The sequence below is a fragment of the Bacteroidia bacterium genome, assembly GCA_027493955.1.
In the GTDB taxonomy this organism is placed as follows: domain Bacteria; phylum Bacteroidota; class Ignavibacteria; order SZUA-365; family SZUA-365; genus JAOSJT01.
Map to the genome: position 1 here is coordinate 1,903,162 of JAOSJT010000001.1, position 57,671 is coordinate 1,960,832.

The 57,671-nt window shown below is 57.8% G+C and carries 41 protein-coding genes (2 of these 41 only partly in view); 12 read left to right on the plus strand and 29 right to left on the minus strand.

Features of this window, described 5'->3' with window-relative positions:
• The 7 genes from M5R41_07435 to M5R41_07465 form a co-directional block, all read right to left on the minus strand.
• Window positions 1-212 carry the start of a DMT family transporter gene (locus M5R41_07435; GenBank protein ID MCZ7556216.1) on the minus strand. It extends 664 nt beyond the left edge of the window, so only the first 212 of its 876 coding nucleotides appear in the window; the start codon lies at window positions 210-212; the stop codon falls past the left edge of the window.
• A 37-nt stretch (window positions 213-249) separates the two neighbouring features.
• The gene (locus M5R41_07440; GenBank protein ID MCZ7556217.1) at window positions 250-2,544 is read right to left on the minus strand and encodes a TonB-dependent receptor; all 2,295 of its coding nucleotides are present in this window, start codon (window positions 2,542-2,544) and stop codon (window positions 250-252) included.
• A 458-nt stretch (window positions 2,545-3,002) separates the two neighbouring features.
• A complete protein-coding gene (locus M5R41_07445) occupies window positions 3,003-3,956 on the minus strand; it encodes a hypothetical protein (GenBank protein ID MCZ7556218.1) in 954 nt (317 codons plus the stop codon).
• Between the two features lie 457 nt (window positions 3,957-4,413).
• Window positions 4,414-7,269 (minus strand): SBBP repeat-containing protein, encoded by a 2,856-nt coding sequence (locus tag M5R41_07450; GenBank protein MCZ7556219.1) that lies wholly within the window; start codon window positions 7,267-7,269, stop codon window positions 4,414-4,416.
• Window positions 7,270-7,345: 76 nt separating this feature from the next.
• On the minus strand, window positions 7,346-9,853 hold the full coding sequence (locus M5R41_07455; protein MCZ7556220.1) for a right-handed parallel beta-helix repeat-containing protein: 2,508 nt from the start codon (window positions 9,851-9,853) through the stop codon (window positions 7,346-7,348).
• A gap of 1,972 nt (window positions 9,854-11,825) precedes the next feature.
• Window positions 11,826-13,598, minus strand: a complete 1,773-nt coding sequence (locus tag M5R41_07460) for a M20/M25/M40 family metallo-hydrolase (GenBank protein ID MCZ7556221.1) — start codon at window positions 13,596-13,598, stop codon at window positions 11,826-11,828.
• 260 nt (window positions 13,599-13,858) lie between these two features.
• The gene (locus M5R41_07465) at window positions 13,859-15,643 is read right to left on the minus strand and encodes a M28 family peptidase (protein MCZ7556222.1); all 1,785 of its coding nucleotides are present in this window, start codon (window positions 15,641-15,643) and stop codon (window positions 13,859-13,861) included.
• A 227-nt stretch (window positions 15,644-15,870) separates the two neighbouring features.
• On the opposite strand from M5R41_07465, the gene M5R41_07470 reads away from it, so the two are divergent.
• The 5 genes from M5R41_07470 to M5R41_07490 all read left to right on the plus strand — a co-directional run bounded on the left by M5R41_07470 (window position 15,871) and on the right by M5R41_07490 (window position 18,555).
• Window positions 15,871-16,539, plus strand: coding sequence for a PspA/IM30 family protein (locus M5R41_07470; protein MCZ7556223.1), 669 nt, complete (start codon window positions 15,871-15,873; stop codon window positions 16,537-16,539).
• A gap of 30 nt (window positions 16,540-16,569) precedes the next feature.
• On the plus strand, window positions 16,570-17,067 hold the full coding sequence (locus M5R41_07475) for a YbjN domain-containing protein (GenBank protein MCZ7556224.1): 498 nt from the start codon (window positions 16,570-16,572) through the stop codon (window positions 17,065-17,067).
• A 43-nt stretch (window positions 17,068-17,110) separates the two neighbouring features.
• On the plus strand, window positions 17,111-17,488 hold the full coding sequence (locus tag M5R41_07480) for a hypothetical protein (protein ID MCZ7556225.1): 378 nt from the start codon (window positions 17,111-17,113) through the stop codon (window positions 17,486-17,488).
• A gap of 215 nt (window positions 17,489-17,703) precedes the next feature.
• On the plus strand, window positions 17,704-17,952 hold the full coding sequence (locus tag M5R41_07485; protein ID MCZ7556226.1) for a hypothetical protein: 249 nt from the start codon (window positions 17,704-17,706) through the stop codon (window positions 17,950-17,952).
• Between the two features lie 234 nt (window positions 17,953-18,186).
• Window positions 18,187-18,555: an STAS domain-containing protein gene (locus M5R41_07490; protein ID MCZ7556227.1), complete on the plus strand. Its 369-nt coding sequence runs from the start codon at window positions 18,187-18,189 to the stop codon at window positions 18,553-18,555.
• A gap of 131 nt (window positions 18,556-18,686) precedes the next feature.
• Here M5R41_07490 and M5R41_07495 read toward each other — a convergent pair whose 3' ends face one another.
• The 6 genes from M5R41_07495 to aspS all read right to left on the minus strand — a co-directional run bounded on the left by M5R41_07495 (window position 18,687) and on the right by aspS (window position 26,103).
• Window positions 18,687-20,648 (minus strand): DUF2723 domain-containing protein, encoded by a 1,962-nt coding sequence (locus M5R41_07495; protein MCZ7556228.1) that lies wholly within the window; start codon window positions 20,646-20,648, stop codon window positions 18,687-18,689.
• Window positions 20,645-21,574 (minus strand): ABC transporter ATP-binding protein, encoded by a 930-nt coding sequence (locus tag M5R41_07500; GenBank protein ID MCZ7556229.1) that lies wholly within the window; start codon window positions 21,572-21,574, stop codon window positions 20,645-20,647. Before M5R41_07500 ends, M5R41_07495 begins: the two co-directional genes overlap by 4 nt.
• 6 nt (window positions 21,575-21,580) lie before the next feature.
• On the minus strand, window positions 21,581-22,147 hold the full coding sequence (locus M5R41_07505) for a PepSY-associated TM helix domain-containing protein (protein ID MCZ7556230.1): 567 nt from the start codon (window positions 22,145-22,147) through the stop codon (window positions 21,581-21,583).
• Between the two features lie 180 nt (window positions 22,148-22,327).
• A complete protein-coding gene (locus M5R41_07510) occupies window positions 22,328-22,909 on the minus strand; it encodes a hypothetical protein (GenBank protein MCZ7556231.1) in 582 nt (193 codons plus the stop codon).
• 160 nt (window positions 22,910-23,069) lie between these two features.
• Window positions 23,070-24,329: an imidazolonepropionase gene (gene hutI / locus M5R41_07515; GenBank protein ID MCZ7556232.1), complete on the minus strand. Its 1,260-nt coding sequence runs from the start codon at window positions 24,327-24,329 to the stop codon at window positions 23,070-23,072.
• A gap of 1 nt (window position 24,330) precedes the next feature.
• A complete protein-coding gene (gene aspS / locus M5R41_07520; GenBank protein ID MCZ7556233.1) occupies window positions 24,331-26,103 on the minus strand; it encodes an aspartate--tRNA ligase in 1,773 nt (590 codons plus the stop codon).
• 288 nt (window positions 26,104-26,391) lie between these two features.
• Here aspS and M5R41_07525 point away from each other — a divergent pair, with 288 nt between their 5' ends.
• The 5 genes from M5R41_07525 (at window position 26,392) to M5R41_07545 (ending at window position 30,629) form a co-directional block, all read left to right on the plus strand.
• Entirely contained in the window at window positions 26,392-27,114 is a 723-nt protein-coding gene (locus M5R41_07525; GenBank protein MCZ7556234.1) for a hypothetical protein, read from the plus strand.
• The gene (locus tag M5R41_07530) at window positions 27,111-28,355 is read left to right on the plus strand and encodes a glycerophosphodiester phosphodiesterase (GenBank protein ID MCZ7556235.1); all 1,245 of its coding nucleotides are present in this window, start codon (window positions 27,111-27,113) and stop codon (window positions 28,353-28,355) included. Before M5R41_07525 ends, M5R41_07530 begins: the two co-directional genes overlap by 4 nt.
• A complete protein-coding gene (locus M5R41_07535; protein MCZ7556236.1) occupies window positions 28,352-29,005 on the plus strand; it encodes a hypothetical protein in 654 nt (217 codons plus the stop codon). Before M5R41_07530 ends, M5R41_07535 begins: the two co-directional genes overlap by 4 nt.
• A 63-nt stretch (window positions 29,006-29,068) precedes the next feature.
• Window positions 29,069-29,326 (plus strand): DUF6429 family protein, encoded by a 258-nt coding sequence (locus tag M5R41_07540; protein MCZ7556237.1) that lies wholly within the window; start codon window positions 29,069-29,071, stop codon window positions 29,324-29,326.
• 175 nt (window positions 29,327-29,501) lie between these two features.
• Window positions 29,502-30,629, plus strand: a complete 1,128-nt coding sequence (locus tag M5R41_07545) for a T9SS type A sorting domain-containing protein (protein MCZ7556238.1) — start codon at window positions 29,502-29,504, stop codon at window positions 30,627-30,629.
• A gap of 440 nt (window positions 30,630-31,069) precedes the next feature.
• On the opposite strand, the gene M5R41_07550 is transcribed toward M5R41_07545, so the two are convergent.
• The 16 genes from M5R41_07550 to M5R41_07625 all read right to left on the minus strand — a co-directional run bounded on the left by M5R41_07550 (window position 31,070) and on the right by M5R41_07625 (window position 54,075).
• On the minus strand, window positions 31,070-31,702 hold the full coding sequence (locus tag M5R41_07550) for a tetratricopeptide repeat protein (GenBank protein ID MCZ7556239.1): 633 nt from the start codon (window positions 31,700-31,702) through the stop codon (window positions 31,070-31,072).
• A gap of 1,064 nt (window positions 31,703-32,766) precedes the next feature.
• Window positions 32,767-33,579 carry a hypothetical protein gene (locus M5R41_07555; GenBank protein MCZ7556240.1) on the minus strand — a complete coding sequence of 271 codons (813 nt, stop codon included), beginning with the start codon at window positions 33,577-33,579 and terminating at the stop codon, window positions 32,767-32,769.
• A gap of 210 nt (window positions 33,580-33,789) precedes the next feature.
• Complete coding sequence (locus M5R41_07560) at window positions 33,790-34,089, minus strand: hypothetical protein (GenBank protein ID MCZ7556241.1); 300 nt, start codon at window positions 34,087-34,089, stop codon at window positions 33,790-33,792.
• 412 nt (window positions 34,090-34,501) lie between these two features.
• A complete protein-coding gene (locus M5R41_07565; protein ID MCZ7556242.1) occupies window positions 34,502-35,080 on the minus strand; it encodes an outer membrane beta-barrel protein in 579 nt (192 codons plus the stop codon).
• 205 nt (window positions 35,081-35,285) lie between these two features.
• Window positions 35,286-37,364, minus strand: a complete 2,079-nt coding sequence (locus M5R41_07570) for a T9SS type A sorting domain-containing protein (protein MCZ7556243.1) — start codon at window positions 37,362-37,364, stop codon at window positions 35,286-35,288.
• 290 nt (window positions 37,365-37,654) lie between these two features.
• Entirely contained in the window at window positions 37,655-38,110 is a 456-nt protein-coding gene (locus tag M5R41_07575) for a SoxR reducing system RseC family protein (GenBank protein ID MCZ7556244.1), read from the minus strand.
• Between the two features lie 7 nt (window positions 38,111-38,117).
• Window positions 38,118-38,972 carry an RnfABCDGE type electron transport complex subunit B gene (locus tag M5R41_07580; GenBank protein MCZ7556245.1) on the minus strand — a complete coding sequence of 285 codons (855 nt, stop codon included), beginning with the start codon at window positions 38,970-38,972 and terminating at the stop codon, window positions 38,118-38,120.
• A gap of 3 nt (window positions 38,973-38,975) precedes the next feature.
• Entirely contained in the window at window positions 38,976-40,004 is a 1,029-nt protein-coding gene (locus M5R41_07585) for an FAD:protein FMN transferase (protein MCZ7556246.1), read from the minus strand.
• A gap of 21 nt (window positions 40,005-40,025) precedes the next feature.
• Window positions 40,026-40,772: a NusG domain II-containing protein gene (locus M5R41_07590; protein ID MCZ7556247.1), complete on the minus strand. Its 747-nt coding sequence runs from the start codon at window positions 40,770-40,772 to the stop codon at window positions 40,026-40,028.
• Between the two features lie 28 nt (window positions 40,773-40,800).
• Window positions 40,801-41,379, minus strand: coding sequence for an electron transport complex subunit RsxA (rsxA, locus tag M5R41_07595; GenBank protein ID MCZ7556248.1), 579 nt, complete (start codon window positions 41,377-41,379; stop codon window positions 40,801-40,803).
• Window positions 41,380-41,382: 3 nt separating this feature from the next.
• The gene (locus M5R41_07600) at window positions 41,383-42,063 is read right to left on the minus strand and encodes an electron transport complex subunit E (GenBank protein MCZ7556249.1); all 681 of its coding nucleotides are present in this window, start codon (window positions 42,061-42,063) and stop codon (window positions 41,383-41,385) included.
• Window positions 42,060-42,623, minus strand: coding sequence for an FMN-binding protein (locus M5R41_07605; GenBank protein ID MCZ7556250.1), 564 nt, complete (start codon window positions 42,621-42,623; stop codon window positions 42,060-42,062). Before M5R41_07605 ends, M5R41_07600 begins: the two co-directional genes overlap by 4 nt.
• Window positions 42,620-43,594 carry an RnfABCDGE type electron transport complex subunit D gene (locus M5R41_07610; GenBank protein ID MCZ7556251.1) on the minus strand — a complete coding sequence of 325 codons (975 nt, stop codon included), beginning with the start codon at window positions 43,592-43,594 and terminating at the stop codon, window positions 42,620-42,622. Before M5R41_07610 ends, M5R41_07605 begins: the two co-directional genes overlap by 4 nt.
• Window positions 43,595-43,651: 57 nt before the next feature.
• The gene (gene rsxC / locus M5R41_07615; GenBank protein ID MCZ7556252.1) at window positions 43,652-44,995 is read right to left on the minus strand and encodes an electron transport complex subunit RsxC; all 1,344 of its coding nucleotides are present in this window, start codon (window positions 44,993-44,995) and stop codon (window positions 43,652-43,654) included.
• A gap of 703 nt (window positions 44,996-45,698) precedes the next feature.
• Complete coding sequence (locus M5R41_07620) at window positions 45,699-48,701, minus strand: hypothetical protein (protein ID MCZ7556253.1); 3,003 nt, start codon at window positions 48,699-48,701, stop codon at window positions 45,699-45,701.
• Window positions 48,702-50,721: 2,020 nt separating this feature from the next.
• The gene (locus M5R41_07625) at window positions 50,722-54,075 is read right to left on the minus strand and encodes a T9SS type A sorting domain-containing protein (protein MCZ7556254.1); all 3,354 of its coding nucleotides are present in this window, start codon (window positions 54,073-54,075) and stop codon (window positions 50,722-50,724) included.
• A 1,240-nt stretch (window positions 54,076-55,315) separates the two neighbouring features.
• Between M5R41_07625 and lysC the strand changes: the two genes are divergently transcribed.
• Window positions 55,316-56,698, plus strand: coding sequence for a lysine-sensitive aspartokinase 3 (gene lysC, locus M5R41_07630; GenBank protein ID MCZ7556255.1), 1,383 nt, complete (start codon window positions 55,316-55,318; stop codon window positions 56,696-56,698).
• Window positions 56,699-56,779: 81 nt separating this feature from the next.
• Window positions 56,780-57,671, plus strand: partial view of a diaminopimelate decarboxylase gene (gene lysA / locus M5R41_07635; protein MCZ7556256.1) — the 5' portion only. Its footprint extends 383 nt past the window's final position; only the first 892 of its 1,275 coding nucleotides appear in the window; the start codon lies at window positions 56,780-56,782; its stop codon lies off the right edge, out of view.

The following is a 57,671-nucleotide window of genomic DNA, read 5'->3' on the forward strand; positions in this document are numbered from 1 at the left end:
AGAATATTCTTCCCGAAAAGCACGGCCAGCGCAAGCGGCGTGACTTTCGCGTAATCGATGAACAGGAACAGCGGCAGCGACAGCACAAGCGTGAACAGCGACAGCGTCCAGGAAAAATTGAGCGCGTCCATGCGGAACAGCACTTTTTTCTCGGCAATGCTCGCCATCGCCGACATCAGCGCGGACGCGAAGGCCAGCCAGAACCACAGCATGCGTTACCTCCCCTTCCTTTGGTAATCCTTCATCGCGTCACCACAGAATGCGCAGCCGCGCAAAGATGTTACGGCCGGGCTCAAGATTGATGAGTCCCCGCAGCGTGGACAAATGCCTTCTGTACGTCCGGTCGAACAGGTTCTCGACACCCGCGAACAATTGCACACCAAGTCCCGCGACGCGCAGGGTGTTCCCGCGAAGATACAGGTCCAAGACACCGGATCCGGGCGTCGTCGTCTCGCCAGCCGCGACATGCTCCTGATCGGCCGTGACCGTGAGGCGCACATCGCCATGGAGCGCGTCGAAAACGGAAAAGCGCATGCCGGCCCGCAATGTGGCCGGTGCGATGGACGGAAGGTTTCCGCCGCTGCCGATATCCTCACCCCGCACGTAGGAAAGGCCGGCGTAAGCCGTGGCACCGGCGAGGATGCTGTACTCTGAAGCGAGCTCAAAACCGTACAGCCGGGCTTTGCCGACATTTTCCTTGACATACAACGTATCGAGCCGCTGCGCATCCACCACCAGATCACGCATCTCGTTGAGAAACACATTCGCCGTCACGCTGAAATGCTCTGTCCTGGCACGGAGTCCGACATCCAGACAGGTGCCCTTTTCCGCCCGCAAAGCCGGATCGCCGATGTAGGTCGCACCTCCGAGTTCGATGTACTGATAACGTTCCTCAAGAGCGGGCGCACGCCAGGAACGCGCCAGATTCAGCGTCATGTCAATTGCCGAATTCAGACGCTGCACAAGACCGGCATGAGCGCTCCACGACACTTCATTGAATTCGGCTTCATTCCAGCGCAGGACGCGGGTGGGCGGCGCATCGTTGCGTACTCCGTTCACTTCGGTGTAGATGAGATCGTATGCCTGCGCATTCCATACATCAATGAGATCCGCACGCGCGCCGATGGTCGCTCGTGTGGCGCCATCGAACAGCCGCATGTCGTCCTGGACGTACACACCCGCACTGCGGAAGGTGGCATCCGGCAGCGGCAGATCCGCGATGATGGTATTTCGGGCCTTTAATTCCCGGATGCGGCGGCCGGTATAGCTCCGCTGCCAGGCGTCCACGCCCGCGACGAAGCGATGCGTCCCGCCGTACATCCATCCCGCCAGCGCTTGTACGCCATCCATCGTATGTTCCGCAGAAGGCCGCAGGACGGTGCTTGGATTGGGCACAATTTCCGCATCGCGTTCGATGAGCTGACGCACATAGCGCACGGACAAATTCTGAACGCCGGGCAACAGCATGGGCGCGGAGTAGGCGACGGTGTACAGCTCACGTTCTTCGGTGGGATAGCGCGCGGACGCGGTGAGCGGGAAGGACGCCCCCCCCGGGATGCCTACGTCCTCGGCCTGCGTCAATTGATACCGGGCTGTGATTTCATGCCCCTCCCACACGCGCGAGCCGACGGACGCCGCCATACTGCGGTCGTGAAAACGGCTGTCGCGCAGCGTACCCTCCGGCGTCATTGCGTCGTCGGCGCTGCGGAGTCGTCCGTGCAGGCGCGCGTACCAGTGTTCATCCCCGGCATCGAGAGTCAGAGTGCCGCTGCCGCCGTTATTGACGCTGGTATAACCGCTCGACAACGCTCCCCCTAGCCGGAAGTGTTCGCTATAACTGCCGGGTGCGGTGCTGATGTTGACCACGCCACCCGTCGCACCGCTGCCGTAGAGCATGGAGGCCGCTCCACGAATGACCTCTATCCTGTCCACGTCGCTGAGGTCGACGAGGGACAATCCTGCCGCAAGGTTGGACGCGGTTTCGATTCTCGCGCCATCGACGATATTCACCACATTGCTGCGACCGAGACCGCGGATGCTCACGTCCGTACCCCAGACGCCATCCCGGATGAGAGCGACACCGGGCTGCGCGTCGAGAGCATCCGCGACACTGATGGCGGGATTGCGCAGCAGTTGCTCGCCCACTGCTACCGTCACCGGAAGAGGGAGATTGCGCAGCAGATCGTCCGAGCGGGTCGCGAATACGCTGACCTCGCCGACATCGACGGGTACAGACTCCAACCGCAGGTCGCGCAAGGCCTGCGTTTCGCCCTGCACGACCGTGACCATTCTTTCCAGCACACGATAGCCGACGTGCGAAACGCGCAGCTCGTACGTGCCGTCGGGCAGTCCGGCAAGAAAAAACTGACCGCGCTCGTCCGTCACACCACCGCGCTGCAACGCGGGGAGGGACACGTGGGCGCCTTGTATCGCATTGCCGCTTTGGTCGAGCACACGGCCGGAGATTCCCCCACCCATGGCGAACACGCTCAAGGGGAAAATGCACAGAAGCAGCAGCAGGGACAGAGAAAACGGATGTCGCATGTTACAGAGGCCTTTCAGCAAGATACCATCGAATTGCACGATCCATCAGCTGTGCGGACACGAACACATCCACAAACGCCGCGCGTCGTGCGTTGAAATGACATCCTGCCTCTCCCATACACGGTCGTTCTCCACGCGACCGCATAGATGTAAAATACGAAAGATCAATATGAGTGGCAATTCAGAATGGATAATGGATAATGGATAATGGATAATGGATAATGGACAATGGATAATGGACAATTATTACGGTGACGAAGAGCGGCAGGATGTCGCTTGCCCCGCACTTCCCGCGCGGTCTCATACGTGAGACGCGGGAGACGCTGCCGCAGCGACGTCGGGCAGGGATGTCGGGGATACTGGGTTTTCCGGGACGTTGTCTCAAGGACCTTTGGGTTGGAATTCGTGCCCAATGCTCAACATGCAGGCAACAGCTCTACAGAGACCGCTCGTATGCATTACATTACCCGCAGCATCTCCATCACACTTCCCGACGAGTTCCGCAGGAGCATGAGATACGGTCCCGCCGCGCAGGCAGAGAGATCGACCACATGGTAATTCTCTCCGTGCAGGGCGTGAATTCTCGATTGATGCACAGTTCGCCCGAGAAGATCCGAGATGACGATGTCCACATCGCCCGCATTTGCGCTGAAATGCATCAATACGGTCCGTCCGGAACGTACGGCGGTATTGTGCAGTCGGAGATCCGTCGGTAAAGCCACATCCCCGACGCTTGTCGCGGGGCCGTCGTAGATGCATCGCACGCAAATACCATTCGGACGAGCAACGGGCAGGACACGAATCTCGCTCGGACCGACTTGTACGATTTGTGTCCGGTCTCCGCTGGCCGGATCGGCGGCCCAGAACGAGGCGCGAGCTTCGTCCGTGGCATAGCCGGGGCTGAACTTGCCGCTCATTTCGTCGCGGTATCCGGTGAACAGCGCGTCGAAGCCGGAGGAGCCACCTTCGATCATGGCGATATACGCCGCTGCACCGCCGAGATGCAGTGTCAGAATCCGCCATTCGTTGTTGGAAGGGACATGCCAGCCCTCGGGACAAATGCCGCGCACCGGAAGCACCACCGGACCGCTCCACTGCTGGACGGCTTCCTCCCACTCATACATACCGCCGCGTTTCAGCACACCGCCCTCGCCGTCGCAGTTGGCGGCGGAATTCTCCCAGCAATACTTCTCGACCACATTGTTGTCGCGCATCAGCGAACCGAATCTGCTCGAAGGTACATAGGTGCCGATGTTCAGATTCTCCGCCATCCACACCTGCGTGCCGATGACCACGGTGCGATACACCTGTCCGTCCCTGGCATCGGTTATCGGCTCCCCCGGCGCCCACTGGGCCCTCGCCGCGGTGCTGTACACCGCCAGAATGACAATAATTATCGCAATGCATTTCATATTCAGACTCCATTTATTACGGAAACGACTTTTTTATCACGTTCTTACTTCTGTCCGGAGCATCGCAGACTTAACCTGCCATGATTCCCGATTCCTGCAACGAAGCGAGACGTTGCCGCGGAGACGTTGGGCGGGTGTCGTCAGATTCGTGCGTGATTTCCGCACAACGATTTTATCGATACCCAACCGTCATTGCTGAATCCCAACCGAGACGTTGCCGCGAAGACGTTGGGCTATGTCCGCGGCCGTCACGCCGGATTCATCGCGCAACGTCTCTACAAACGATCCATTTTTTAATTCGCAACCGAGACGTTGCCGCGGAGACGTTGGGCTATGTCCGCGGCCGTCACGCCGGATTCATCGCGCAACGTCTCTTCGCATGCAACGTCTCTACAAAGGCAACGTCTCGACAATTTGTCACAATTATCCATTGTCCATCGTCAATTATCCATTCCTCCTACCGCATCACAATCACGCGGCGGGTGATGCGCACAGCACCGGCGGTAAGCGTGCACAGGTACAACCCCGAGCGCCACTCGGCGACGGGCAGCACGACGCTGTGGGAGCCACCGGGGATGGATTGCTTGTCGTACACGAGCGCGATCTCGCGGCCGGTGATGTCATGCACGGACAGGCTGCTGTTGCTCTCGGCGGGCAGTGTGAAATTAAGTGTGAGCCAATCCCGCGCGGGCGAGGGATAGGCGGTTTCGAAGCTGACTGCCAACGCACCATTCTCGGGCGCGACCTCCACCACGGGCGAGTGCTCAAACGTACCATCGTTATCCACCATGCGGAGGCGGTAGAAGATGCGCGTTTCTGCTGTGCCGGGATTGCTGTCGAGATAGCGGTAGTCGCGACCCTCGCCGCTCCGTACAGCCACGGGGACGAAGCCGATGTCATGCCAGCCCGCGTTCGTGTAAGCAGCCGCGTGCTCATACCGCCGCTCGATGATATAGCCATACGCATTGACCTCGCTCTCGCTGCGCCAGGTGAGCTCTACACCGCCGTATACCCGCTGGGCAGCGATGCGGGATAGGGTGACAGGGATGTAGCCGTCGTGACGGATGCGGGTGATGAAACAATCATCCGGATATTCGCCTCTGCTATCCCGCACGCCGGCAATGGTGTCCTGTACCGCGTTAAGTACCGGGAAGTTGTTGCTTTTTGTATACCCACCAACGTACAGGAAGCCCCGTTTGTCACCTACGATGGACATACCCCTATCTGCATCATTACCACCTAACCATGTTGCCCACTGCCGCGCCCCGGCACTATCGAATTTTGCAACAATGCCACTGGTAAATCCAGGTCCACCCATATGCGGTGGCGTGGGGTAGGCCGCACGGTGAACGGGGAAACCAGACTCGCCGGAGTATCCCGTGATATACACTGCGGACGAGGAGTCCGTAGTGATGGCAAGCGCATTGTCACCAGAGGGCCCACCAATATACGTGGACCATATCAGCGCGCCGGCTGAATCATATTTCACAATGACAGCATCAGTAAATCCGGCACGCTGTGCTTGCCATGCATTACGCACGGGAAAATCATTGCTCGATGAATTACCAGTGACAAGCAAATTGCCACCCACGTCGAAGGAAAGAGATGAGAGAACTTCATTACCTGCCCCCCCGCAGAAGGTACTCCATAGCGGTACGCCACTGCTGTCGAACTTCGCAACAATTCCATCCTCATTACCGCCCCCCCGCAAGGGTTGCGCCGCGTTCAGCACCGGGAAAGCAACGGAATCAGGGGTTTCCCTTCGATCTGTCCCGCAAAATGCGAAACTGCCGTCCCGATGAACAGCGCCGGCAAGCCCGTAGGCCGGGGAGAGCCCACTATAGTAGGACGAATATATCAGATTGCCCGCCGAACCGAGCTTGAAGAAAAATGGATTTATTCTCGCCGTGGGAATTGCCTGAAATGCCCTCTTGATCGGGAAGCCCTGCACGCTGCCGCCAAAAATTTGAGATGAACCTCCGCCATAGATATTCCCCGCTTGATCCGTGCCGATCCACTGAATAAAATCGTCACTGGTTCCTCCAAAGTATGTGGCCCAGAGCCGCATGCCATTGGTGTCGAGCTTCACGACGACGCCATCCACACTACCATCATCCCCATCTCCATTGGTCGATTGCATCGCATTGAACACCGGGAAATCGACACTGGCTGTCCAACCTCCAATGATGACGTTTCCGATGCCATCCACCGAGACGGAGTTACCTCTTTCACGCAACCTGCTTCCTCCAAAGTAGGTCGCCCAACGGAGCTGTCCGGCGCTGTCGAACTTCATCGCGAACATGGTGTAGTTCGACGGGGTGTCAACGTAACTCGAGGGTGAGAACGAGGATTGCCAGGCCCTGTACACCGGAAAATCGACACTGGAGGTCCACCCCGTCGCGACCACGGCGTTTCGGGGATCACATACGAGAGCAGTGAGGTAGTCGGCACGGCTACCGCCGTAATAGGTCGACCAGGGATCGATGATCAGGGTCTTGCCCTTGTCGTAGTCGTCAACATCGAAGCGCAATTCATTTTGATCGAGCATGTACGAGGAAGCAATCTCAACCACACCATTTTCGCCCGTCTGAAAGCTGAACGGCTCGCCCTCCCGCGTGTGGCCCTTCGACCAGTGCAGCCGAAGCGTGCCATCCGACAGCGCCTCCCTACGATCGTAGCCATCGAGGTTTAAACGAATGTCCTCCAGCCTCCCTCCCGGCCGCACCTCGAACTCGTATTTCAATCCATCGATGGCCGCGTAAAGCACGAGATCGATATTCGGATACAGCTCCTTGTACCGCAATGCGGCGAAGCTACGAACACGTGTAATCCCGTCCGGACAATGCGGGAAGTAGTAATTCAAATGCCTCGATAGTTCCTCGCCCGTTTCCAACTCGACATGCGGATTTGCTCCGATAAAGGTGTGATCAAAGCGGTATCGGCGCAGGTTCCGGGTCGCGCGGTGATCATCCGCAGTTATGAGGGACCGCTCGTAACCGGTGTGCTTCGAGCCCCCCGTCGCCTCGCTTACCGCGTCGGGTTCCGTCTCATCCACGCTGTATACCACGCGCCAGCCGGTCGGCGTGAAATAAACCGTTGCCCCGTTAAAGAACGCGTAATAGCGAACATCGTCAGCTTTCTGCTTCTCTGTTGTACGTATCTGTCCGAGATTTTCATAAAATGCGCCACCAAGGGGGTTATCCGCTACGAGCTTCCTCTGTTGAGGGTCCGGCCCGTCGTTGCCGGAATATGCGCAAAACGATGAGAGGAATAACACCATCAGTATGGTCGGAAAATGCTTATATCGTGCCATCGGAGCCTCGGGATGATGTTGAACTCACCCCCGGCCCCCTCTCTTACCAAAGAGGGGGGCAGGGGTGTGAATGGAGTTATTTCGTGAGAAGTAAACGTCGTGTTTGCACGCTACTCGCGTTGCGCAGCACGACGTGATACATGCCCGAGGGCAGGCTGCCGGCATCGAAGGTGAGGCTGTACCGTCCTGCGTCGTAGTGCCCGTTGACAAGCGTTGCAACGGTGCGGCCCAGAACGTCGGTTACAAACAGGGTGATGTCCTGTCGCTCGAACAATGTTACCGCGATACTGGTCTGCGGATTGAAGGGGTTCGGGTAGGGCTCGGCCAGGAACATCGTCACGGACCGTACGGCCGGGGTGCCGCCCGCCTCCGTGCGTACCTCGGGCGTTTGCATCAGTCCACGGGTACGGCGGTAGCGAAGCAGGTCGCTGGTGTACGATCCGGACGGATCCGCCGCCCGCTTGCCGAACTCGATGCATCCAAGCGAATCGGTCTGAGATTCGTCTGCATAATCCAGCGTCGATCCACCGTTCGCGATCAGATTCAGGTTCCAGGCCGTCAGACCATCCCACCAATTTTCACGAAAATAGCCGAACGAGGAGTTGTTGAGAATCACCTGTATCCCGCTCGACGGTGTAAAAATGCTGTTGACCGCGCCGAGTGTCACCGCTATGCCGCCATTGTTGAGGTACTCCCGGCCGAAATCCAGATACGAATCACCCGCCGAGCGGATATTCTCGTAATTGTCGAAGATACAGTTCCGTCCTTCGAACATCTTACGAACAACAATACTGTCGACATCCACCGGGTTGCTCGCCGGATCCATACTCTGGTCCTCATGATACCAGCCGCGGATGCGGGCGGGATCGGCCTGCGTGCCCGAGGTATAGATACCGCGATAGAGATTGCCGAACACGCGCGAGTAGCGCAGTGTGGTCCAATTCGAGCCGCCCTCCACATGGATTCCGATTTTATTGGAATCAATTCGTGTATAGTTGATGAATGGACCGACGGTGTTATGGATGAAGTACCCGCAGCTATCGTTGGCGCGCACGGTACAGCTATCGAAATGCGCCTCGTCGCTGTCGACGATTTCAATTCCATGTCCGCCATAGCTTATTCCGCCCGCCTGAGGAAAGGTAAAGGCCGCCTTGGTGATTCCCGTCCAACTGAACGTCGGGTGGGATTGCGCACCTTCGATGAGCACATTGCTGCTGCGCGCGGAGCTCGCGACCCCGCCCGTGTTGCTTATCAATGACACATCCACATCCGGGCTACAGTTGATGATGTGCATGCCATGATCGCGCGATGAATCGATCTCCACGACTTCGAGCTTCACGTCGCTGCTCTCTTCAACCTTCATCCCGACAACGGCCGAGCTGATACGCGCGGAGTGCATATAGATCGTCGCCCCCGTTTCACCGGCAATTCCCGTCCATGCGCCCTTGTCCGTGTTCTGGTAACAGAACCAGTCTGTTACGCCGTATGGATGGGTATGGGAAGTGCGGAACGTCCCGCCGTCCCGCACCGTCAGGCCTTTATCCCCAGCGAACATCACCTTTGTCTCCACGACCGTCGGCGCGTTGATGACATCCGGATCACTGGTGACGCGCCAGGTGCTGCCGGAAGGGATGACGATATTGTCTTTCACAAGTGCGTGCACATCGAGACGGGCATCGGCCACTCCGTAGGGAATTGCATCGCTGTTCGGTGCGCCTCCACTATTGGGGCCGGTGTAATTCGGATCGATGCTGAAGTTATGGCGGTCGCGGACGTAGGACTGCGCATTGGGATCGTTGCGGACGAGTTGCCAGTATTTCACCGATATACCATCCTGACCAAAGCTCCCGCAATCGATCATGTCAGGATCGTCCGGATCATCACTCGATACCCATATCCTGACCTCGTCATCGTTGTCGCCGCCTTCGGGATCAACGAGAATATTCCTGAACCCCGTGCCGCCGTCAGCCCATTTCCCGTCGGTCAAATCGAGCTGTATGGTGAAATCTTCATAATCATGTTCAATCCTGATGTTATACACGCCGGCTCCGAGCAACTCAGTAGTCATTCTCGTCACATCGCCTGAAACGAGCGGCGGTGTGGAGCTCCACTTCGAGTGGTAGATCCCGAGAATGTCGCTGGAAACCTGGTACCGGCCGAACGCATTCGAGCTCAGCTGGAGGCTATACTCGCGGGTGTGATCAAAGACCATTCCGGCAACGCTGACCGTGACATAATAATTGGGGTCGGTTTGCGAAGGTTTGAACGCGAGAGTCGGGCAGGCGTCCCGGGCGACGGGAGGGTTTGTCAGGCTCGAAGAGCCAAAATCAACAGGCTGTTGTGCTCGCGCCGGCACAATCATCAATGCCATTGTAAGGAAGGCTATTGAGATAATCAATGCCGCGCAGCGGCGCTTGACGCGCAGCGGCGCTTGACGCGCAGCGGCGCTTGACGCGCAGCGGCGCTTGACGCGCAGCGGCGCTTGACGCGCAGCGGCGCTTGACGCGCAGCGGCGCTTGACGCGCAGCGGCGCTTGACGCGCAGCGGCTGGCGCCGCTGCGACGGGACGAGTTTCACATTGCATAACGCATCTCCTTGTGGATAAGTGAAGGGACTGTGCCGTTAATCGACGCACTATGACAAGACCATTTGGGACCTTGCTCTATAGGGAGGGGAGATTGCGTTATGAAGGCTGTAAATACTTTCTGCGTTTGTGAAAAGAAGCGCACCGCGGCGTACCGATCTCGCATGTGCGGGAAGGTCCCGCTTGCGGGCTTCGGAGCTGATGCCCCATGCAGGCGATTGCGGATCCCTGATTGTCGAACGCTGTCCGGCGTCCCTTTGCCGGTTGGGGTGGTTGCTGGCGAGAGCACTACCACATCATATTGCATCCAATGCCCTCGCGAGCGTAAAACACATGCGCGAGATGCTGCCGCTTCATCGCAGCAAATCCGGCTCATGTCAATGACTCGATAGAAGGTGCTGTTTACGCTCATGCCCACGTCTCAGGCGAGATTGGAAACATTGGATGGAGCATATTTAGTGAATTGCTTTTTCAGATGCAAGCAAAATCGAACGGAGCTGTACGAATTTTTTCCCGTCGCGCCCCTCCATCCCGCATTTCGGGCCTGCTGGTGCGGATAGCGTACGCAAATTCATTTTTTGTCAGGTTGAGCGGAGGAGGACAGCGGAGCGACGTTGCCTCGGGGACGTTGGGGGGGACGGTATTTATTTTCCCTCCGCCGGTTAATGGCATCTTGGAGACAGTACCTGCTTTCTACGTGCGTAACGGAAAAAATCATGCTTTTCCGTAGTAGCGGATCCGCTCTGCTGACAACAGATTGTCGACGCTGAGTCCGCCAAAGCTCGTCAACCTGAGTGTGCCCACCAGTCCGCCTCAGGCGGATACACTGGTCCAATTCGTGGTTGACATCAGCTTTTTCGCTCATTCACAAGTACCGTCACCCTGAGCGTAGCACCCGCGGCAAAATCTTGGTTTGAGGTACTCTCGTTTACAGGTGAGGAGTCGAAGGGCCTGCGTCCGGTTTCTACGACTTTCGCAAGCTCCGACTCCAAGATGTCATTAACAGGAGGCACGACAAGAAAATCTGCAGGTGAAGTGAAATAGTCAGCAGAGTGCCGTCTCGAAGGTCGAAGACTCGCCGCGGCGGGGTGATTGGTTTCGCTCCAGCAAGCGGTTTGTAAGTCCGCTCGAGTCTACGAGTACGATGCGCAAGAAATCACCCTTCGAGACGCAGCCGCACACGATCAGTTCTTCGATCTGAAATCATCTTGCGGCTGCTCCTGTTAATGACATCTTGGAGACTGTGCGGACTTACTTGACTCGCGGATTCCGGACGCAGGCCCTTCGACTCCACGACCGTGAAAGTCTGTACCTCAGACTCAATCCGTACAGCGGTCGTTTCGCTCAGGGTGACGGGGTTTGTTGGCACTGCTGATACGACTCAGATGTCATCTCAGAAATGGGCCAGTGTATCCGCCTGAGGCGGACTGGTGGGCACACTGTTAATGACATCTTGGAGACTGTGCGGACTTACTTGACTCGCGGATTCCGGACGCAGGCCCTTCGACTCCACGACCGTGAAAGTCTGTACCTCAGACTCAATCCGTACAGCGGTCGTTTCGCTCAGGGTGACGGGGTTTGTTGGCACTGCTGATACGACTCAGATGTCATCTCAGACATGGGCCAGTGCATCCGCCTGAGGCGGACTGGTGGGCACACTCAGGGTGACGGTGCTTTCTTTGATTGCCTAAATTCAATTTCACACTCGTTATAAACCGTCCGCTTCGGGCGGACCGAATAACGATTCCCAATTAACGATTAACGAATCGCAGTCGAGACGTTGCCGCGGAGACGTTGAGGCAAGTCCGTGGGCGTCACGCCGGATTCATCGCGCAACGTCTCTTCGCATGCAACGTCTCTTCGCATGCAACGTCTCTTCGCATGCAACGTCTCTACAAAGGCAACGTCTCTACAATCCGTCATAATTATCCATTCTCCATTATCCATTGTCCATTATCAATTGTCCATTCCATCACAGTTCGACGATCAGCACGACTTTTTCACTGCCCCGGAGGACTTCGATACTGATGCGCTGACCCGGAGTGAACTCGGCGAGGCGGCTCATGTAATCGTAGACGCCGGTGACGGGTTTGCCTTCCATGGCGACAATGATATCGCCCTTCTTCATACCGGCAAGATCGGCGGGACGGCCTTTCATTACCGCATCCGCCTTCAGACCCTTTCCATCACTGGAACTGACGTCGGGCATGATGCCGAGGGTGACTTTGAAGCGGCGGCTGCCTTCGGGACGGGACTTCGGTCCGGCTTCCTGAAACGCCAGCGCCCCGTCGCGGTTGGCCGCATCGCGTACAATGTCGAAGACAAGATCCGACACCAGCTTGTGTCCTTCATAATTCAGGCGGTCCGCATCATCATCGGGAGTATGGTAGTCGTCGTGCACGCCGGTGAAGAAAAACAGCACCGGGATGTCCTTCGCGTAAAACGCCGCATGATCCGAGGGGCCGAAACCCTCCGGCGACATCGACGGACGGACCCCATGCCGATTCGCAGCGTCTTGAACCAGTTCCTGCAATCCTACCGCAGTACCCACGCCACCGATGCTGAGCGAGCGCGCGGTGTCCATTCTGCCTACCATGTCCAGATTGCACATAAGGCGTGCCTTCGTCAGGTCCAGAGGCGGATTGCGTGTAAATTCCTTCGCGCCCAACAAGCCCATTTCCTCGGCGGTGAATAGCGCGACGACGACACTGCGTCTGATATCCGATCGTGAAGCGGCGATACGCTCTATCACTTCTATCGCCGCCGCGGTGCCGGACGCATTGTCGTCCGCGCCATTGTGCACGGCGCTGGTGTCCGGCCGCCGTGACCCGCTTCCCGGCCCACCCATTCCAAGGTGATCGTAATGCGCACCGATGAGCACATATTCATCTTTCAGCACAGGATCGGATCCTTGCACAAAACCGACCACATTGTGCGCAGTGATGCGCTGCGGAATCAAATCGACGAGTGCTTCGAATTCACCGCTGCATTCCGCGCGGACTGGTGCCTTCTCGCGGTTCAGCGCTGCCTCCAGTTCGCCGATGCTCTTTCCCGCCAGCAGCTTTTCCGCGATGGTGCGACGTACGCTGATAACCGGGATGTCCATGGGCGTGTCTTGCTGCTGAAAGACCAGCTCGACAAGCTTGTCCTCGGGATTCGCCGCCGGGCCGGACACGAACATGATGCCGGCCGCGCCGCGGTCCTTCGCCGCGAGGGCTTTCACACGCAGCGGTATAAATGGATCGTAGTCGCCGCTTTTGTCGTCGGGGCTGCCGCGCAGGATAATGACCCATTTGCCGGCGACATCGAGGCCCTCATAATCGCGCCAGGAACTCTTGTCCTTCTCGAAGTCAAAGCCGTAGCCTGCCCATACCACAGGCGCGGAAATGGCTTCATTACCCGAAAAGGAAATCGGTCTGAAATCCTTATCCAGCATACCATCCTGCCCATCAATCCTGATGCGGCACTCGGTGGTTGCTTTAATACCAGTGGTGATCTCGAAGGACTGGAAGCCGTCGTTGCCGAGCAGCGTCACGCCTGCCTGGCGGAGTTCTTCGCGAATGTACGCGGCGGAGGAGTCGGCTCCCGGCGTACCGGGCTTCCTCCCTTTCAGCGCAGCGGAGGCGAGATAGGAGACATGCGCACGGAGTTCTTCAACGGCGATATCGGGATGTTGTACGACCTGTGCCGCAGCTGCTGAAACGAGCGTGATGGCAAGACAGACGAAGGAGAAAAATGATTTCATCACAGTACACGAGAGTGTTGGTAATATTCACCATTCTCAATGTATGAAGAAATTGTGTTCCGTGGAGTGCGCCGCACACACTACCACGTCATTATGCCGCGGGATGAGCCTGAACCCGGGATCGCGAAGAAAACCGTTGCGTGATGCGCACCCACAGGATCTGATGCCTGCGGGACCTCGTCTTCGATTTCACAAACGGTATTCCGCAGCCGGAGGTATCGTTCTTCCGACGATGGATGAGGCGCTCTGCAGTGCCGCCATTACTTACCGACCAGTTCCACACGCAGCTCTATGGTCGTTTCGTCACGACGAACGAGGACGGGCACTGCTTCGCCTGCCTTGTGACGTCCCAATGCCGCCATGTAATCGTAAATGTTGCCCACGGTGGTCTCTCCGAACTTCACAATGATATCGCCTTCCTTCATACCGGCTTTTTCCGCCGGGCTGCCCGGGCTGGCGCCGCTTATACGGAAGCCCTCGCCGCTGTGCGCATAGTCGGGTATCGTCCCGACGTACACCGAGAAGCGCATATTCTGCTGTGCTTCCTTCCGTTCCACGCGTGTGAATGCCGGAGCGTCGCGCGTGCGATCGATTGCGCGCACCACTTCCGCCGTGAAACGCGTCACCTCTTCGAGACCGGTGTAGTTCAGTTTGTCCGCGTCGTCGCTCGGACGGTGATAATCGCTGTGCAATCCCGTGAAGAAAAAAAGCACGGGAATATTTTTTCCGTAGAAGGACGAATGATCGCTGGATCCCTGCCCGTCCTCGATACGCGCGAGGTCGAAGCCGAAATCGCCATTCGAGGATGTCACGAGGTCGTTCCACACAGGCGACGTACCCGTACCCTGCACATGTAGTCGCCGTGTACTGTCAGGCAGGCGGCCGATCATGTCGAGATTGATCATTGCGATGATGTTCTCGAGCGGCACGGTGGGATGGGACACCCAATGCGCGGAGCCCAGCAAGCCCATCTCCTCCCCGCTGAACGCGAGAAAGAGCATGGAGCGTGAAGGACGTTGCGCAGCGAAATATTCCGCCAGTTCCAGCATGCCCGCTGTACCGGAAGCGTTGTCGTCCGCGCCATTATGTATCATCGGCTCGGTGCCACGGTACAGTGATCCTTCCTGTCCCCAACCCAGATGGTCGTAATGCGCGCCGACAACAATTGCCTGCGCACGCAGCGGCTCGCTGCTTCCGGGCAACAGACCGGCGACATTGCGCGTCTTCGCACGCACCAGCTCGATGGAAAAACGTCCCGACACTTCGGTCTGCTTCCGGGCGGACTGTGTCGGGACCGAGCTGCTTAATACTGCGCTGTCAATTCCCGCGGCGAGCAGCAGGCCTGCGGCAGCGGATCGCGAGATACGTCCGACCGGAAGTCCTGCATTCGACGAAGAACCGTCCCAACGAAATTCGCGCGACGCGACGACCGCATCGTCAACCAGCAGCAATGCAGCAGCTCCCGCTTCGCGCGCGGCGAGGGCCTTGGCGCGCGACGTCGCCTGCATCACCCCGGGGTCGTGGGGATTCATGTCCGCCGGGACCCCATGGAGCGCAAGGACCACGGCACCCGAGGCATCGATGGAACCGTAATCGCCAGGCGTGCCGGGCGATCCCGCCATTCCGTAACCAGCGAACACGACAGGTCCTGAGAACCCGGCGTCAGCGGAGAAGGTCGCCGGGATGTAGGAGAGGGAATCGACAAAAACGCTGTTCCCATCGCGCAGGAGCGAGAGAGAAGAAGCGCCGCGACGGACGCCCTTGACCACCTCGAACTCCTGGAAGAAGCCGGCCGTCCCCGCCGGCTGCAGACCGTAGCGCGCGAACTCGCGCGCAATGTAGACCGCCGCGCTGTCAATGGCGGCTGTCCCGCTTCCGCGACCTTCGAGCGCATCCGAGGAAAGCCACGCGACATGTGCTTTGAGATTATCGGAGATAATTGCCGGATTACGCTGTATCGGCGCCGGCAGAGTCTGCGCCAGTACGGGATACGACGCAAGGGTGGATATAAAGAGCAGCAGGACTGTTGTACGACGTGTATGCATAGGGCACCGGAATGGCTGTGATCACATCTCCACCCAACGGATATCCACGCGGAGGAGTTCCCGCGCGACGTGGAATGACCGTGCGATCACACTGCGCGCCGAAAAATGAAACGCTTTCGAGTACTGATTTTATTGACTGAAATGCATGTGCGATTGCATTCACGAAAGAAATGAGTATATTCGCACAATTGGTTATTACTACGTGAGCTCAATCACTGGAGGATTTTATGGCAGGAATATTCGGACGGATTTCCGATATCATCAAAGCCAACGTCAACGATTTGATAGACCGCGCGGAAGATCCGGAGAAAATGATCAAGCAGATGGTGATCGAGATGGAGGAGGCAGTCAACAAGGCAACCACCGCCGTCGGTTCCGCGATCGCCAACGAGAAGCATCTCGAACGCCAGCACAACGAAAAGAAAAAGCTCGCCTCCGAGTGGCATGAACGAGCGGTCAAGGCCGTGAATGCCGGCAGAGACGACCTCGCGCGTCAGGCGCTCGAGAAGAAGAACATGTTCGACAAAGCCGCCAACGATGTGGAGGGACCTCTCGCGGAAGCGAAGAAGACTTCCACTGTTATGCGGCAACAACTCGAGCAGCTCAAAGTCAAGCTCGATGAGGCCCGTGTGCGCCAGGGAACATTGATCGCTCGCCACCAGGCCGCAAAAGCCAAGAAGCAGATTTCGCAAAGTTTGTCCGGTATCGGCGACGGCGCTTTCGCAAACTTCGAAAAATACGAACAGAAGGTGCTGAAAGTGGAGTCCGAAGCCGAGGCCTTTGCGGAACTCGCCGGCGAAACCACGTCGCTCGACGACGAATTCCGAAAGCTGGAGGCCGGGAGCTCTGTCGAGGAGGAACTCGCATTGCTCAAGGCCGCGGCGAATAAAGAGTGATTGCGGAACACAATACAAGGAGCACGAATCATGGCCAATTTTGTTGCCGCAACACAGAAAAAAGTCAAATCCTACCTCAAGCAGATCTACGGAAAACAGTATGCCAACATCGTGACGGAGATCGACGGCTCTTTCGTCGTCCGCCGCGGTTCCGCCGCCGTGCATGTTTCCGTCAAGGCCTGGGGCAAGGACGATTGTCTCGTGACCGCCCTCGCCTACGTTGTACAAAACGCGAAAGTCGGTCCCAAACTTCTCACCACCCTGATGCGGCGCAATGCCTCCGAGAACATCGGAGCGTATGGGTTGCTGTTTGATGACACCATCGTCTTCAGCCACAGCATCGCCGGGGCGAACCTCGACATGAATGAACTTCGTGTCACCATCGGCACGGTTGCGTATGTAGCGGATGAATCTGACGACGAAATCCGCAAGATCGCAGGCGGTCTCCGCGCCGTTGACGCAAACGCGAGTCTGTTCGACCTACCGGTGGAGCAGCCTGCTGCAAGGACGAAAGCAAAAAAACCCTAGAAGGGTCATTTCACTTCCTCACAACAATCGCGGAGATGTTCTAATGGCAAAAACCCCGGCTCCCAAGAAGGCTGCCGCGCCGAAAAAAGCTGCTGCTCCCAAGGCCGCCGCACCCAAAAAGGCCGCCGCCCCCAAGGCTGCTGCTCCCAAAAAAGCCGCCGCACCCAAGGCCGCTGCTCCTAAAAAAGCCGCTGCTCCCAAGGCTGCTGCACCGAAAAAGGCTGCTGCCCCCAAGGCCGCCGCGCCGAAGAAAGCTGCTGCTCCGAAGGCTGCCGCACCCAAGAAAGCCGCTGCTCCCAAGGCCGCCGCGCCGAAGAAAGCCGCTGCTCCGAAGGCTGCCGCACCCAAGAAAGCCGCTGCTCCCAAGGCCGCCGCACCGAAAAAGGCCGCTGCACCCAAGAAAGCGGCTCCCAAGAAATAATTTCGTTGACATACGTCCCCTCAACAGGCTTCCGGCATCCGGTGGCCTGTTGTCATCTCTGGGCTGTCGGCGATCCCGCCTCCTTCCTGCCCGGCCTTTGAATTCTATTCAATCTTTTTTCACCGCGACCAGTATGTATGCAATTGAAAATCTCTCGAAGATGCACCATATTGAGAGAGTGAATCCCTTGGCCCGTAATAACCGAAGACCTACCCATGACTGCTGAGATTCTGCAATGGCCGGAGGAAAGCCTTGAACGGAAAGCGTACGCCGCAGCGGCCGTCGTGCCCGCTCTGGAGCCGAATGATACCAACCGACTCGGGTATCATCTGTACCTTTTCCTGAAGGGTGACATCCCTTCATTACAGGACGCCGTGCATCTCGCGCAGGCCCGAACCCACGTCAGTACGCAGGAAGTGATGCGCTTGTTGGCGGCAGCCCTCGAAAGCAGTGGCGCTGAATGAATGAAAATGATCGCACGCTCGAGGAACTGCACCGCGCGGAGCAACGCACCTGCCCTGAATGCGCGTATGCCGTACTCAATCCGCTTACGGACCGTTGCCCACGCTGTTTTGCCCTCGTGCCACGCGTAGAGACAAACTGCGGCTCCTGCACGCATCAAGGAAATTGCGAATTTGTGCACCTCGCACAGCACATAAAGACCAGAAATCAATGAACTTTCACATTTGAGGCTAGCAATGACTATCACTGAAACATTCAACGGCGACGTGGTCGTCCTTGAACTGAAGGGGAACCTGATGGGAGACCCCGAGACAACGGAACTCCGTGAGAAAATCCGCAGTCTGGTGGCTGACGGTTTTCTGAAGGTCGTCCTGGATATCGCGAAACTGAAGTGGGTGAACAGCTCCGGACTCGGTGCGCTGATCTCTTCCCTCGCCACCGTAAACAACGGAGGCGGAGACATGCGCATCGCAAACGTCACTGAAAAAATCAACAGCCTGTTCATGATTACCCAACTCATCAAGGTATTCAAGAGCTTCGATTCCGTTGACCGGGCGGTCGCCAGCTTCATGGTGGACCCGCCGGCCGGAAAACCGGTCGAATGAACGCTGTAGCAAAAACACCGACGGGCCCGCAAGGGCCCGTCGGTGTTTCATGTCTTTTTGCTTTGTGCGCCGGGATGCGAACAGCCGCCAATGCCTCTCCCGCTCCCGATCGTACCGACTTCGGGAATGTCTTATTGCTCCGCTTCCTCGCCGCTCTGCGGCGGGACATCGGCAGGGTCACCGGCCATCCGTCCCGAACGCAGGGCCTGGTCGTTCCGCTGCTTCCACTGTAACAAACGAGAATCGCCCGGGACGAATGCCGCTGCACGTTCAAAAAATGGGACGGCTTCGCGGTAGTAGCCTGCGCGATGCGCATAGACCGCGCGGTTCAGTAACATGCTTCCGTACATTCCGGGCAATGCCAGCGGCAAGCGTTCATCGGATGCGAAGGGACGATGCTGCAACTGTGGAAAAGGCAACGCCTCATAGCGCGGGACTTCGTCTGGTCTGTACAATCGGAACGCCAGCCCGACGGGAACCCGAATAAAATCCGGCGCGAACTGCTGCTCCATTTCTATGGTCACATACACCGGGCGCGACGCATAACTCTTCTCGATGATACTGTTGATCATACGGTTGAACGCGGCTTCGATGGTTGCCGGATCGTACGGAAGATCATGTTCGAACTTGTACAATTCAACCTCAAACGCGGCGATGGCATCGACGGACTGCTCGTACACATCGGGGTAGTTGACACGCAGTTGCTCGATATACCAGGATCTGCGAAAAAGCTCCTTATCGAGTACCACCACGTCCGTTCTGAAATTCTCTACCGCCTGATAGTACAAGGACGCCGACACCCAGTAATCCCACTGATACGAGAAAACAAGAGCGTGTTTCTCCAGCGAAGCGAACATGTTCTTTGTATAGTCCTCGACAAGATAATTTCCACGCTGCGAAACCCCTTGCGCATTGAGCGCCAGGGGAAGGATGAACACCACACCCACGACCGCAGGATGGCGAAACTTTACGGACATCGTTTGGGCGAGCCATTGAGTGATCGCCGCAATCCCTGTCGCGGTCCATGCGCCGAGAACGGCGAGCGCCAGCAGAAGGTAGGAATCGATATCGTGGATCTCATATCCGGCGGCCCAGACCACGCACGTCACGAACAGCAACAGGAGTACGGCGCCCGCAAGCGCATTGCGCCGGATGAGCACAATCATCCCCACTGCAGCGGCGAGCAGTGCGACATATTGCACATCGCCGGGCAGCAAGGAGGTGACGTTCGCGAACTGTTTTTTCCAGGCATCCGCACTGGAGAACATCCACACACTGTACTGTTTTCCCGACAGATGCCAGATGAAGCGTTCCCAGCTTTCCGGATTCCCCCAATTCAGCCAGGGATGCGCCGAGGCGCGCAGCGGCAGATAGAGATACGGCAGCAGTCCGGCGGCAAAGGATCCGGCGGCGGTAAGCGCCGTTCGTGCTGAGAGAAGCTTTTGTCTCAAGAGGACGGCAAGAAGAACGAATAGCGCGGGGAGCAAAAAAACCGTACTCATGTGATTGGAGAAGGACAGCCCGAGAAGCAAAGCCAGGACCACTATGTGCCGACGCACGGAGCCTTGCGACGGCGTGTCCTGCATTGCCAGCAACAGACGCGCCAGCGCCCACATGAGCAACGCAAGCATGAGCATATGCAACGCATACACCTCGATGGACAGAGCCGTGCGCCAGTAGGTGCGGCTGAAGGCGATGGCGAGCGCTCCTATCACGGAGGCGATCAGTCGCGTACTGTCACTCATCGCGGCGTGTACTGCCTTTTTCTTGCCGGTCTTTTTCACCCCTTTCAGGCCAAGCAGATGCCAGAGCGCATCAGTGAAAAATCCTGCGCCGAGTGCAGCGCAAAGCGCCGCAAAGACGTTCAGCCGTACGATGCCGTCGCCCAGCGGCAGCCACGACCAGACACCGGCAAGCAAGGTGAACAAGGGATAGCCCGTCGGATGTGCTATGCCAAAGGTATGTGCCACCGCCGCGAGTTCGCCGGCATCAATAAAATCCAGGGAGGGAGCGAGCGTAAGCAGATACACGAGAAATGCGAACCCGCCTGTTCCCGCCGCCGCCGCGATTCGTCGTCGGAGTGTGTCGTTCATGCGACTGCCTGCGTATCCGGTCGTTCGGTGATGCGTAAAAAATAATCTTCCAGAGAGCGGCGGGGAGCGAAGGTGGCGACCTCGAGACCCGCCGATACCAGCCCGGCATTGGTCCTGGCGAGAGCGTCCTCGCCCATGACGCAGTGAATACTGTCATCGTATTCGCGAACGTCAGTCACCCATGCCATACCTCGAAGCAGATCGAGAGCGTGGTCGCGCGGCTGCGCCACGATGCGCACCGCAATGCTGTCGCGTCCCAAGAGTTCCTGCACCGCACCCTGCACTACAAGCTGTCCCTGATGGAGAATACACATGCGCGTAGCGACCTGCTCGATCTCGTGCAACAAATGCGAGGAAAGCAGAATCGTCATGTTGTCTTCGCGGTTCAAACGGCGGATCAGCTCACGAACTTCTTTCATACCCTGCGGATCGAGCCCGTTCGTGGGCTCGTCCAATACGAGGAATTCCGGTCTGGGCAGCAGTGCTTGCGCGATGCCCAGGCGCTGCTTCATGCCGTGCGAGTACGCCTTGACGCGATCCCCGCCGCGATCCAGCAGGCCAACGACATCCAGTACCTCGTCAATACGCCGTTTGTCGACCTCACCATACAAGGCCGACACGATCTCGAGATTTTTTCTGGCGCTGAGGTAAAGGTAAAAATCCGGTCGCTCGACGAGACCGCCGACGCGCGAGAGCACGACGCGATCCGTCGCGGCATCCTTGCCGAACAGGCGCACGCTGCCCGTTGTGGGTGCGATGAGAGACAGCACCATACGAATGGTGGTGCTTTTTCCCGCACCGTTCGGTCCGAGGAAACCGTAGATGTCCCCTCGGTGCACCTCCAGATTCAGTTCAGAAACGGCGAGACGCTTACCGAAGCGTTTGCTCAGTTGATGCGTACTCAGTATGACATGCTCATTCGTCATGCGCTGTCACAGATAGATGATGAGGAAGATCGCCGGAATGAGGATGCCGATGGCGGTCAACCACGCACCGCGTCCGGTGATACCTTTTTTTCCTTTTAAAATGAACAAGCCACTGATGGCCATGATGATGAGGGCGCCCGCAAAAATATCGGAATACCAGGTAAACAACTGTCGCGGAGTGTTGTAATGCAGGAAGTTCACCTCGAAGAACACCGGTCTGCGCCGTGTGGTTTCGAGCAACCCCTCACCCGTCTCCATGTCAATGGCCACCGTTCCTCCCTGCAGAAACACCTTCAGTAGCCCCTCCTCGGGAAAGTAATGATTCTTGTAGTTTTCTTCCTGATCGAAGCGCGCGAGCATGGCGCGCACCTTGTCCTTCGTCAGTCCTTCCTCCGATATCGGCGCGGGTACGGATACGTCCCGCGCCTCGATAATGTAGTTCGGATCCCAGTCCTTGAGATGATTGAGCGCAATGCCGGAGAGCGCGTAGATCACCGTCATCGCGGCGAACAAATAGCCGAGATCCCGATGAATCGCCTGATTCCAGCGTCTGATTCTGTTGGAGAGCTTCATTGTCTGTAGCGGATGTGGTGAAGTACGCTTTCGTGAACGGGGTATGTGCTGAACGTGAAAAGGAAAAGGTGAAAGGAGGCTACCTGGCAAAGGTTACGCGATGAACGGACTTGCACGTGGAACGCGTATCGATGCATCTCTCGCATTTCACCTTTCACTTTTCACTCTTGCGCGAGCCTGTCAATGCGCGTGCTCTTGCTCTTCCTCTGCGGGTGCGTCTTTCGCGACGGGATTCGCGGAACCATCTTTCATCTTGTATGAGACGCACTGGACATGCCACATCGAAAGGTAGGCTTTCCCGCTGGCGGCCAGTTCCTCCCGCTTCGCGTTCACGGCTTCGAGGCCCTGCGGATCAACATGACCGGCGTCTTCATGTTCTTCCGTCGTTTCGGCAAGTACTTCCTGCTCCCACTCGTCGAGGTACTGCTTGTCAATGCGCGTCTCACGCAGAATGCCGGTAACGATAATATCCGATCCTTCCAATTCACGCGCGAACGCCGGCATGTTCTCTCCGAGCTCGACTTTCATGCGATCATTGGTTTTGGTATCGGTGAGATGCAGGCGCTTACCCCCGTGCTTGCACACGTGCGTAACGGTACCTTCCAGCACGACCTCCTTGTCAATGAACTGTTCCGGTTTCTCCATGAACTTCGCGAGAGTCAGCGCGGCGGCACCCTCCGTTGCTTCCTGCTTCTGTCCACAAGCCGAGATCAGGACAACGCCGATGATGACGGCGAACACAATGCTCCATGTGCGTTTCATACAGTGATTCCTTGTTGTAATGGGTTTCCGTGTAGTGTTTCAAACAATGACCGGCACAAGACAAAACATTTTGACATCGGATACTCCGCACAGGTTTAGCCATGCGGAACGATTTCCCGGACGATGCGTCGCCGAGGCGCGGGCAGAGGACCGGCCGCTTTCACGCATTCGCGTAGCGCTTTTCCATCACCACCATGCCGTTCTTGATCACCGTGTTGAGGTGATTGACGCCGTAGTGATAGAGGATGCGTTGCCATACCGGGACATCGAAGATCAGAAGATCCGCCTGTTTGCCGACCTCGATGCTTCCAAGACGGTCGGCGCGGTGCAACGCCGCAGCCGCATTGAGCGTCACGGCGGTGATGACCTCTTCCATGGTCATGCGCATCTGCATGGCGGCGAGACTCATCATGAGCTGTATATTTTCGCTCATGCAGGATCCGGGATTCATATCCGTCGCGATGGCGACGGGCAGCCCCGCGTCGATGAGACGCCGGGCGTCGGGCATCGGTTCACCGAGGAAGAGCGATACGCCGGGAAGCAGCGTAGCGATGCTGCCTGCAGCCTTCATGCGCTCGATGCCTTCGTCGCTGATATGATCGAGGTGATCGGCTGAGGCCGCCTGCATGTCCGCAGCCAACTCCGAGCCGCCGCCCGCCGTGATCTGATCGGCATGGACGCGCACAGACAGACCCAACGCACGGGCGCGCTCGAACAGCACCCTCCCCTCATCCACGGTAAAAGCGCCGCGCTCCACGAAAACATCACAGTACTCGGCCAGACCCCGCTGTGCGACTTCGGGAAGCATGCGGTCGAGCACGAGGGCAAGATATTCGTCGCGACGCTCCTTGTAATCGAAAGGGATGGTGTGCGCGCCCAGAAAGGTGGGCACGATGTCCACGACGTGCAGATCTTTCAGCTCATTGATGACTTCGAGCAACTTGATCTCACTTTCATACTCGAGGCCGTAGCCGCTCTTGATCTCCACCGTCGTGCTGCCGAAACCCAGACAACTGTCCAGACGATGCAGCGCGTACTCCGTCAGTTCGACCTTGCTGGCGGCACGCGTTGCCTTCACCGTGGTGTTGATACCCCCACCCGACGCGGCAATCTCGGCATAGGTCGCGCCGGCGATGCGTCGCGCAAATTCCTCCTCACGCGCGCCGGCGAACACGAGATGCGTGTGACTGTCGATGAAACCCGGCAACACCACCTTGCCGTATGCATTGATGCTGCGCTCCGCATCGGAGATGTCGATGTCGTCGGATGCGCCGACAAAAGCGATACGGCCATCCTTTACGGCGACAGCCCCATCATGGATCACACCGATATCGCGCATGTCGCGCCCGCATTTTCGCTGCGCTCCCCTGCCGGCGACGGTCACAATCTGGCTGGCGTTATAAAGGATGAGATCCATCATGTCACTGCCTGATGCTGATGTGCAACTCACGGAGCTGTTCTTCGGAAACAGGGGACGGCGCGGTGTCCATGAGAGACAGCGCGCTGTTGGTTTTCGGAAAAGCGACGACGTCGCGGATACTGGCGAGCCCGGCGATGATGGTCACGATGCGGTCCAGTCCCAACGCGATTCCACCGTGCGGCGGAGCGCCGTAACGGAAGGCATCGATGAGAAAACCGAATTTCTCCCGAATTTCCTCAGGCGCGAAGCCGAGCAGGGAAAAGATTTTCGCCTGTAACGCGCTGTCGTGAATACGGATGCTGCCGCTGCCCACTTCATTGCCATTCCACACCAGGTCGTAGCAGTCCGCACGCGCGGCTTTCGGGTCGGTGTCCAGCAAGGGAATATCCGTGGCCTTGGGCGAGGTAAAGGGATGGTGTTCGGCGTAGTAGCGTCGCGTCTCTTCATCCCACTGGAAGAGCGGGAAATCCGTAACCCACAGCAGTTTGTGCTCGTTTGCTTTGATGAGGCCGAGATCGCGACCGATCTCGAGGCGCAACGTCCCCATGGCCAGAAGTGCTGCCCGGCGCTTCGCATCCGCGAGAATGAGAATGAGATCACCTTCCTCTGCCCGCATTGCCGTCGTAAGCGAAGATTGTTGTGCTTCGTTGAGGAATTTCGCGGCGGGGCCCTGAAGCGTTCCTTCGGACACTTTGAGCCAGACCAGTCCGCCCATACCCAATGCTTTTGCGCGCTCGGTCAGTTCATCCAGTTTCTTTCTGCTGAAATCCGTCGCCGCACCCTTCACGGTGATGCCGGTGACTATTCCGCCATGATCCAGCGCGTTACGGAATACCATGAATTCGCTGTCGGCCAGCGTTTCATTCAGCGTGACCATCTCCATGCCGAAACGCAGATCCGGTTTGTCCGAACCATAGCGCTCCAGGGCCTCGTAATAATCCATCACCGGAATCGGCAGCTCCAACTCCACCCCTATCGTTTCCCGGAGCATTCTCTGTACAAGACCTTCTATCAAACGATAAATATCGTTGGCCGTGACGAAGGTCATTTCCACGTCTATCTGTGTGAACTCCGGCTGCCGGTCCGCGCGCAAATCCTCGTCGCGGAAACATTTGACAATTTGCACGTAGCGGTCGAACCCTGCCACCATGAGCAATTGCTTGTACTGCTGCGGCGATTGAGGCAGAGCGAAAAAGCGTCCCGGATGTACGCGGCTGGGAACGAGATAGTCACGTGCGCCCTCCGGCGTACTTTTCATGAGCACAGGGGTTTCCACCTCCACGAAATTCTGCTCGTCGAAGTAGCGGTGCACGACCTGATAGATACGATGGCGCAGAAGTAGATTTTTCTGGAGGCTCGGACGCCGGAGATCCAGGTAGCGATACTTCAGCCGCAAATCTTCGTTCGCGTCCACATCGTCGCGGATTTCGAAAGGCGTGATTTCGGACGGGTTCAGAATCTGGAAACTGTCCACCAAAACCTCGACCTCTCCGGTCGGCATGGATGTGTTCGTCATGCCTTCAGGCCTGTGCTGCACCAACCCGGTGACGGAAAGCACAAACTCCGATCGCAGATCGTGCGCCGCTTTGTGCACCTCCGCATTATGCTGTGGCGCGAAGGTCGTTTGCGTAATACCGTAGCGATCGCGGAGATCGATGAAAATCATGCCCCCGAGGTCACGGCGTACATGGACCCAGCCGTTAAGCGTGACGGTATTTCCGATATCGGAGGCGCGGAGCTCTCCGCAGGTATGGGTTCGTTGTGCAAAGATCATGTAAGCTTCCAGAATTCATTCGAACGTAGTCTATAAATATACCGATTCCCGCCAGATGGCGGAAATACTATCAGCCAAACACGACGGGTCTGTATTGCGAAAGGTTCGAACCGTGGGGACGCCAGGCCATCGCTCCCCACAGACCGCGACCACGATGCTTTCGTGCGTGAAATTTGCAGATGTCGAATTCTCTTGCTACAATCGTTTTATTGTGGTGGCGATGATTTTCGTGGGCTTCCGGAATCGCATGGGACCGGAGCACCATAGCGACGCAGACGAGAAATGCACATGCGCACAATGCAAACCCGGAAGTGGATTGGTACGGCCTTGCGGCTGTGCCTGATTCTCGTTGTGACGCAATCGGCCAGATCTCAAGAAGCGGCACCATCGGTGTTTTTCCCGCGTCCGAAAAACACGGGCGCCTTCGATGCCTCGCTCGGTCTGCGCGTACTCGCCGTTCCCAGAGATATTTCCGAAGAAGAACTGAACCGCGCTCCCGCCCTCGATGCGCAGATTACCGTCGGGCTGCCGCTGCAATTCACCGTCCTCTCCTCGGCGGATCTGCAATTCATTACCAATCAGGTAAAGGGCGGTCTGCGATGGTCGCATTGCATCGGCGATTTCTGTGTCGGAGCGGGTGACGAGTTTGGATTTTGGTTTGGTTCTATCTATCTCGAGGGCTTCGATAATTCCGTCCGCGGCTGGATGCATTATCCGCATGTGCTGCTGGGGTACGAAACGGGGGATGTGCGCTTGTCACTGCGCGGAGAATGGCTGTACACATTATCCGAGAGAACGTTCACCGGCGAGAACGAACTGTCCTCGACAAAAAACCGCCTTGTGGGATTTGCGGGATCATTTATGATGGAGCAGCCACTGCTGCGAAATCTGCACGTCGTTCTCGGTGTGCGCCTCTCCTCTACCGAATTCCATCATCAGACCTGGTTTGCATTTTCCGCATTCAAACGGAAACTACTGTATTCGGAATTACTTTTTGCGGTGCTGCTATGACACGAGCGTGGTTCTTCCTCATTCTCCTCCTGCTGTGCTGCAACGGTTGCGACACGGAGGTAGAGGTCCTGGTCCCGGATTACCATGCCGCGGGATTATTAAACGGTACGGCTGCCGTTCCCTGGTCCGCGCTGGATGCAATGGAGGGAGTCTACGAGGTAACCGAGGGGAATGCGCTTCTTGGCAGGCAGGTCGTTATCCGACACACACGTAATGTCCTTTCCATCTTTGGCGAGCGGGACGCGGTGTATTGCATCCTCGAATCGGGAATGGCTGATTCCTCCCTGCTGTTTGCGGGGTATTGGCGCAAGCAGGTCGGGACCGAAACCGGTATCTTCCAGGTCTCCGTAGCTGCGGATGAGGGCGGACGCGCGTTGTTAACCGGCGGACAGGCGGTACCAGGCAGTATCATCCTTGCAGGCGATCTCGGGAATGCCATCGGCAGCGGGAAGCGACCGGTGCGCTGCATCTATCGCCGTCCGCTGTACACGTCAGATACTCCCTTCCTCATTCTCGCACACAGGGCGGGAGGGAGAAATTCAGACTATCTCCCCGCGTCGGAAAATTCGGCCGAGCTTGTGAAACTCGCCGAATTTTTCGGAGCGAACGGTGTCGAAATAGATGTGCAGCTGACCAAAGACGGCGTACCCGTCATCTATCATGACGAGGATATGAACCTGCGGCTCAATCAGAAAAGCGGGCTTGTGGGCTCCGTGAGCGAGTACACCCTTGCGCAGATCGAGAGTTTCGTCCGCCTGCGAAACGGCGAACGCATCCCGACACTCCGGCGCATGCTGGCCACCATACTCCGGCAAACCTCGCTCAAGGTCGTGTGGCTCGATATCAAGCCCTCTGTCCCTCTCTCGATGCTCACCAATCTCCAGCGTGAGTATGCGGACAGTGCGCGAACTCTGGGGCGGGATCTCACCATCGTAATTGGCATACCCGACGCAGAGAAAGCACAGGAATTGCAGCAACTTCCTGATTACCGTCGCGCGAATGTCCTCTGTGAACTGGACATGGAGACGACACGGGCGTTGGATGCGGATGTTTGGGCTCCGCGATGGACACTCGGCACGCAAAACGAGCGAGTGGCCGAGATGCAGAACGAGGGACGCCGCGTGCTGACCTGGACGCTCGATCAGGCCGCGTACATAGAGCAGTTCATCCGGACAGGACGATTCGACGGCATTCTCACCAACTATCCCGCCCTGGTCGCCTATTACTATTACTCACAATGATGCGCCATCTTCAATACACGATCTGCGCCTGTTGCCTGCTCCTGGTTGTTTCGGAGGGAAGCGCGGCGGTTTTCACATCGTCGCCGGTGGACGATACTGCTGCCGCGCACATATCATCCACCGGCATCAGCGAACCGGACACTTTCACGGTGATGGCGACGCTCGCCGGCGGCTACGCGCAGTACATAATGCCGTATCCGTCAGGTCTGGAAATTGACCGACGCGGTTGGGCATTCAGCGCGCGACTGCTGTGGCATCCGGATCACCGACTGCGCCTCGGAGTGGAGAGCGGATGGACTTCACTATACTCCTATGATTTGCGTGATGTCGAGACATCGTTCGGCCGGACGGATGCGTCGTTGTCCCTGAGCGCCATCCCCGCTCTCGTCGTGTTTTCGATGCAGGTGCTCGGCCCCGTTTCATTGTCGGCGGGCGTGGGCGGCTACTTTGTGCGCTCGCACGCGCGTTCATTCGGTGAAACGGTGGACGTCTCGCGCTTCAGTCAGGGATGGATGGGTGCCGTTACCGTGTCGCGCGTACTGCCATTCGCACCGGTGTCCGGACTGGAACTCAAATGGTACGGCGCCACCGAATTCGGTGACGGCGTGCTCACCGCGCAGCTTCTCGTGCAACTCAATGTCTTGCGATGAAGACTCGCCCCGTAAACAACATTCAGTGAGACCTGGTCAACATTTTCACCCACAGGAGAAAAAATGGAATACGACAAGGACAAAGTTGATGACATGACACTTGCACTGATGTGGCTGGTCAGCAGCAAGGACCGATATGGAGTGCGCGCATGGAAGGGCTTTGACTGGGATACGCTGAACCGACTGCATGAAAAGGGGTTGATAAGCAATCCTGTCGGAAAGGCGAAATCCGTCGCCCTCACCGACGCCGCGTACGATAGGGCACGAGAGCTATTCCAGCGTGAATTCGGCAGCGCGGCGGAGGCACGGGAATCCCATTGACGTTCTGTGACTTCCTGGGGAGGAGAAGTGAGACAGGGCGACAGACGTACCTCAGTCCCTGAAACGGGGGTCGGTACGGATAACTCCGTACTCCGACCATCCGAACGTGTCGGGATATCTCCTCTCGCGGGTATTGTGTATATTGTCCTATTATTTCACATTCTTCGGCACCTCCATGAGACACCTCGCACCTCTCCTCTTCGCCCTGTTGGCGGTATTGCCGTCCCGCTTGTACACACAGAATGCGATCATTATTGATCATCACTGCACGGATCTCTCCGCTGTGCCGACGCAGTACATCAATCAGGCGAAACAGCAGTTCCGTGTTTCGTACGGACACACCTCGCACGGCAGCCAGATCGTAAGCGGTATGCAGCTCCTCCGCGCCCTGCCGCAATCCGTCTACAACTACTCCACTTCCGGCGGGACAGGTATACTGTCCCTGCACGACGGTACACCGTCCGGTGATCTCGGTCACAACGGTGATCTATCGTGGGCAGCAGCCACTCGAGTGCTTTTAGGGCAGAGCGGTTGCAACCGCAACCTTATCATGTGGTCGTGGTGCGGCGGCTGTTCGGATAATACCGTCGAAGGTATTGACGCGTATCTCCAGGCAATGGCAGCGCTCGAACAGGAATACCCGCAAGTGCGGTTCATTTACATGACCGGTCACCTCGATGGCAGCGGTGTTGCGGGAAATCTTCATCAGCGGAATGAGCAGATCAGAGCTTTTTGCCGCGCGCACGCCAAGGTACTCTTTGATTTCGCGGATATCGAAAGCTACGATCCCGACGGAAATTCCTTCCTCGACAAAGCCGCCAACGACAACTGTGATTACCGTGACGCGCAAGGCCGCAGCAGGAACTGGGCGCAGGAATGGTGTGAGCGCAATCCGGGACAATGCGACGATTGCTCCTGCGCGCATTCGCAGTGTTTGAACTGTCAACAAAAGGGCAAGGCGTTTTGGTGGATGCTTGCGCGTCTCGCGGGCTGGGATGGGCTGACTTCCGCAGAGAAAGTGGCGGCAGTCCCTCTTACATCGCCGCTATTGCACGCTTGCCATCCGAATCCGACGGACGGACGGACGACCGTCGAATTTTCTCTTCCCGCACCAACGGATGTCAGACTCAGCATAATGGATGCCGCCGGTCGCCGTGTCGTTGCACTGCTGGATGGGCAATGGATGGCTGCGGGGGTACACAATCACTCCTGCGATGTGAGCGCGCTGCCGCGAGGATTATACTTCTTCGAGTTGCACGCAAACGGAGCACGGTCGCATCGCCCCTTGCTTCTGCTCCGATGAGTTCCATCACGTGAGGACACCAACGGCGGCGACACTATCCGTTCACGGACCTGCCCCTTCACGTCAGGCAGGTCACTCCGTGGATGACGGACGATGGCGGTTTGACGAACACCGGGTACGCCATAGCAGCGTAGAACGGCGATGTACCGCACTATCTCCTCCATGCGAACGCCTCTCATGATTTCATGCACAGCGTCTTTGCACTACCCGCACGAAAATACGGCAGTGGTGCAAGGGGTGCGACTGTGGAGGCCGCTCGAAACACAGCTCCCGCCGAGGTGAGACTCGTTGTTCGCTCGTTTCCGGCGACCTCTGCAGACGGTTCGTCGCCCCGGAATGACTGCTCGATTCCGCTACGCCCATCGGCGATTGCATACTCCGCATGGCGGCGCCGAGCCGCTCTCCTGATCGAAGAGAGCTGATCCGCGATCCGTCTTCGTTTACTCGGTTTTCTCGCCCGCCTGTTTCGCCGCTTCAGCAAAGCGCTGACGCAGCGCATCGATCTCATTTTTCAGCTCCGGCTTCTTCGACGCGAGTTTTTCGAGATCATCAACCGCACCCTTGATGTCGTCCTCACCGGTAACCTTTTCCATCGCGGTATTGTAGGCTTTCATCGCCGCGTCTTTGTTGCCGAGATCCAAATGGTATAACCCGAGATTCGCCCAGGCGTACATCATGGATTCATCGAACGCGAGACCTTTTTCGGTAGAGACGATGGCCTCTTTGATATCACCGAGGAGATACTGGCTCCAACCCAGGTTCGCCCAGACGGATCCCTCTTCCGGCAGGAGTTCCAGGACCATTTTCCAGGTTTCCGCGGCTTTCTTTTCATTACCGAGACCGGAATACGAGTAGGCCAGACGGAACAGCACTCCGGGACGGATCTGCTCCGGCAGCGCATCATTCGCGAGCATATTTTGCAGCAAGGTGACCGCCTCGCTGAATTTTTCCTGCTCGATCAGTTTTGCGCTTTCGTTCCACTGCTCCTTCAGTTCCTGCGCATGGGTAATGGTCACCACTCCGGACACGAAGAGGAGAAGCGCTGTGACGAGAAAGACACGAACCGACTTCATTTCAACCTCCTATATACGATGATTAGGTACTGGATAAAGAGACGACGCGCACGGTGTTCCACGAAGTGCGCACGAAGCTCCAAGGGATTGCGGATGTATCCGATTGATCATTCACCCTGGTACCGCAAACCGTTTGCCACGATACGGTATGCGGAAAACAACGAGAGGGGATGGAAATACTGCTGAGAATCTACATTCTTTTACATCCGAAATCAATAACCCGGCGTTGGTGCGCGGCGAACGTTCGTTGCATCATAAATATGTTACCAAGGCGCTCTCGAAAAACAAGTCGTTGCCTCATAATTGTATTACCAACAGCACGAGGCACGATTCATGGTGCGTTGGTTCATACACAATAATGTCGAGGGTCTTTCACAGGAGTCGTTGCGGTACGATTGGACCGTATCCGATTGATGGCGAAAGAGGCGAGTTCGAGAGTCCTTGTGTTTGACAGGTGCGTATTTTATATCCGGGAATCGAGGCGAGCGCTGATTACGGAGTGGCGTTTGTGGGCTCGGTGGTACGCAATCCGAGATCGTTTGGGAGATGATGTGGGCGATTCATGTATCGCCATCCGAGCGCGTCCTGAAAACCGAAATTGGGTGATTCATGTATCGCCACGCGAAGGAGATCTAAACAGGATGTGGGCGATTCATGTATCGCCACGCGAAGGAGATCTGAACAGGATGTGGGCGATTCATGTATCGCCACGCGAAGGAGATCTAAACAGGATGTGGGCGATTCATGTATCGCCACGCGAAGGAGATCTGAACAGGATATGGGCGATTCATGTATCGCCATCTGATGGAGGCCCGAATCGGATTTGGGCGATTCATGTATCGCCCACTTGCTCTCCAGGACCCGGAAACACCCCCGCCACACCAGGTCCCAGCCTTAAAACCACCACCCAAACCACCACACTCCTCCCTTTCGGACCATCATCCCTCAACAGACGGACCCAAATCCAGACAAATGCACAGAGCTTCCCCTCTCCGCCTGACGTCCGTCGTCCCGGAGCGCTGTCCCTGTCCCTTGCGATGAAAAAATGTCCTCTTCGCTTCCGCTTACTCGGATAGAAAGATCCGGGCCGGACCAAGGTTCCGGACCACCGAGCCTCGCCCGCCCGCCATGCCACCGGCGCCTCCCCCACGCGCGACGCCCTTCTTGGATGCAGTGCGTACCGCCTCATCTCTCCGCGCTCCCGTCAGCAGCAGAACGCGGCCGAGAAGCATCGCCCCTGCGAGCTGACCCGATACCGCGCGCCCCTTGCTTCCATAGACGGACAGCGCACCCGTACCGCCGAATTCCGATGCCAGAACATCGGCCAAGGTGGAGGCCTGCTTCCCCTTCTTCGTCTGCTGCGCGGGATCCACCACCACATGGCTCCACTCCTCCCGCAACTCCGCGTACACGCGGGCCAAGACCACCTCATCCTCCAGAACGCATGATGCGTAACGCCGCGCCCAGACTTCGCCGCCGCCTTTGCCGGACAACGCGTTGATGCGATGCGCGCTGTTCATCTTCAGATACCCCATGAACTCCGGCAGTGTCATGATGCGCCGGTAGTATATCCATTCGTCGCTGCCCTCCGGCGGCGCTTTCCGGGGATTCCGGACTTCAGTGATCTCCAACGCCAGCTCCACCTCGGAGGGACGAATGCTCAGTTCATGAAGCCGGATGCACGGGAAATTCTGCAACGCCTGACCGAGCACATCGAGGAATGCGCGTCCGGCGTCGCTGAGCGTGGTGATGCCGTCCTTCGTCGTTCCGAGAATTTCGGCATTCTTCCTGGTCTTGAACACGACCAGATGCTTCGACAGCTTCGAATAGTCGTACTCCCGCACACGGCGGGTACTGAGTTCTTTAAGTCGTTTCACAAAATGCTCCCTAAGCAGTGAAAAGAACGAACTTAAAGATAGGCACCCGTTCGCTGTCTGTTCAATGCAGAAAACCGCCGCTGCTCGTGAGCGTACCATACGATCAGGCACCCGACATCCGTACAGGAATTGCCCTTCGTCAAGTCTGTATGCTGTCATGCGACGGTCGTGTGCCGGCGGTCGCCGGAGTACCCGCAGGACAGTGCTCCGTCAGAGTTCTATGGTGAAAATTTCCCGCTTCCCATCTTCGAGGAAGGGCAGGAAATTCTTGTACCATTCCTGCCACTTGGCGGTCGCCATCTCGCTATGGCTCATGCTTTCCCATGCGGCAAGATTCTCGAACGTGGATTCGAGGACAAGGGTATAGTACGGACCCGTAACGTCTGTGAGTACACGCATGGGGAATTCTTCACCCGACTCGGTCAGATCCGACGAGAACGCTTTCAGCGACGCCAGGGCGCCTTTCATCTGTCCAAAACGAATACGAAATATATCACGAACAAGTATCATGATCAGGCCCTTTCATGGTGGTTAGTGCAGGAATGATGTTGCGCCGGAATATAGGATATTCGCTATCCGATTTCAAGCCCAATCAACGAATACTGCCTTGCAAGAACAGTGCCTTGCAAGGGCGGGATATGAGGTCGCACGCAGTCGGCACGCTTGAATCAGGGGCAATCGAATCCCAATGCGACCGCGATGTCGCGCGGATCGCCGCTTGGACGAGTGGAAAGCGCAGCATTGTCGCGAGATGGATGCAGCAGCTACCGCGAGCATCGTGCCGATCCACACCCATCCGCGTACGGACTCGTACGCGGAAAGGCGCGGATTCACGGATTACCCGGACAGAGAGCGGAGCGAAAGGATTGCCGGTCGCGACCTAATGCCGTTGCGGACGAGCCACTCGACCGTCGTGCGCCAATCACAATTTGACGACAAGCGTCATGAAGCCCTCTCCGGTACCGGCCCTGATGGAGCGATTGCCATGTTCTCCCGAAAGGATTGAAACGGAGATACCGTACTCTGCAAGGAGTGACAACTGTTCATGAAAGGAATATGCGACACCGATCTTCCCGCTGATGCCGGCGGTATAGTACTTCGACGAACTGCTGTTGCTGTTGTACTGGTAGCCGATGCCCAGCCCCGGACTTGCGAAGAAGGAGATTTCCTCCCAGGACTTGAGCTTGTAGACCGGGGATACGGACAGGGAAATTCTGTGAGAGTTCTGGATCGACGCGAAATATCCGGTCGTCTCTTGGTACTCAATCGTGCCGGTCAGCGACAGCCGCCACAGCGTGGTTGGCGAAGTCAGGAAACCGAGCCCGATTCCTCCGCCGTAGGCCGAGGCTGTCAGATTCGATATGCTGAAAAGCATGCAGGTCGAGTTCCCGCTTTCCCAGAATTGAGCGGCGGGACTTTTATCCTGCGCCCGCGCCAGTGTGGAAAGAAAAACGACAATCAACGCTGTCATGCCGCCCTTGAGCATCCTGCTTGCACGCATACTGCCTCCTTCTGAAGTGATGGGAACAACGCCCCTCCCGGAGCCGAGCTGCTGCAAGTTTACGAAAGTCGGCGTAAAAAGTCAATCTGCTCTGATAAAATACTTTTTCGCCGTAATACCGGCGCACACCCTGCGCGGATGCACAGTAACCTCCCCAGTCACGGCGAGGGATGCGCGGTCCGCCAACCGCATGCGAGCACCGTCCTCAATGCACGAGGACGCGCCGCAGCGCCTGCTCTCCGCCCGACCGCAAGCGGAGATAATACACACCGGAGGACATCCCCCGTGTGTCGATAGTCATCGTCTGTCTGCCGGAAGTGCGCATCTCGTCCGTATGCGTGCGGATCGTGCGCCCGAGTACATCCAATACTTCGGCATGGACCGTCCCGCTTTGCGGGCCGCTCCACTCTACGCTGAAGGTAGATCCGGCCGGAGATGGCCAGGTGCCGTGTATCCGCAGCTGCGCCGGTTGTGCCGCGGGGAAATCCGCCGTGGTAATCGACGTCAGATCGAGCGAGAACAATCCCGGCAGGCTGCACGCGCCCAGGTACAGCCGCCCGTTTATCTCCTTCAGTTCGGCACGGCAGACGGTGGGATCCACAAAACTGGCCGGTGGAATTCCCTGGCTGTACGGTTCATACGAAGCGAAATCCGGAGAGAGGCGAATAACTCTGTCGTCGCGTGTGAGAGCGAACACACCAGCCCCCGTGGCCGCGACTGCGAACGCAGGTTTGCCGTATACCGTGCGCCACTTCGAGAGCGAGGGATCAAACGTGTGCACGCCGTTCTGCGCCGCAGCGATGAGGAGTCCGTTTGCGAAAGCCAGACGGTAAATGTACGTCGGAAAGCCACCGCTGGTCTCCAGATCCCAGGTAGCGCCGTGGTCGCGGGAGATGAATAAGCCCATGGGATGCCCGGCATAGAGCGCGTCCCCGACATCGAGAAAATCGAAACACTGCCAGAAATCCCAGATGCGTACATGCTCCCAATCGCCTGTGCCGGTCTTCGAGCGCGCAATGCCGAAGCCGTTGATGCTCACGATAAGGTATTCGCCGCTGCGAACCAGCACGCCAAGCATCTCGTGGCTTTCCCAACCCGCGCTGTTGCGCTCCCAACTCCGTCCGAGATCGGACGACATGAGCAGCGCGCCGGTGTTGGAGAGATATAACCGTCCCCGATCAAAAAGAAAACCCATGGGTGTCTCGTCAACTGGATAGTGTCGCATATCCCAGGTGCCAGACTGTGCGTCGCGCATATATATTTGATTATCCTTCAGGCTGTGCGCAAGCAGCCCTTCCGCTGTAGAAACGACATTTGCCACACCGATAGGAAACACGCCATGCGAGACGTACGTCCATTCCCCGCCGCCGATGCTCTGCCACAGTCCCAGATTGGCGACACCAGCGAGCAGAGTATCGCCTGAAGCCTCGATGGAAAGTACCGCGCGGGCGTAGGGCGTGATCGCGGAGGCCCGCGTCCAATGTACCCCGTCGTCGTCCGAATGGAACACACCAGTGCCGGTGGCCACACTCCACCTGCCGTTCGACCAGGTGATGTCATTGACGTTCTGCCCCGCCAACATGGTGGCGTGCCACGAAAAACCGCTGTCCACAGACCGATAGATCACGGCGGTGGGTGCGGACACACCGCTGCCGCTCTGTGTGCTCAGCAGTACAGTCCCTTGCGGCGCCGCGTGCAAACGGAGCGGCTTGAGCGACAGTCCTTCGTAGCGCTGCCAGGTCGATCCATGGTCACTGCTCCGTTGCACACCGCCGGCGTCGCCCGCAAGCAACCACGCTCCGAGCGAGACCATCGTCCGCGGAATAACGGTGCCGGACATCTTTGACCACCCTTCCCCGTTGTTCGTTGAGCGGTACAGATACGAGTAATTCGCCGCAAAAAGGTCGCCACCGTGTCGGATTATGGTCCTGATGTCGCTGGCGTCCTCCCAGTCCACCCGTCTGGTACGCCAGCGCACTCCACCGTCGTCGCTGAGAAAGACGCGCCCATCTCCGCCGACAAGCAACCTGCCATCGGTTTCAAAAAGTCCGTTCGCGACGGCGTCTCCATCGGGGATGTCGCTTCGCACCCATTGACGGGCGTCATGCGAACCAAGCAGGACGAACGTTCTCCGGGACGGAAGAGCGACAAAGCCGTTCGCACTTTTCATGATCTCAACGATGGATCCGCCGTACGGACCACCTTCATCCACCCACAGCGGTTGCGCGTCGAGTAATACGGGGAACAGGAGCATCGGCAGGAAAGTCAGTCTCACCAGCATCATGCGTACCTCCAATTGCAATGGCGAATGCAGGAGCGAATTCCGAAATATCCCTATCCCCGGACTAAAGCGCAATGCAAAAAAAAGCGTAGAGTGTAGTGCAGAGAGCACGGCCGTGGTAATCGGACCTACCCGCAAAAAATGAGACTGAATGTAGTACCGAACGGTGCACCCGCTTTCGTTGTGCACATAGATGCTCTCTACGGTCTCTCTGCTCTCCGCTCTCCGCTCTCCGCTCTCCGCTCTCCGCTCTACGCTCTCTGCTCTCCGCTCTCCGCTCTACGCTCTCCGCTCTACGCTCTCTGCTCTCCGCTCTCCCGCACCGACACGATATCCGGCATGAGGGATTTCCGTCGCAGGGCGTCGCTGCCGAGGAAAACGAGCAGATAGTACACCGCTGCGAGTCCGATGCCCAATGTGAAGGCCCACAATTCCTGACGCATTATTCCAGGATCGAAGAGATAGGTACCGGTCAGAATCCCCGCAAGGATGAGCAGCAGCGGAATACCGTAGAGTAAACCCGCCGCCGCGAATAGCGATTCTCCCCGGATGCGAATGCGCACTTCGTCTCCGACATGCACACCGAAGGGATCCACGGCCTCGACGTGGTTCTCGTTCTGATCACCGACGCCGCAGATAATTTTGGCAGTACATTCTTCGCAGTGATCCGAACGCAACACGGCGACGGTGGCGTTACCCTGCCCCGTCGCCGTCACAATACCATGTTCGTAAATGTCTTCGCCGCGCATGGCCGCGTCAGTTCGCCTGTTCCGGCGTAGTCTCGGTCAGCCCGGCCTGATGTTGCGCGAACGCGTCTTTCAGATAGCAGATCGCGCTGGTCTTGCACTTGTCGAAGGGAATTTTGTCGGGATCGAAATTGTCCCAGTTGATCACGGCCAGACCATCCTGCATCACGATACCGCCGTCGGATTTACGCGCGCAGATGCCGCAGCCGATGCAGGCCACATCGCACACCGCCTGCGCGGTCTTCGGATCGTAGTGATTCTTGCAGAACACGAACACTTCCCGGTCAATCGGGTGCATCTCGATGATATTGCGCGGACAGACCTTGGCGCACATGCCACAGCCGGTACACAACGCGTCAATGACGATGGGTAAACCGTTCTCGTTGAGATGAATGGCGTTAAAGGTGCACGCGTCCACACAGTCGCCGCCGCCCATGCAGCCGTACTGGCAGAGCTTCGTGCCACCGCTGACGAGATCCATGGTCGCACAGCTCTGCGGGCCGCGGTACTCCACCATTTTTTTCGCGGCTTCGATATTGCCACCGCGGCAGAGCACGCGGGCGACGATTTTCACTGCCGCGCCCGCTTCGACACCCATGACGGTGGCAATGGCATTGGCCACGTCCTGCCCGCCGACGGGACAACCATTGACGGCTGCGGTGCCTTCTACGATATTGACGGCAAAGTCGTAACAGCCGGCCTTGCCGCAGGCGCCGCAGTTGGCGCCGGGAAGTACGTCGTTGACCTCGCCGATGAGCGGGTTTTCCTCAACCCGGAGTTTTTTATCCGCTATAGCGAGCGCCCCGGCGAAAAAGAAACCCAGGCCGCCCATTGTTGCTACTGCGATCAGGAGATTGACATCCATGTGCTACCTCGAACTATGCTTGTCGAATCCGGGCGTCGTATACACAGCGCCCCGGTCGTCGATGATCATTCCGTCAATATGTTTCTGTTGTGTCAAAAATTCCATGCCTTTCGCCGGCCCCATCACAAACACCGCGGTCGCAAGTGCGTCAGCGGTTGTGTTGTCCGGTGCGAGAACGGTCACGCTGCGACAACCGCTCGCAGGTTTGCCCGAGGCAGGATCGAAAATGTGGTGATAACGCTTGCCGTCTTCCTCGAAAAACTGCTCATAGTCTCCGGAGGTGGCAATGGATCGCGAGTCGATTCTCACGCTTGCCGCGAGACGACGCTCTTCCCGGGGGTGCTGCACGCCGATAGTCCATGTACCTCCGACCGAACGAATTTCCCCGCCGGCATTGACCAGCCCTTCGCGTACGTCATGCGCTGCGAGCACCGCCACGGCTCTGTCCACGGCGTAGCCCTTCGCGATGGCACCGAAGTTCAGCGCCGCTCCCCCGTTCAGACGCACACGCGCGCTGTCGAGAATTTCTACATGACGCCATCCGCTGCGGGACAGAGCTTCTGTCAGGCGCTGGGCATCCGGTATTGCGGGCGCGTCATCGTCGAAGCCCCAGACCTGCACCAGCGGCTCGATCGCGACATCGAAGGCGCCCCCGGTGTTGCGATACAACGTATCGCAACGACGGAGCAAAGCATACACCTCGTCAGGGAGCGTCACCACGTCGCCGCCGGAACGATTTGCTCTCCACACCGGGCTGTTACGCAGGTAGGTGGAAAACAGTGTGTCAACGCGCCGGACCTCTGCGAATGCCGCCGTCATGGCCCGGTCCGCAGCTTCGACATCCATACCGCGTATCTGCATTTCGATAACGGTACCCATGGCGATTTGTGTGCGGACGCGTTCCTCATCGGCCGGGCCGCCCCATTCGCGGACAACGATAAAACTGATGATGAACACCACGACGAGATACGCCGCAAGCATGATTGCCCGACGGGTGGTGCTTCGGCGTGGTTGCATCACTTCCTTGCCCATGCGGTGCTCACCGTGCCTTTCTCAGGCCTTCTCCACGCGCAACAGAATCCGGTTCGGCGCGCAGGCAATGACGTCGCCCGAACGGCTGGCGCTGCCGCGACGGCACAAGGCATGCCGGCAGGTGGAGGAATGGACATGCGCTCCGTGTTCACTGATCGTGACACCAGTGGCACCCTGCGGCCCGCGTACGGTAAGCGTACGATGACGGTTCATGGTGATTTTGTCCACCAGACCCTGTTCGTTTTCTATCACGAGCACCTGTCCGCCCGAAAGCAACCCGGCCAGCGGAGCGGATTCCGTATATTCCGCGGAGATCTGCCACCGAGCGGCGCTGCCATGCAGTTTATCGCGAACCGTCGAAAGATTGCTCGTGAAATCACGCTCGGGCGCGTACATGCGTTTGCGATCGTCGAGCACGAGAACGTCCGCCGGTACGGGGTCCGTGAGCGGCTGCATGCGCAACACGATGTTGCCTCCGCCAAACAGCGGACCGCTGCTGTGCGACGCACCGCGCATGGCAGACCGGATCACGCCCGTCCAACGCGCATCGGCATGGATGACGGGTGTGAGCGCGCGCGCATCCTCCGGAAGTTCGGCGAGAAATGCGCGGAGCACATCCGCGGTGAGTTGATCGCTGTCGGGTACGAAGCCGTGCATGGCGAAGCGTCGCGCAGACGCGTCACGGAACAGACTTCCCGTACCCGCGCCCGCGCCGATGGCGACAGCGGTAAGGCCGGAGAGTTTCAAGAAAGAACGGCGAGAGATCATTATATACTCCTGTAACATTTTTCGCTGTTTACACGGTAATCATTCCGGCGAAGCCCATGAAGGCCAGCGCGAGCAGACCCGCGACGAGCAGGGTAATCGGAGCACCCCGAAAGGAGGTGGGGACTTCCGCAAGATCGAGTTCCTCACGTATCCCGGCCATGATACTGATGGCCAGCGTGAAGCCCGCGCCGGCTCCTATACCGAATACGAGACTTTCGATAAAGCTGTAGTCCTTCAATACCAAAAAGAGCGCAAGCCCGAGTATGGCGCAATTGGTGGTGATCAACGGAAGGAATATACCGAGAGCGCGATACAACGGCTGACTCACCTTCTTGATCACCATTTCCACGAATTGCACCAGGGAGGCGATGATGAGGATGAAGGAGACATACTGCAAATACTCGACCTGAAACGGAACCAGCACAAGATGGTATATCAGCCAACTCACCGTTGCGGTAATCACCATGACGAAGGTCGTGGCGAGCCCCATGGGAAACGCGGACGAGAGCTTGTTCGACACCCCGATGAACGGACAGATGCCGAGGAAGTACGCCAACACGAAGTTATTGACCAGCGCGGCGGAAAGAAAGATCAAAATGAGTTCCATCGTCTATCCCTCCTGTACGCTTGCGGTGGAGACAGTCTCTTTTTCCATGTACCCCGTCACGATCGCCTTTTCCGCCTTTTTCTTGCGTGACTCGAGGAACGCATTGATTGTCCCCATCATCACACCAAGAGTGAGAAAGGCACCTGCCGGGAGAATCATGATCAGCCAGGGTTCGAAGGCATTCGGCAGCACCTGCATGCCCAGGATGGTCCGTGATCCGATGATCTCGCGAATACCGCCGAGGGCAAACAGCGCAAGCAGGAAGCCCGACCCCATGCCAAGCGCGTCGAGCACCGAACGCAGAGGATTGTTCTTGGACGCAAATGCCTCCGCGCGACCCAGGATGACGCAGTTGACCACGATCAACGGAATGTAGGGACCGAGGGACTTGCTCAGGTCGGGGAACTGCGCCCGCATCACCAGATCCACGATAGTCACGAAGGTGGCGATGATCACGATGTAGGCCGCAATGCGCACCTGCGTCGGTATGACTTTACGGACGAGAGAAATGATGAGACTGGAGAACACCAGCACGAAGGTCGTTGCCAGGGCCATCGCGATACCGTTCATAGCGGATACGGTGACGGCCAGTGTGGGGCACATGCCCAGCACTTGTTTGAATACGGGATTGTTGTCCCAGATTCCCTTGCTGTACTCTGTGAAGAGCGAGGTCTGCTTTTTCATTTCGTACCTCCGGGCAACGCCGCTTTCAGTTTCGCCATACCATCGTTCACAATCGCGACGATAGCTTTGGACGAAATGGTGGCGCCGGTGATGGTCTGAATTTCATTTTCCTTTGTCGGTGGAGCGCCTTTCACCCAGGCCACGTCCGGATCGACGGTCAGATCCTTGAACTGGGACGTGAACGGTTCTTCGGTGACCTTGGTGCCCAGCCCGGGCGTTTCGACCTGCTCAAGCACTTCGATGGAGGTGATGGTGTTGACATCCTCTGACAGACCAATCATCATGCGGATCTTTCCCTGGAATCCATTGCCTTCCCAGGGCAGCGCATAGCCGATGGGCTGCTGCGCGGCGTCGAACACCTTGTACAGCTCGAATTTCACCGCTTCCACTTTTTCGTAACTCTTGCCGTCGGGTTGTACCAGAAATATGGCACGCTCTGTGTCGGCCTTTTTATTCGCCGCGATCAGTGGATTGGCCCAACTATTGATCATGGACAATCCGCCGCCGGACACGATGCCGATGATGCTGAGCACCACGAGCATGGAGATGATCGTTTTCATTTGCCTGCCTCCCCGAATATCGCGGGTCGTGTATACCGATTGATCAACGGCACGAAGGCGTTCATGAAAAGAATGGAATACATAACACCTTCAGGCAAACCGCCGTACACGCGGATCACGACAATGATCAACGATATGGCGAGTCCGTATATCCACATTCCCAGACCCGTCACCGGTGAGGTGACATAATCGGTGGCCATGAACATCGCGCCGAAGAGGAAGCTGCCGGCGAAGATGTGAAACAGCGGATTCGGCGCGGCCGGATCTATGAGCCAAATGGCGCCTCCGAATACCAGAACGCCGACGAGCATGGACAGCGGGATGCGCCAATTAGCGACGCCGGTCACGAGCAGAAAACCCCCACCGAGCAACACGGCGATTGCCGATGTCTCCCCCAGCGAGCCGCCGACATTGCCGACGAAAAGTGATTCAAAACCGGTGAGCACGTGATCGAATTTGAACGCCGCGAGCGGCGTAGCCTTGGAAACGGAGTCCACCGCGAAATTCGGTATCGTCCATGTGGTGATGGCAACCGGAAAAGCGGCCTGCAGAAATGCGCGGCCGGCCAGCGCGGGGTTGAAAATGTTGTAGCCCAGACCACCGAACACCATTTTCCCCAACGCGATGGCGAACACCGAGCCCAGCGCGGTGAAGACCAGCGAGAAATTCGGCGGCAGAATCAGCCCGAGCAGCAGGCCGGTTATGACCGCGCTGCCGTCGCTGACCGTGACGGGTTTTTTCATGAGGTACTGGATCAACGCTTCGGTACCCGCCGCAAAGACCACCGCCGTGGCGATCAGCAGCAACTGCGTGAAGCCGAAATAAACCACGGCCGAAATCACGCAGGGGAGCAGCGAAAGAACCACGAACCACATGATCTGCTTCGTCGTCCAGCGGGAATGCATGTGAGGCGACGACGTGATCAGCAGATCGCGTCCACTTGGTGCCTCTGTCACTGTGACTGTTGACATACGTTTGTGTATCGTGTTCGTGAAAAAAGTTGCTTCAAGCCGTACTTTACCGTGCCGCTACGCTGTCGCGCGTTTGCGCTGCATCTGAATGACGCGTTGCTTGCCGAGGCGCAGCCATTGGACCAACGGGATATGCGCCGGACAGGTGAAGGCGCAGCTCCCGCATTCCATACACACGGTGATCCCCTCCGTTTCCGCCTCCTCGAGCTTATTGACCTGCGCCAGGCGCGCCAGGCGCGTGGGTAAAAGATGTAACGGACAGGCGTCGATGCATTTGCCGCAGCGCAGGCAGGAAGTTTCCTGTTCACCTTTCGCTTCGGCCATGGTCAGCACCACAATGCCCGAGGTCGCCTTCATGACCGGTGCGCTCAAATCGTGCTGCGCCACACCCATCATGGGACCGCCCACAATGACCTTGGCGGCGTCGTCCGTCAGACCGCCGCAAAAATCGATGACATCCTTCAACGGTGTGCCGACAGGAACGATGAGGTTCTTGGGATTGCGAATTCCGCGACCGGTCACTGTCAGCGCGGCGGTGATGGAGGGCTCGCCTTTCGTCACCGCGTCCCAAATCGCGACAGCGGTGCCGATGTTTTGAATTACCGCGCCCACATCGAGCGGAAGTTTTCCGGGCGGGACCTCGCGGCCGTTCCAAGCCTTGATCAGCATTTTTTCCGCGCCCTGCGGGTACTTGGTCTTCAGTGGACACACGATGATGCCGTTCTCGCCCGCGGACGCCTTCTGCATCGATTCAAGGGCGGCGGGTTTATTGTTCTCGATACCGATTACGCCGGACGCAACGCCGAGGGCTTTCATGATCAGTTTCAGACCACCGACAATCGCCTCGGGGCGCTCGATCATGAAACGATCATCGCGCGTCAGGTATGGCTCGCACTCGCAGCCGTTGAGAATGACGACCTCGATGTGTTTCCCTTCCGGCGGACTCAGTTTCACGAAAGTCGGGAAGGCGGCGCCTCCCTGACCGACGATGCCGGCATCCTTGACGCGCTGGCGAATCTGATCGGGAGTGATGCTGTCCACGTCAAGAGGCGGCAGGAGTATGGGGGCTGGGGCTTCTTCGCCTTCCGCGGGAGCGGTGGGCGTAATAACCAGCGCCTCTTTTACGAAACCGCTGCTGTTGCTTTCGCGTCCGATACTTTTCACGGTGCCGTTTACCGGGCTGTGCACCGGTGCGGAAATGAAGCCATCCGCCTCGGCCACGACCTGCCCTTTGACCACCGCGGCGCGTTTTTCCACGAGTGGTTTCGCCTGCTTGCCGAGATGCTGCGACAGCGGCAGAATAATCACACCCGGATCGGGCATGATTTCGAAGGCGCAATGTTCGCTGAGTTCTTTTTCTTCCCGGGGATGAACCCCGCCTGGAAATGTTTTAAGATTCATGATGCGCAGGAAGTGTGATGAGGTCGATTCGGTTGGAGGTGCGTGTATTGATTTTGAAAACGGAACCTGTTTCATCCCGAGGGATCGTTACAAAAATCACAATTTCAGCAATGATTTCAAAACCAAATCGTCCGCTATTTCGTCGGATTTGGATTTTATTCCCGGGAGGAGCCGGGGTGGGGTACTCTGACAGCCGCAGGAGAGCACGGGTGGACGGGAGTGCGCGAATCGTAGAAGCGCCTCGTTCCGAGAGGAGAGCAGAGAGCACGGCCGTGCGGGGGCGCTCGCACGGTACAAGTGCCTCGGTTCGGGAGGAGGCAGAGAGCGAAGAGCGGAGAGCACGGTCGTGCTGGGGGCGCGGCGCAAAGAGCAGAGAGCAGAGAGCAGAGAGCAGAGAGCACGGTCGTGCGTTACGGATGTCCGCACAAAGAACTATAACCGCTGCCTGGCTCTTGTGTGTATCCGACGCCACCCGCCTCCCAAACAAAGGCACTTGTGCAATTCGAGCGATCTTGCACGGCCGTGCTCTCTGCTCTCTGCTCTCTGCTCTCGGCTCTCTGCTCTCGGCTCTCTGCTCTCGGCTCTCTGCTCTCGGCTCTCTGCTCTCGGCTCTCTGCTCTCGGCTCTCTGCTCTCTGCTCTCTGTTCTCGGCTCTCTGCTCTCGGCCGCACCACCGCCCGTACAGACGCCCGACCGGGCGTCTCTACCGCACCACCACCGCCCGTGTTGCCTGGGCCCCCGCACCGATCATGCGAATGAAATACATCCCGGGCCGCAAACGCAATGCCGATGGCACGATACGCAGCACGGAATCCGCCTCGGGCATCACGCCTTCCTTCACCACCGCCACCTCTCTGCCCAGCGCGTCATACAGCATGATGCGCACATACTCGCCCGCGGGGACATTGATGGGAATGCGCGCTTCGCCGTTGAGCGGCACGGGCTGCGGCCAGACGGGACCGAGGCCGAATGATATGAGCGGAGCCGGCGACTCGACACCCACCAATCCTTTGATGAGGTACGTCACCGCCACATCCTTCGGGAGGTTCGGTGCTTGCCCCGCGATGGTCAGTGCCGTTGCGTGCAGGCCGACGGGCAGCGCGGTGCTGTTGGGTTGCACGGCGATGCGGGCGGCGTGATCGCCGGAGACGGGATCGGCATTGAGCCACCACTGGCCGCCTTGCGCGATCCACGGCATGGAGAGGCCGCCGCCCGTCCAGAGCTGCACGTGCTGCGCGGCGGGGAGCGGATCGTTTTGCTCGGCCTCGAAATGCAGATGCAAGGGCGTGAACACCATGCCGCCGGAGGCGTCTTTGAGCACATGCACGGTGTGATCGCAGCCAGTGCTACTGCCCTGTTCGTCGCTATACCAGGTGAAGTTCACGGCATACGCTCCGAAGTCCGCCAGCGCGGGTGTGGTCTTGAGCGTCCACCAGCGCGTGTTGCCGTCGCCTGGACGCAACTCGCCGAAGCTGAGCGTGGCGCTGTCGCTCACGAGCTCGAATTCCGGAGGCAGCGTAATCGTAGCCGCGCAGTTGTGCAGCGCCACGGTGCCCGTGTTGGTGGCGATGTAGGAGATTTCGAAGGGCTCGGGGATGATGCGTTCGTAGGCCTCATCGGCGTGCAATGAGTCATGACCGGAGACAACGCAGTGCGTTGTCTTTACAGGAGGCCATTCCTCGACGATGATCGATGTCGTGCACTCCTTCCATTCGCCTTGCTCAAGGGAGCGGTAGCGGATGGTGATGTGCTGCGCTTCGGTTGCGGAGGCTGGCAGTGGCCGCAGCAGCCATTGCAGTTGTGCGCTGCTGTTGCTGTCGATGGAAGCGAGCGTCTTGATCGGCGTCTCGCCCGACGCGAGTCCGAAGCGCGGGGCGGCGGTGAGATCGATCTCGGCCTCGATGCCCGTCTCCGGTGTATCGAGAATATTGTGCAGTTCCAGCGTTATTGGTACGGGATCGGGGTTGTAACCCAGCGGTTCGCGGACGAAGCGAACGGTGTCGGGTGCAGTGATGTCGCAGCGCAACCCGTCTATGCCGGGTATATGCATGTCGTGCGTGCACACCGAGAGCAAGCTGTCGGCGGCGCCGTAGGCGGTGACTTCGAAAGTGGCCGTACGCTCGTTGCGCAGGACCAGTGGACGCAGGTGCCATTGCCTGCTAATCTTGCCGCTAGGCGCGAGCGTGCCGCCGGGTTGCGAGAGAGGGTCGAGCGGGAGGACGCCGGCACCGGATGAGATTGCGAGATCGACGCGGGTGATGGTGACGGGAACGGTTCCTACGTTTGAGAGCGTGTAAGCTAATTGTACATTTTCATGATATTCGAGTTGCTGTTCCGTCAAGACTTGCGGAGCGGCGATATCGCAGACGAGGGATTGATCGAGTATGCACAGCGGAATACGCACGCCGCATTCACGCCAGGTGGTATCGAGCGCGTCGCGGTACTCCCAGCGGATATGCTGTCCGGTATCGCTGGATGGCGCCTGAGCGAGCTCGAACACCCAACGCGACGCGTGAGCTGACCGTGCGGGGATGCTGAACGCGTCCAACTCCGCTTCCTGTCCCGCGCGGAGACGCAGATGTGGAGCGGCGGAGAGATCGCAGCGCAATTGCACATTTGCCAGCAACGTGTCGCAGGCGTTATCCAGTGAGAGCAGCAGGACCAGACTATCAGGCAGCAGGACATTTCGCCGAATATCGTACATGGCCGCGCTGTCGCCCGCGACCGAGCATAGCGGCGCGGGCACGGCGGGTATATACATTTCCATCTCGCAGACGGATACATCGAAGCCCCATTGATCATCCGCCTGAACGCGTATGCGCACGGTGCGCGGATAAGGACGCGCTTCGGCCTCCAGTTGCCAGACCTGTTCCTGCGCGCCACCCGGCAACAATGTCCGTCCCGGACGCGATGCGGGTGTAATAGAACGCACACCCATGCCCATTCCCACGCTCAGTTTGAGCATGGCCACGACGGCGGTGTCCCCGCCGATATTGCTGAGCCGATAGCGCAGTTCGAAGGGGTTGGGCGCGAGAGTCGTTCGCGACACGGTAAGCGAGTCCGGACCCTCCAGCGTGCAGCGGAGCATCGGTTCCTTGTCTTCGTAGAGCCGGATGGGCAGCTCCGCTTCGCAGGTACCGATACCGGGCGGACAGTCTCCGGCCGCCTCGGGCTCGGCGTAATGTATGCGCACGCGTACGGTACCATGCCTGAGCGCATACCCCCGCCGCACATGCACGCGCCAAGAGTAACGCAGCTTCGCGCCGTACACGACAATATCGGGCGTGGGCTGTACCAGCAGACTTTGATCGGTACTATCGAGCGCAAGACCATCGGGTAATTCCAGCTCAAGGTAACGCGCCCGATAGGGCTGATAGTCGAGCGTATTCTCCACCTCCACGGTGACCAAAAAACTATCCGGGTCGGCAAAGCCACGCCTGGATGCGACGCGGATGGAGTCGGGAAGGATGATGGAGCAGGTGAGCGGATTGCAGAGGCCGTCGATGCGGAAGCGGGAGAGGAATACGTCCAGGACGCCACCCCGGAACTCGGGAAGTGCAGCATTTTTTATGGCGAAACCGAAACACTCGGCGCGGTATAATCCGGTGGTGTCGAAGTACTTGTGGAGTGCGTAGAAGTTGCTTCGTTTGTCGCCAGCGATCTGATAGGTAGGATTGGTGCTAGGATTCTTTAGCCATGTGATCATTGCAGGTTCATTAGCGCTATTGTCCAGATACACAAGGTAGGAGTAACTGCAGAGAGTCCAGGGCGAAGTAGTGATCGGGTTCAGCAACGGTAAGGTTACAGTTTGTTCGGCAACACCAAACAATAATGCATTGGAGCACGCATCATGATTTATCACAAGACCAGCATTCACCTGTCCGCGAAATCCGTAGGAACTTTGCAGAATAACCCCTGTTGGAGATAGTTTTAAATAAACTGGTTGGGGGTGTCCGTCTATTGATGTTTGGAAGGACTTAATCGGATGCCAGTTCGGTGAAGTTGTGCTTCCAGTCACATGAAGATTGTCAAAGTGATCGATTCGTACGTTTTCCAAACTGGATTTCCAGTCTCCGCTACCAAGAAGTTTCGAGAACGAAATGCTTTTTCCATCCGGAGACAGCTTGGTTGCAAACAACGACCCTAGTGATGAAGTATCACTTGGGTGATTCACTAACGGAATATCGTTCATTCCAGCAAATCCTGTCAATATTATATTCCCTTTCGAATCGACCATCGGAATCATATCTATGCCTCGCATCGCCTGGAGCGGTTCAAGTATTGCAGATGATTCCTGATACCAATTCGGGCGTTCAGGGTTTCGCATTGGGAAGCGGGAATTGTTGCCATCAGGTGCAAGCCAATAGCTCCCAAACACGATATTCCGGAGATCTGGCGTCAGCTTCACCACGGCGGCCGCAAGCAAAGCGGGATACCCCGTATTCTGAATGGTGGACTGAACGCTCCCAGGCGTGATGAACCAGAGAGAATCATGCATTACCGCACCCGTGATGATAACATCCCCCGAGGCATCAACACAGAGTGCTTCGGGGGCGAACAAGCCCGGACCGCTCAGATAAGTGCTCGCCGAAAGTGTTCCGTTCGAGTTGAAAACAACAACTGTGGCTATCGAATCAGATGAGCGAGTTGTTTGCACTACAGCAGGAGTGATGGGAAAATCCTTTGAGTCCGTAGCTATTATTGTATATATTCGTGAACCACACACACTGAGTCGGTAAGTGTCGGAGGGAAATGTATATACAGCGCTTCGGCCCCACCCCCAGTAAAAAATTCCTCGCTCCTCCATGCCGCTCCCGCCGATATACGTCGAAAACAATATTCGTCGTCCGTCGCAACTCAGCTTCAGCAAGTAACGGTCATATCCACCTTTCATAACAGATTGATATGAATTCGCGAGAGGAAAATCCACGCTGTTGGTCTCGCCGGTCACATAGATACTGCCCGCGTCGTCGAGCGCCATGCCGTACGAATACTCGATGCCGCCTCCGCCGATGTATGTACCCAGATTCACACTGAATGTGAAGGAAAGCGAATCAGCCGAGCGTGATATCGTATTATTTGATTGCCCGGGTATGAGCAGGCGGCCTGAGGGATTCTCTGGACTCTGCTCCAGAAGACGGACACTCTCAAGACTCTCCTTCGACTGAGCACTGAATGTCAGCGCTAACCCTCGAGCTGTGTTCTCCATTTCCGCGTTGACCCCGGGCCACAACTCGGTATATCCGACGCGTCGATGGGTGCTCACATGTTCATGCCAGGTATTGTTGTCGGAACCACGATAGAAATGTGCAACGCCCTCGCTGGTGTCGAGCGCCCGGATATGACTATGCTTTGACGGCCGGATAAAACTGATTCGCCGGACATCGTAAAAGGGACCATCATCCGCTGAGCGCACCTCCCTTTCAATGCTCGCATTCTCCGCAAACCGCTTTGAACGTGTGTACAACGTGATACAATCGTCTGTGAGCATCGCGGCGTTGCCACGTACCAGCAGTCCATACTTTACGCTCGCATCCCATTGCCCGACGTTGCGGATAAATTCTGCGGGTGGTGCGAGCACCTCCGGATGACTGATTTGTGCGAGGAGATCGGTAGCATTTACCCATAGAAGCAAAATACACAACGTGAGTAAGCGCAGCATTTTTCACACCTCTCGAATATATACAAGCCCGCCGGGATCAGTGCGATCCCGGCGGGCAAGGTGATTAACGTAGGACGATAAAGGAAGTTAGAGTGCGACCGCCCGCGGTGATCGCGCTCACGAAATACGTGCCGGAAGGTAGCTGTCCGCGCGGCAGACCGGCGGCTATCGACGTCAAACCTTCGCGCAAGACTCCGTCATGCAACTGGGCCACGGTGCGCCCGAGGGCATTCGTGATAAAGACTCGCGTATACTGTTCACGTTCGCTCGAGAGAAGAACGGTAATAGCACCGTCGGTGCCCACCGGATTCGGGTACACTGATGCGGTGAGGTTCAGTGGCGATGCTTTCTCGCTCCGCTTCTTCCAACCGATGTTATCGTCGTCGATACGATACATGCGCGTACCCATGGGGCTGGCGGTGCCGCCCCAGGTGTCGAGCCAGAAGGTCGAGAATGTACCATCGTCGGAAGGTTGGATGGTCGGACGGAGTTGATGGTACATTCCCGGACCCGGCGCGACCATCATTTCCTGTGTCCAATACAACCCGCGATCGACATTAACCTCGTATCCCGCCAGTTGACTGTAGATTTCAGTCGGGCGGGGAGGAGAGCAGCTTGAGGTTTCTCCACCTCCCTGCCAGACAACCATGCCCAACGGTTCCTGTCCCGGTATGGGATACTCCATCCTTGCGATGTCGGGCCAGGTTTTTTCCGTAAGGTCCATGCTCAGTACGAGCGGTCCACCCTGCGGAACCGAGTGGGTATTCGAATAGAAGTAGACATGCTCGGACAGCACGCGATTGCGCAATTGCGACATTCCATTGACATACTCCTGATTCCAGGCGATGAGCATACCGCCTACATTCCCGCGGTCATAGTTGTCCGAAACGATGCTGGGTTGCGAAGCGGTGGCTATACCACCATCCGGCCAGGGGATACCGATAAAACGCGTGCCGGCGTTCGCCTGTGAACCATCGTAGGATGAGATGATCAATTCCGGGTCCAGGCTGGGCAAGGCCATCGCGTAGACCAGTATCGGTCTGTGCGGAACCGGCCAGGCAAGGTCCACGTCTATGTCGTAACCGTTGAACTCGGTGTATTGTAAACCCTCATCCTGGTATGCGACGAAATATGGGTAAACATTGTCCTCCACCATCGAAGTGACATTAATGTACTTGGTGGGTGGAACTGTCGTACTTTCTGTTCGCGAAAGGATGTGAACTCCACCGTCACCATCCGAAACTATTTTAATTTCGAAGTACTCCGGTATTGTACCGCCCATCGGGATCGGGGGAGGGGACGCAACCGGAGCGAAGGAAACGACATCCATCCGATACAACACTCGTTCGCGCGCCGCTCCAGTCTGATTGATCGCGACGATTATAGCTCCCTCATCCCACGAGTTCTGTATCGAGGGAGGAGTGAAAACAATGCTCGGTTCAATCATACCCAGACTGGTCGCTGGTGGGGTGAGGGTAAGCCTGCTCACCACACCATCGTAGCGTATGTGTCCATAGACTACTTCCTCGATGCTTCCGGCGAGATTGTACTGCTGCCAGGCCACCTGAGCGCCGCGGCTTCCGTCAATCGAAACATCCGCGTGTCTGGCGTTATCCGTGACGCTCGGGTCGCTCACGAGGACTCCGCCAAGATCCCACCTCGGCACGCCGTGCTTGTCGAATTTCTGTATGTACACCTGACGTCCTTGGTTGGGATATCGGATTTCATCCCAAACCACAAAGACGTTGTGTTCTTCGTCGGTGGCCATGCGGTAACTCTGTGCGTCGCTGATGTTCGTGACCTTGGCCCACATATCGCGCCAGCGCATGGCCGCGGGACCAACACATTCGCCGGAAAGTTGACAGTGGATATCCCAGTCGTTGCGATTGTCGTTTACTATAGGCTGTCTGCGGCGGTCCTGGAACACCATCACCTCGCCGCTGACTTCCGGCAGGACTTGGTCGCCCTTGGCCTCCGTCACCGGCCAGCCGTTGTACGGGCGCTGAAAACTCCACGATGGTATCGTCGCTTTTTGGTGATGAATATCCGCATTCGCATACCCACCCTGATACTGGCCGGGCGTGCGCCAGGCGATGTTCACCTCGTCGCCGCCGTTGATATGATCGAGCGCGTGCTCGGTCTGATCGCCGCCGAGAGCGCACACAAGCTCGCCCGCGGAGCCGGAGGGATTGGCCAGAGTGATGAATCGGGTATCGAACGTGCCCCCATACAGATCGATGCCGCTGGTCTGCGCATCGCGCAAATCCTGCCACACCACGCTCACGTAGGGGATGTACGGATCGCCGTAGTTGGGTGAATGCTGTGGATTTTCATAGATAACCGGGATGGGGAGGATTTGCGAATCCCCCATGTCGCAGATCACCTCGCCGGTACCCGGATTGCTCACCGTGCCGCTGGCGTAGATCACCTGGGCCATGATATCGTAGAGCGGCGCATTCGGATCCTGCCGTGCATCCTGCCATACCACGATTGCGCGCGGCTGATCGGCTGTTGCCTCGGCTCCGCCGCAGACGATGCGGGGATGCAGCTGATCGGCGTCTATCGCGGCCATGGGAATGTCGTTGCCGCCGTACTGTCGGACTCCGTCCGCGTCGATGTTCGTGGCCATCACATTCCAGTAATCGACGCCGTTGCCGTGGCGCGTCTGGTCCTGATACGCTATCACGCAGCCGGCTTTGACCACCTGATTCGCGTCGAGTTTGAAAATGTAATCGCGGGCGATTTCGGGATACTCCTGATCGTTTCCCGGACTTGCCGATACCGGTATACCGTTCTGCACCCAGTTGACGCCCTGCGGCCAATTGCCGGTGGCGCTGAGAATGTACTGCGCGTACACCAGCCGTCCGCCGGAACCCGCCGTTGCGGAGCGGTGATCAAGCCAGGTAATGTACGCCCCGTCGCTGTTACCCGCGATGCGCACATGCTCCACGTTGCCATCGAGATCGCGCACGGGCATACCGTCCGCCAGCCAGTTCGGGTCCAGCGCGCCGGTGGTCGCATCGAGCCGCTGCGCATAGATGGAGGTGTAGTAGCCGTTTCTGGCGTCCAGCCAGGTAACGATCACGCCGCCGAGCGAATCATACGCCGCCCGGGGTTCGATCTGCGCTTCCGCGGCGCCGCATACGAGAACGCCCTCCGGAGGCAGCCACTGCGGCAGGCCGGTGAAGTTGTCGATCTTCTGACAATAGATGTCGAAATCCGATCCCTGACCTCTGTCGTCCTGCCAGAAAACGATGGTGTAGTCGGCTTGCGACGGCCGGGCGACGGTGGGATTGATCTGATCGCCGATGGCGCCGCAGGTGAGCGGATCCTTCCACTCCACTTGAGCAATTGCGCTATGATCCGGGATGATCGCCATCAGGCAGAGGAGGAAGGCGACACCGCAGAGGCATCGCACGATAAAATCAGTACAGCGGACAGCAAAGGCACTGTACTGTACTGTACTGTACTGTACTGTACTGTACTGTACTGCTGGAAGGTTTTCGGTTCATCAAGGTACTCCTCGTAAAGAGAATGGTAGGTAAAAGTGTGATAATTTGCAAACCGTCTTTTTGGACCGGTATGCGTGCAATCGGGTTTTGAGCGGTATCCGCAGGGGTAAGAGCGCATTATTGTCGCGCTTCGCCGCATGAAGTTTTCCGCTCATCAGTCCGGACGGTCACTCCCGGACTCCTCGGGTTGGGCGCGCATTATCCGCGCGATCAGGTTGACGGTTTTGTTGCGACCGCGGGGCGGCCACAACCGGGAGAGCGAGGCGGCGGGAGCATGAATGATTCCATCACAACATCACACGAGAGCATGACTCCGCGCCTCCGGCGTCAGGCTGAGCGCCGCGTTCATAGTGCGTCACGGCGCTCTATCCCATAAATAGAACCACTCGGGTCCGGTGCTGAAAATGTCTTGAAAAAAAAAGAGGTCACTTTTTCGTCCCCATCGAAAATGGGCCGGAATGGGCGGTTTTGTCTTTTACGGACGCACGGAAATGACAAATAGCGGAGAGCAAAGAGCGGAGAGCACGGCCGTGTGGGGGCGCTCGCACCGTACAAGTGCCTCAGTTCGGGAGGAGGCAGAGAGCGAAGAGCGGAGAGCACGGTCGTGCTGGGGGCGCGGCGCAAAGAGCAGAGAGCAGAGAGCAGAGAGCACGGTCGTGCGTTACGGATGTCCGCACAAAGAACTATAACCGCTGCCTGGCTCTTGTGTGTATCCGACGCCACCCGCCTCCCAAACAAAGGCACTTGTGCAATTCGAGCGATCTTGCACGGCCGTGCTCTCTGCTCTCAGCTCTCTGCTCTTTGCTCTCTGCTCTCGGCTCTCGGCTCTCTGCTCTCGGCTCTCTGCTCTCTGCTCTCTGCTCTCTGTTCTCGGCTCTCTGCTCTCGGCCGCACCACCGCCCGTACAGACGTCCGGCCGGGCGTCTCTACCGCACCACCACCGCGCGCGTTGCCAGGGCCCCCGCACCGATCATGCGAATGAAATACATTCCCGCCCGCAGCTGCAATGCCGACTGGATGCTCTCCGCACCCCGCTTCGGCCACGATGTGAAGACCGCGCGATACTCCGCCGTCCGATGATTATCCGCGAAATTCCGTATTTTTATGATTCACCCGAACGGGTGCTTTGAACATGGATATGAGAACATGATCATCATGAAATTCGGCGGGACGTCCGTGGAGGACGCGAACGCCATCTCCAACGTTTGCGAAATCGTCAAGGGACGTCTGAAACGCAGGCCTGTCGTCGTACTGTCGGCGGCGTCCGGTATCACCAATGCGCTGATTCGCTGCGGCGAGCTGGCGGCCACCGGCAAACGCAGCGAAGCCCAGGCGGTGCTGAAGGAAAAGATTATTGACCGCCATTACGAAATCATCCTGAATCTTATCCAGGGACTCAAGGAGCAGGATGCGCTGATCCGCCAATTCAAGGGATTGGACGAGGAACTCAGCAGTCTGCTCTACGGCATTTCCATCACCGGCGACCTCTCGCCGCGCGTGCTGGATTTCGTCATGTCGTATGGCGAACGCATGTCCACGGCGATCGCCGCCATAGCAATGCGCGAGCACGGAGTCAAGGCCGAGCTCTTCGACGCGCGTAAATGCATGATCACCAACAGCGGTTTCGGGAAGGCTGAGCCGATGCTCGCCGACATCGCCGAGGCCTGTACCACGCACATCCGTCCCCGTGTGGAGAAAGGCATTGTCCCCGTCCTGCAAGGGTTTATCGGCGCAGACCGGCAGGGTGTGACCACCACGCTCGGTCGTGGCGGATCGGATTACTCGGCGGCCATTTTCGGCGCGGTGATGGACGCGGAAGACATCGAAATCTGGACTGATGTGGACGGGATTCTCTCCGCGGATCCCAACATCGTGCCCAACGCCCTGCGCATCCGGGAGATGTCCTTTCAGGAAGCGGCCGAGCTGGCCTATTTCGGCGCAAAGGTACTGCACCCCAGCACGCTGCTCCCGGCCATAGAAAAAGACATTCCGGTGTACATTTTCAACTCACGCCGGCCCCAGACCAGCGGCACGCTCATTCGCCGGCAGGTCGCGTCCTCGAGTGTCGCGGTAAAATCCATTTCCTACAAGCGCGGCATCACCATTCTCAACATCTCCTCGACGCGGATGTTGGGCAGCTATGGTTTCATGAAAAAGATCTTCGACATTTTCGCCGAGTATCACACCTCGGTGGATCTGGTGACGACGTCGGAGGTCAGTCTTTCCCTCAGTATCGAGTCCACTCCCTCGCTGGAGCCGCTCATCCGTAAACTTGAGGAATACGGACAAATTTCGGTGCAGAAACACAAGGCGATTATCTGCATCGTGGGCGAACGGCTTAAATCCGAGCGCGGGATCGCGGGGCGGGTGTTCGGTCGTCTGCGCGACATTCCCATCGACATGATCAGCCATGGCGCATCGGAGATCAATCTGACCATGGTGATCGACGATGCGCGCGTACCCGAAGCCGTACTCGAATTGCATGACGAATTTTTCTCCACGATTTCGGAACCGGGCATTTTTGAATAAATGCAACGGCTCGGTATTTTCTTCAATCAGCCGCAGTACAGCACGCCGCACCTTCTTCACTGAACATTGAAAGGCCTCGCTATGACCTTCGCAGACGGCTTCTCCTACCGTGACGGATCGCTGCACTGCGGACCTGTCCGTATCGCCGACATTACACGGGAGACCGGCACTCCGGTGTGGGTGTATCATTTCGATTCCATCGTCGCACGGTACCACGAACACCGCGACGCTTTCGCGGGGCTGACGCATCAGACCTGCTATGCGGTGAAGGCGAATTCTTCGCTCGCGTTGCTGCGGATGCTTGCGCGCGCGGGTTGCGGTTTCGATGCGAACTCCCGCGGCGAATTACATCGCTGCCTCACAGCGGGCGCCGATCCCACGCGTATCATCATGACTGGTGTGGGTAAATCCTCCGCCGACATCGCCGCAGCCCTCGACGCGGGCATCGCCTATTTCAACGTCGAATCCGCCAGCGAATGCCGACTCATCAGCGAATTAGCAACCCGGCGCGGGGTGCGCGCCAACATTGTCCTGCGCCTGAATCCCGACATCGAGACGGACACGCACCCCTACATTTCCACCGGCGAGGCATCGCATAAATTCGGACTCAATCCCGCCGATATCCGTACGCTGGCATCGCAGGAAAGCTGGCTGCCGGGCGTGCGCATCGCGGGTCTGTCCTTCCATCTCGGATCGCAACTCGTCAGTACCGATCCCTACCGCGACGCGCTCCGCCTGTTGCTCAAAGTCCTCGACGATATCACACCGCTGCTCCCCGAAGCACCGGACGTGGTGGATGTGGGCGGCGGCTTCGGGGTGCCGTATGCGGCGGACGAATCCGCACTGTCACCGGAGTCTCTGGCCGATGTCATACGCGATGTTCTTGGCGACCGCGCCGCGTCCATACAGCTGATCACGGAGCCGGGGAGGTCGTTCGTGGCCAACGCAGGTGCCCTTTTCTGCTCGGTCGAGC

Bases quoted from the DNA above. Each gene is read 5' to 3' on its own strand.
- M5R41_07440 (MCZ7556217.1), bottom strand. From the start codon at position 2,544: ATGCGACATCCGTTTTCTCTGTCCCTGCTGCTGCTTCTGTGCATTTTC.
- M5R41_07445 (MCZ7556218.1), bottom strand. From the start codon at position 3,956: ATGAAATGCATTGCGATAATTATTGTCATTCTGGCGGTGTACAGCACC.
- M5R41_07450 (MCZ7556219.1), bottom strand. From the start codon at position 7,269: ATGGCACGATATAAGCATTTTCCGACCATACTGATGGTGTTATTCCTC.
- M5R41_07455 (MCZ7556220.1), bottom strand. From the start codon at position 9,853: ATGCAATGTGAAACTCGTCCCGTCGCAGCGGCGCCAGCCGCTGCGCGT.
- M5R41_07460 (MCZ7556221.1), bottom strand. From the start codon at position 13,598: ATGAAATCATTTTTCTCCTTCGTCTGTCTTGCCATCACGCTCGTTTCA.
- M5R41_07465 (MCZ7556222.1), bottom strand. From the start codon at position 15,643: ATGCATACACGTCGTACAACAGTCCTGCTGCTCTTTATATCCACCCTT.
- M5R41_07470 (MCZ7556223.1), top strand. From the start codon at position 15,871: ATGGCAGGAATATTCGGACGGATTTCCGATATCATCAAAGCCAACGTC.
- M5R41_07475 (MCZ7556224.1), top strand. From the start codon at position 16,570: ATGGCCAATTTTGTTGCCGCAACACAGAAAAAAGTCAAATCCTACCTC.
- M5R41_07480 (MCZ7556225.1), top strand. From the start codon at position 17,111: ATGGCAAAAACCCCGGCTCCCAAGAAGGCTGCCGCGCCGAAAAAAGCT.
- M5R41_07485 (MCZ7556226.1), top strand. From the start codon at position 17,704: ATGACTGCTGAGATTCTGCAATGGCCGGAGGAAAGCCTTGAACGGAAA.
- M5R41_07490 (MCZ7556227.1), top strand. From the start codon at position 18,187: ATGACTATCACTGAAACATTCAACGGCGACGTGGTCGTCCTTGAACTG.
- M5R41_07495 (MCZ7556228.1), bottom strand. From the start codon at position 20,648: ATGAACGACACACTCCGACGACGAATCGCGGCGGCGGCGGGAACAGGC.
- M5R41_07500 (MCZ7556229.1), bottom strand. From the start codon at position 21,574: ATGACGAATGAGCATGTCATACTGAGTACGCATCAACTGAGCAAACGC.
- M5R41_07505 (MCZ7556230.1), bottom strand. From the start codon at position 22,147: ATGAAGCTCTCCAACAGAATCAGACGCTGGAATCAGGCGATTCATCGG.
- M5R41_07510 (MCZ7556231.1), bottom strand. From the start codon at position 22,909: ATGAAACGCACATGGAGCATTGTGTTCGCCGTCATCATCGGCGTTGTC.
- hutI (MCZ7556232.1), bottom strand. From the start codon at position 24,329: ATGATGGATCTCATCCTTTATAACGCCAGCCAGATTGTGACCGTCGCC.
- aspS (MCZ7556233.1), bottom strand. From the start codon at position 26,103: ATGATCTTTGCACAACGAACCCATACCTGCGGAGAGCTCCGCGCCTCC.
- M5R41_07525 (MCZ7556234.1), top strand. From the start codon at position 26,392: ATGCGCACAATGCAAACCCGGAAGTGGATTGGTACGGCCTTGCGGCTG.
- M5R41_07530 (MCZ7556235.1), top strand. From the start codon at position 27,111: ATGACACGAGCGTGGTTCTTCCTCATTCTCCTCCTGCTGTGCTGCAAC.
- M5R41_07535 (MCZ7556236.1), top strand. From the start codon at position 28,352: ATGATGCGCCATCTTCAATACACGATCTGCGCCTGTTGCCTGCTCCTG.
- M5R41_07540 (MCZ7556237.1), top strand. From the start codon at position 29,069: ATGGAATACGACAAGGACAAAGTTGATGACATGACACTTGCACTGATG.
- M5R41_07545 (MCZ7556238.1), top strand. From the start codon at position 29,502: ATGAGACACCTCGCACCTCTCCTCTTCGCCCTGTTGGCGGTATTGCCG.
- M5R41_07550 (MCZ7556239.1), bottom strand. From the start codon at position 31,702: ATGAAGTCGGTTCGTGTCTTTCTCGTCACAGCGCTTCTCCTCTTCGTG.
- M5R41_07560 (MCZ7556241.1), bottom strand. From the start codon at position 34,089: ATGATACTTGTTCGTGATATATTTCGTATTCGTTTTGGACAGATGAAA.
- M5R41_07565 (MCZ7556242.1), bottom strand. From the start codon at position 35,080: ATGCGTGCAAGCAGGATGCTCAAGGGCGGCATGACAGCGTTGATTGTC.
- M5R41_07570 (MCZ7556243.1), bottom strand. From the start codon at position 37,364: ATGATGCTGGTGAGACTGACTTTCCTGCCGATGCTCCTGTTCCCCGTA.
- M5R41_07575 (MCZ7556244.1), bottom strand. From the start codon at position 38,110: ATGCGCGGCGAAGACATTTACGAACATGGTATTGTGACGGCGACGGGG.
- M5R41_07580 (MCZ7556245.1), bottom strand. From the start codon at position 38,972: ATGGATGTCAATCTCCTGATCGCAGTAGCAACAATGGGCGGCCTGGGT.
- M5R41_07585 (MCZ7556246.1), bottom strand. From the start codon at position 40,004: ATGGGCAAGGAAGTGATGCAACCACGCCGAAGCACCACCCGTCGGGCA.
- M5R41_07590 (MCZ7556247.1), bottom strand. From the start codon at position 40,772: ATGATCTCTCGCCGTTCTTTCTTGAAACTCTCCGGCCTTACCGCTGTC.
- rsxA (MCZ7556248.1), bottom strand. From the start codon at position 41,379: ATGGAACTCATTTTGATCTTTCTTTCCGCCGCGCTGGTCAATAACTTC.
- M5R41_07600 (MCZ7556249.1), bottom strand. From the start codon at position 42,063: ATGAAAAAGCAGACCTCGCTCTTCACAGAGTACAGCAAGGGAATCTGG.
- M5R41_07605 (MCZ7556250.1), bottom strand. From the start codon at position 42,623: ATGAAAACGATCATCTCCATGCTCGTGGTGCTCAGCATCATCGGCATC.
- M5R41_07610 (MCZ7556251.1), bottom strand. From the start codon at position 43,594: ATGTCAACAGTCACAGTGACAGAGGCACCAAGTGGACGCGATCTGCTG.
- rsxC (MCZ7556252.1), bottom strand. From the start codon at position 44,995: ATGAATCTTAAAACATTTCCAGGCGGGGTTCATCCCCGGGAAGAAAAA.
- M5R41_07620 (MCZ7556253.1), bottom strand. From the start codon at position 48,701: ATGATCACATGGCTAAAGAATCCTAGCACCAATCCTACCTATCAGATC.
- lysC (MCZ7556255.1), top strand. From the start codon at position 55,316: ATGATCATCATGAAATTCGGCGGGACGTCCGTGGAGGACGCGAACGCC.